This is a genomic window from Streptomyces sp. NPDC091280 (genome assembly GCF_044768565.1).
In the GTDB taxonomy this organism is placed as follows: Bacteria; Actinomycetota; Actinomycetes; order Streptomycetales; family Streptomycetaceae; genus Streptomyces.
On sequence record NZ_JBIVUZ010000002.1, the window covers coordinates 457,458 to 514,784 of the forward strand.

The following is a 57,327-nucleotide window of genomic DNA, read 5'->3' on the forward strand; positions in this document are numbered from 1 at the left end:
CGGTCAGCATGCCGACGTTCTCGGTGCCGAACATCTTGCACAGCTCGAAGAACTTCTCCGAGACCAGCGCCTTGATCGGGGCGGTGTAGAAGGTGACCTCGTCCCGCGCCAGCGCGGCGAAGTGCGCACCGGCGGCGATCATGCTCTTGCCGGAGCCGGTGGGCGTCGACACGATCACGTTCGCACCGGAGACCACCTCGATCAGCGCCTCCTCCTGATGGGGGTAGAGCGTGAGACCCCGCTCCCCGGCCCACGACTCGAAGGCTTCGTAGAGGGCGTCGGGATCTGCGGTCGGCGGCAACTGGTCGATGAGGGTCACGACCCCATCTTGCCTGGCGCCGTGACCGATGGGGGAATCGGCTGCGGAGATGAAGATCGCTACCGCTACGCTGTGTCGCCGACAGAGTGTCAGGGCGCCCGAGCAACTGACCGGCGGCGTAAGAGGAATGGGGCGGGGAACGGCCATGATGGGACCAGCACACTCACTGTCGGGAGCGGCGGCCTGGCTCGGCGTCGGAGCGGCGACCGCCGCGGCAGGACACCCGATGCCCTGGCCGGTGGTCCTGGTCGGTGCCCTGATCTGTGCCGGCGCCGCGCTCGCCCCGGACCTCGACCACAAGGCGGCGACCATCTCCCGGGCCTTCGGTCCCGTGTCCCGGACCGTGTGCGAGGTCGTCGACAAGCTCTCGTACGCCGTCTACAAGGGGACCAGGAAGGCGGGCGACCCGCGCCGCAACGGCGGGCACCGCACGCTCACCCACACCTGGCTGTGGGCGGTCCTGATCGGCGCGGGCAGTGCGGGCGTGGCGATCCTGGGCGGTCGCTGGGGCGTGCTGGCGATCCTCTTCGTGCACATGGTGCTGGCCATCGAGGGCCTGCTGTGGCGGGCGGCCCGCGGCTCCAGCAGCGACATCCTGGTGTGGCTGCTGGCGGCGACCAGCGCGTGGATCCTCGCCGGAGTGCTGGACAAGCCGGGCAACGGTTCGGACTGGCTGTTCACGGACCAGCACCAGTACCTGTGGCTGGGCCTGCCGGTCGTGCTGGGCGCGCTGGTGCACGACATCGGGGACGCCCTGACCGTCTCCGGCTGCCCGATCCTGTGGCCGATCCCGCTGGGCCGCAAGCGCTGGTACCCGATCGGGCCGCCGAAGGTGATGCGGTTCCGCGCGGGCAGCTGGGTCGAGCTCAAGGTGCTGATGCCGGTGTTCATACTCCTCGGGGGAGTGGGCTGCGCGGCGGCACTCAACGTGATCTGAGGCCCGAGCCCGGTTCCGGCGTCGGCAGTGGCTCACGCTCCGCCGGAACCCTCGCCCGCTCCGCCGCCGTAGCGCCGCTCGAACCGGGCGACGCGGCCTTCGGAGTCCACCGTCCTGGCCTTGCCGGTGTAGAAGGGGTGGCTCTCCGAGGAGATCTCCACGTCCACGACCGGGTAGGTCTCGCCGTCGTCCCAGTCGATGGTCCGGTCGCTGGTGGCGGTGGACCTGGTCAGGAAGGCGTATCCGGCGGAGCGGTCACGGAAGACCACGGGGTGGTAGTCGGGCTGCTTGTCCTGCTGCATGACTGTTCCTCCTGCGACGGGAGTGCGGATGACGGCCGAGGGGCGGCGAGGTCAGCCGTAGAGCGAGTCCTCGTCCTCGTCGACGATGTGCATCGCGGCCTCCTCGGCGGAGGCCGCCGCGCCGTCGATGCCCACGTCGGTGGCGATCAGCCCGCTCTCCTCGTCCTCGTGCGCCCCTTCGTCGGGGGCCACGAGCCGGCCGGACCGGATGTCGCCGACCTCGATGTCCAGGAGCTCGCCGTCGGTGTCCTCCGAGTCGCCGAGACCGTCGCCGTCGGTCACCGTGACATCCGGGACCTCCTCGGCGAGCCGCTGGTCGAGCGTCTCGCCGTGCTGACGCTCGGCGGCCGTGACATCGGCGCGTTCCACCGCCCAGGGGCGCTCCGGTGGGGACCAGCCGCGGTCGAGCGGGTCCTCGACACCGTCGGCCACCAGGGTGTCCTCCGCGTCGAGCAGGCCCGCGTCGTCCTGTACCTCGGATCCGTCGGGCTGGTAGACGTCGTCTCCCCATCCGTCGGCGCTGTTCACGGGTACCTCCAGGTGGTGGGGACCGGCCCGTACTCACCGCGTCCGGCGGCGGGCCGCCGCTGTGCGGGGCACAGGCGGAGCCCGGCACGAACCCCATGGTTCCCGGGCACTCCCCGAACCGGTGCCGCTCCCCAGCCTTCCACCCCTTTTCCCCCGCGCGCAACGGCACGGGCCCGGACCTGGCCCTGTCGGGGGAGCGGGACCGCGACAGGCGAGGCTCCGCCGCGTGGGCGGGACCGGCCCGCATCGGCCCGCGGGCTTCCACGGACCCGCAGGCCGGTCGCCACTCTTCCGGCCCGCGGAGTTCCACGGACCCGTTGGCCGGTCACCGCACCACCGGTGGAGCTACCCGTGCCACGACCTCCAGAGCGCCGCGTACGCTCCCTCCGCCGCGACCAGTTGATCGTGGCTGCCCAGTTCGCTGATGCGGCCGTTCTCGACGACGGCGATGACGTCCGCGTCGTGGGCGGTGTGCAGCCGGTGGGCGATCGCGACGACCGTGCGGCCGTCGAGGACACGGGCCAGCGAGCGTTCCAGATGGCGGGCCGCACGAGGGTCGAGGAGCGAGGTCGCCTCGTCCAGGACCAGGGTGTGCGGATCGGCCAGCACCAGCCGGGCCAGCGCGATCTGCTGGGCCTGGGCCGGGGTGAGCGCCAGCCCGCCCGAGCCGACCTCGGTGTCCATGCCTTCGTCCAGCGCCCGCGCCCACCCGTCCGCGTCGACCGCGCTCAGTGCCGCCCACAGCTCCGCGTCCGTCGCGTCGGTCCGGGCGAGCAGGAGGTTGTCGCGCAGGGAGCCCACGAAGACGTGGTGCTCCTGGTTGACGAGGGCCACATGGGAGCGGACGTGTTCGGCGGTCATTCGGGAGAGTTCGGCACCGCCCAGGGTGATCCGGCCGTCCCGGGGCGCGTAGATGCCGGCGAGCAGCCGCCCCAGGGTGGACTTGCCCGCGCCCGAGGGGCCGACCAGGGCCAGCCGGGTGCCGGGCGCGACCTCCAGGGACACCTTGCGCAGCACGTCGACGCCCTCGCGGTAGCCGAAGTGCACCCGGTCCGCGTGCACGTCCCGGCCCTCGGGGGACAGCCCGGCATCGCCGGCATCGGGCTCGATGTCCCGGACGCCGACCAGCCGGGCCAGCGAGACCTGGGCGACCTGGAGCTCGTCGTACCAGCGCAGGATCAGGTTCACCGGGTCGACGAGCATCTGCGCGAGCAGGGCGCCCGTGGTCAGTTCGCCCACTCCGATCCAGCCGTGCAGGACGAACACCCCGCCGAGCATCAGGACCGAGCAGAGCACTGTCACATGGGTGATGTTGATGACCGGGAAGAGCACCGACCGCAGCCAAAGCGTGTAGTTCTCCCAGGCCGTCCACTCCTTGACGCGGCGCTCCGTGAGGGCGATGCGCCGGTCGCCGAGGCGGTGCGCCTCGACGGTGCGTCCCGCGTCCACGGTCTCGGCGAGGGCCGCGGCCACGGCGGCGTACCCGGCGGCCTCGGAGCGGTAGCCGGCGGGTGCGCGCTTGTAGTACCAGCGGCAGCCGACCACCAGCAGCGGCACCGCGATCAGTACGGCGGGCGCCAGCGTCGGCACGGTCACCACGAGGCCGCCGAGCAGCAGCAGCGCCCAGACGACACCGATCGCCAACTGCGGTACGGCCTCGCGCATCGCGTTGGCGAGCCGGTCGATGTCGGTGGTGATGCGGGACAGGAGGTCGCCGGTGCCCGCCCGTTCCAGGACGCCCGGGGGCAGTCCGACCGACCGTACGAGGAAGTCCTCGCGCAGGTCGGCCAGCATCCGTTCGCCGAGTGTCGCGCCGCGCAGCCGCACCTGCCGGATGAAGCAGGCCTGGACGGCGAGCGCGGCCCCGAACAGCCCGATGGTCAGGCCCAGATGAAGGTTCCGCGCTCCGTCCGACACCCGCTCGACCAAGTCGCCGAGCAGATAGGGGCCCACCATCGACGCGATCACCGCGACCGTGTTCACGGTCATCAGGAGGAGGAAGGCCCGGCGATGCCGACGGAACAGTTCGGACACGTACGCGCGGACGGTCGCCGGGGCGCCGACCGGCAGGGTGTTGGCCGTGGTCGGTGCCGCCGGATCGTACGCCGGGGGTGCCACGCCGATCATGCGCTCTCCTCGATCTCTTCCAGTGCGTCGCGCAGCGCGACATCGTGGTCGGCCAGGCTGCTGCGCAGAGTGGTCTCGTCGGCGACGGTGTTCCGCAGCGCCGTCTCCTCCTCCGTCTCACGGGTCACCACGGCCCGGTACCGCGGTTCGCCCCGGAGCAGTTCGCGATGGGTGCCGACCGCCACGACCTCGTCCTCGTGCACGAGGACGACCCGGTCCGCGTGGTCCAGGAGCAGGGGCGAGGAGGTGAACACCGCCGTGGTCCGGCCGGTCCGCAACGTCCGTACGCCGTCCGCGATCCGGGCCTCGGTGTGGGAGTCGACGGCGGAGGTCGGCTCGTCCAGGACCAGTACCTCGGGGTCGGCGATCAGCGACCGGGCCAGGGCGAGCCGCTGGCGCTGGCCGCCGGAGAGGGAGCGTCCGCGTTCGGTGATACGGGCGTCCATCGGGTCGTTGGTGTCGAGCGACCCCTGCGCCAGCGCCACCAGTACGTCACCGCACTGCGCGGCGGCCAGGGCCTCCTCCGCGCCGACCGCACCCGAGGAGGGCACATCGAGCAGTTCGCGCAGCGAACCCGACAGCAGCACTGGGTCCTTGTCCTGCACGAGGACAGCGGTGCGCGCGGAGGCGAGCGGGAGTTCGTCGAGCGCCACGCCGCCCAGGAGCACCGACACGCCTGTCTCGGAGGGGTGTCCGCCGAGGCGTTCCGCGAGCCGCCCGGCCGCGTCGGGGTCGCCGCACACCACGGCGGTGAACCGGCCGGACGGCACGAGCAGACCGGTCGCCGGATCGTACAGATCCCCGGCCGGCACCTTCGCCGCCCGCGTTCCGACGGTGTCGGTGACCCGTTGCAGGGACAGCACGCGCGCGGCGCGTTTGGCCGAGGGACGCGAGAAGGAGTACGCCATGGCGATCTCCTCGAAGTGCCGCAGCGGGTAGGACAGGACCATCACCGCGCTGTAGACGGTGACCAGTTCGCCCACCGTGATCCGGCCCGCGCGGGCCAGGTGCACACCGTGCCAGACGACGACGATCAACAGCAGGCCCGGCAGCAGCACCTGGATCGCGGAGATCAGCGACCACATCCGGGCACTGCGCACGGCAGCGTGGCGCACCTCCTGGGAGGCACGGCGGTAGCGGTCGAGGAACAGGTCCTCACCGCCGATGCCGCGCAGCACCCGCAGTCCGGCGACCGTGTCGGAGGCCAGCTCGGTGGCGTGTCCCGCCTTCTCGCGCTGCACGTCCGCGCGCCGGGTGGCGCGCGGCAGCAGCGGCAGTACGGAGACCGCCAGCACGGGCATGCCCACGGCGACGACGACACCGAGCGCCGGTTGGTACACGAACAGGCCGACACACACGAGGACGACGGTCAGCGCGGCGGCCAGGAAGCGGGACAGTGCCTCCACGAACCAGCCGATCTTCTCGACGTCCCCCGTGGACACGGCCACGACCTCACCGGCCGCGACCTGCCGGGTCAGCGCCGAGCCGAGCTGGGCGGCCTGACGGCCGAGCAGCTGCTGCACGCGGGCGGCGGCGGTGATCCAGTTGGTGACGGCGGCCCGGTGAAGGAAGGTGTCGCCCACGGCGATGCCCGCTCCGCACAGCGCCATCAGCCCACCGGTCAGGGCGAGCCGACCACCGGAGCGGTCGACCACGGCCTGGACGGCGAGTCCCACACAGAACGGCAGCGCGCAGACGGACACGAAGTGCAGCAGTCCCCAAGCCAGCGACTTGAACTGTCCGCTGAGCTGGTTGCGGCCGAGCCACCACAGGAATCGGGGCCCCGAGCGGGCGTCCGGCGCACCGGGGTCGGGATACGGAAGGTCTTGAATCTGCATGACGTCCCAGTGGCTCTGGTCGGGGCGGCGGAAGGAACCGCTGAGTGCGGCAACAAACCGTGAAAGGTTCGCCTCGCAGCGTGGTCGGAAGCAAGCGGTTTTCCCCGCCGGAGGCCGGAACCGGCGTTCACCCATCCGTGGCGAGATGTCCGTGACCTCACACAATGTCGCCGAACGCGATGTGACCATGGGCCGATGCAGAGTGGCGGCACACGACGTGCGATGGCCGCGACGGCGGCTCTCGCTTCCCTCCTGACGATGACGACCCTGACCGCGTGCGGAAGCACGCACACAAGACACACCGACGGCCGGGAGGCGAGACCGGGACCCCAGGCGACCCACCCGAGAAAAGCCGTCGCCGCCCCCGACCCGACCCGCGTCCCGGACGTCGGCGACCGGCTCCACCGCGACATCCCGGCCGACACCCGCCAGGTCCTGGCGGTCTACGGCGACGGCAAGGACTCCCCGACGTCCACCGCCGTCCTGTTCACCAAGCACGGATCCGACTGGAAGCGGACCCGCAGCTGGCCCGCGCACAACGGCAAGAAGGGCTGGACCCTCGACCACCACCTCGGGGACGAACGCAGCCCGGTCGGCGTGTTCACCCTGACCGCCGCGGCCGGTGTGCTCGACGACCCGGGCACGGCGCTGCCGTACACGCAGGACGAGGGGTACGCGGCGCCGCGCGACTGGGACGAGTCGCACTGGCACGACTTCGACTACGTCATCGCCATCGACTACAACCGCGTCCCGGGCACCCCGCCCAACGACGCGGAGCAGCCCGAGGGCGAGGACAAGGGCGGCGGGATCTGGCTGCATCTGGACCACGGCAGCGGCACCTCGGCCTGTGTCAGCCTGCCCGAGGAGGCGATGGTGTACCTGCTGCGCACGCTCGACCCGGAGCGGCATCCCGTGGTGCTGATGGGGGACAGGGCGGACCTCAAGGGGTAGAACACCGCCCATGAGAAGCCGGATAGTCATGTCCATGCTCGCCGGGGCGACCCTCCTGGCGAGCACCCTCCTGGGCGCGAGCCCCAGCCAGGCGTCGGACGCCAAGGCCCGGACGGTCGACACCAAGACCTCGTCGGCCCACGCCGAGGCCCGCTCGACCGACGTCCCCGCCGAGTTCGGCACCGACTGGCACGACCCGTTGACCGCCGCCCCACCCATCGGCAGGCCCGCCACCAAGTCCTGCCGAGTCACCCTCGCCGAGGCCGAGTTCCGCGACTTCACCCCGTACCAGGGCACCTACACACCGCCCAAGGGCTGCGGCGACCGCTGGAGCAAGGTCGTGCTCCGCCTCGACGGCACGGTCAAGGGACGCCAGTACGACCGCCTCGGCTACCTGCATGTCGGCGGGGTCGAGATCCTGCGCACCTCGACACCCGAGCCCTCGCCCGACGGCATCGCGTGGTCCGTCGAGAAGGACGTCACCCGCTACAGCTCCACCTTCCGCGACACCCAGAACGTCGAGATGCTCATCGGCAACGTCGTCGACGACACCTACACCGGAGTCATCGGCGTCAAGGCCACGCTGACGTTCTACGAGGGGAGACCACCGGCGGCCCAGACCCCCGATCGCGTCCTCACCCTCGGCACCGACTCGACGCTCACCACCCCACGCAACAGCGAACGCATCGTCGCCGAGGTGTACGCCACCGGATCCGGCGGCGGCTGCGAGGAGTTCTGGTATCTCGCGGTCCCCGACGCGGCGCCGTACTCCTGCCAGGCCGACAAGGGCCCCTACCGCGAGGTGCAGATCAAGGTCGACGGCCAACTGGCCGGAATCGCCGCGCCGTTCCCCAACGTCTGGACCGGCGGCTGGTCCGACCCCTTCCTCTGGTACGTCATTCCGGGCCCGCGCGCCTTCGACGTCAAGCCGATCGAATACGACCTCACGCCCTTCGCCGGGCTGCTCAACGACGGCCGCCCGCATCACGTCGACGTCTCCGTCGTGGGTGTGCCCGAGGGGCAGAGCGGTTGGAGCGCGCCGGTGAACGTGCTCGTCTGGCAGGACGCGCAGCGCGCCCACGTCACCGGAAAGCTCACCTTGGACCGGGTCGGCGACCTCACCAACTCCTCGACGTACACGCCCGGTTCGCAGGAGCGCGTGGACACCGACGCGGGTCATCGGCTGACCGTCGCCGGTTACGTCGACACCTCGCACGGGCGGGTGAGGACCACCGTCGACCGGAAACTCACGAACACCTCCGCGCACCGCTGGATCGACGGCGAGAACATGGACGGGCTCGACGCGACCTGGACGGACGACGAGTCCGTGACCGTCGACGGACGGGGACCGGCCCGGACGACGGCCACACATCGGACGTACACGATGAACGGCGTGACGACCATCGGGACGGACGACCGGCTGCGTACCGTACTCACGCTCGGCGACCGGGCCGCGGTCGTCGACTCGCGGGACGGGCGGCGGACCGCGTGGTCACGGCTCGACGACACCTACAGCGGGGACGCGACGTACACGCTCGGTGTGCCCCGTGACCAGCGGCATGCCGTGGGGACGTCGAGCGAGCGCTATCGGCTGTACGGCTCGGGCGGCTGCTACGACCGTTCGCTGGCGACCGCGCAGGGGGTGCTGACCGAGGACCGCGACGGCTGCTGAGGTGCCCCGCGTGCGACGCGTCCGTCAGGGGCGTGTTTTACACGGCTGTCACACGGAGGTTTTCCGGGGGATCAACAACGGCTCCAAAGTGTCCACTTGGAAGCCGCTTTCCGTATCGCAGAAGTCACCCCACTCGACGTCCGCGAACGACCGTCCCCCCTCCAAGGAGTGCCCGTGCCGCCGTCCGTCCCGTCCCTGCCGCGACGCGTCGCACGCATATTGCGTACCTCTCTCTTCGCGCAGGTGGCCTGCGCGCTCGTACTCGGAATCCTCGTCGGGAAGCTGTGGCCCGATGTGGCCACGGACTTCCAGCCCCTCGGCGACGGATTCACCCGGCTGATCAAGACGATCATCTCGCCGCTCGTGTTCTGCGTGGTCGTCGTCGGCATCGCCAAGGCCGGTGACCTCAAGGCCTTCGGCCGGATCGGCCTCAAGGCGCTGATCTGGTTCGAGGTCGCGAGCACCGCGGCGCTGATCATCGGCCTGGTCCTCGCCAACGTCGTCCAGCCCGGCTCCGGGATGCACGTCGACCCGTCCACCCTCAGCACCTCGGCGGTGGACGCCAAGACGGGCGGCGGTTCGCTGCCCTCGACGACCGAGTTCGTCCTCAACGCGCTGCCCACCAGTTTCATCGGCGCCTTCGCCGAGAACTCGCTGCTCCAAGTCCTCCTCCTGGCCTGCCTGGTGGGCGCCGCGCTGCTCCACCTCGGCCACACCAAGGTGCCCCAGGTACTGCCCGCGATCGAGCAGGCCCAGGAGATCATCTTCGCGATCGTCGGCTTCGTCATGCGGCTCGCCCCGCTCGCCGTCTTCGGCGCGATGGCCGTCCTCGTCGGCCAGTACGGGCTAGGCGTGATCAAGACCTACGCCAAGCTGATCATCCTCTGCTACGTCGCCGCCGCGCTCTTCGTCGCGCTGCTCGCCGTGGCGCTGCGGATGGTCACCGGGCTCAGCCTCTGGAAGTTCCTCCGCTACATCCGTGAGGAGATGCTCCTCGCGCTCGGCACCGCCTCCACCGAGTCCGTCATGCCGCGCGTGATGCAGAAGCTGCGCAAGGCCGGTGCCCGGGACGACGCGGTGGGCCTGGTGCTGCCCACCGGCTACTCCTTCAACCTCGACGGCGCCTCCCTCTACCTCTCCATCGGCACCCTGTTCATCGCCCAGGCCGTCGGCGTCGACCTCGACCTCGGCCAGCAGATCACCGTGGTCCTGGTCCTCATGCTCACCAGCAAGGGCATGGCCGGCATCCCCGGTTCCGCCTTCCTCGCGCTGTCCGCGACCGCATCCTCGCTGGGCGCGATCCCGGCCGGCGCGGTCGCCCTGCTCCTCGGCGTGGACCGCATCATGGACTCGATGCGCGTCGTCACCAACCTCCTCGGCAACTGCGTGGCCGTCTTCGCGGTCTCCCGCTGGGAGGGCGCGCTGGACATCGACCGGGCCAAGAGGGTCCTCGACGGCGAGATCACGGTCGTAGAGGAAGGGATTGTGGAGGACGCGGTTGTGGAGGACGCGGGAGAAGCTGCTGGGGAAGGAGACGTGGCGGACGAGGGCGTGATGTCTGCTCGGCTTGTCAAGGAGGGGGTGCCCGAAGGGAGTTGATCCCCTTGTGGTGGGTCGTGGCTCCTGGATCCGTTCCTACGGTGGGGAGTCGCGGCCCTTTTCTTTGCGGGACTCGGGGCGGTCGGGCCGTTACGCGTGGGTGTCCGGGAGGTCGACCGGGTAGTCCTGTGCGAAGTCGGCCGAGCGGCTCACCGCCTCCCATGTGGAGGCCTCGGCGAGTTGGGCGCGTGAGTAGGCCTGCGCCATCTCGACGGCACCGGCGCCCAGCAACAGGTGGGTGGGCAGGGTCGGCTGCTTGACGAGCCGGACCAGGATCTCCCCCGCACGCTTCGGATCGCCCGCGGTGATCACCGGACTGTCGAAGAGGCGGACCCGCGCGCCGACCGTCTCGTCGTACTCCGGCGGCACTTCCGGGACCCGCATCGACGAACCGGCCCAGTCGGTCGCGAAGCCGCCGGGTTCCACGACGAGATACCTGATGCCGAACGGCGCGGTCTCGGCCGCGAGCACGCGGGTGAAGCCGTCGACCGCGAACTTCGCCGCCTGGTACGACCCGAGCCCGGGAGTCGAGCCGACCCGGCCGCCGATGGACGAGAACTGCACGACCGTGCCCGCGCCCTGCGCCTTGAGGAAGGGGAGCGCCGCCGTCGAGACGTTGTAGACCCCCCAGAAGTTCGTGTCGAACTGTCGGCGGAAGTCCTCCTCGGGGGTCGTCTCGACCGGGGACAGGTTGGCGTACCCGGCGTTGTTGACCACCACGTCGATGCGGCCGTAGCGGTCGACTCCCGCGCGCAGAGCCGCCGTCGCGGCCTCGCGGTCGGTGACGTCGAGCGCGACGGGCAGGACGCGGTCGCCGTACTTCTGCACGAGGTCGTCCAGCTGCTCCGGCCTGCGGGCCGTGGCGACGACCTGGTCGCCGGCCTCCAGGGCCGCGAGGGCGAGGTCGCGGCCGAAGCCGCGCGATGAACCGGTGATGAACCATGTCTGCGTCATGGCTCTAGCAAAACACTGTTTCGTTATTAGTGCAACCGTGTTGCGCTATGCTCGGCTCCATGACCACGCCCAGCCCGCAACGCGCCCGCAGCGCGGCGGCCAAGCAGCAGCGCGAACGGGCGATTCTCGATGCCGCCCGGTCCCTCGGCGCCCGGCGCAGCGTGCGCGAGGTCACGCTCACCGACATCGCCGCCGCGGTCGGCATGCACAAATCCGCAATGCTGCGGTACTTCGAGACGCGGGAGCAGATTTTCCTGGCGCTGACCGCCGAGGGCTGGGAGGACTGGTCGGCGGCGCTCCGCGCGCGGCTGGGAGAACTCCCCGAAGGGGATGCGGACGCGGTCGCGGCTGTCCTCGCGCAGTCGCTGGTCGAGCGGCCGTTCTTCTGCGATCTGCTGGCTCAGGCGCCGTTGAACCTGGAACGCAATGTCTCACTGGAGTCCGTCTACGAGTTCAAGACCGTCACGCTCTGGGAAGTCGCCGCTGTGGGCGGTGAGTTGTGCCGCCTGCTCGCGATCGGCGAGCGTGCCGCCGTGGACGTGATCGCCACGGCCACGAGCATGGCCGGTGCGCTGTTGCAGATGGCCGCCCCCGGTACCCGCCTCCGTGCGTTCTACGAGACCCGTCCCGAGTTGGCGCACGCGCTGGTCGACGTCGAGCCCCAACTGACGCGCATCCTCACCGCGTTGCTGAACGGCATGCGGTCGGCGCAGGCGTGACGTGCGGGTGTGGCCGGTGACTCAGGGCGTCGACGCATGCCCGCGCGTGCTCGCGAAACGGCTGCGGTAGTGCGTCGGCGTGGTGTCCAGGTGGCGGGCGAAGGCGCGGCGGAGGGTCTCATCGGTGCCGAGCCCGCTGTGGTGTGCCGCGGAGGTGACGCTGTGGCCTTCGAGAAGGAGGTGCTGGGCGCGGTCGAGACGGACCCGTTCGACCCAACGGGCCGGTGTGGTGCCGAGTTCGGTGCGGAAGAGCCGGGTCAGGTGCCGGGTGCTGACGGCCGCGGTCGCCGCCATGGCGGGCAGGCTGTGGTCGGCGGCCGGGTCGGCCAGCACGGACGCGATCAGTGACCGTAGCGGATCGGTGCGCGGGGGCGGGGTGGTGGTCGCGGCGGAGAACTGCGACTGGCCGCCCGGGCGTTGCATGAAGACGACCAGCTCGCGCGCGACGTCCCGGGCCACCGCCGCGCCGTGGTCGTCCTCCACGAGGGCGAGCGCGAGGTCGATACCGGCGCTGATGCCCGCCGAGGTGACGAAGCGGCCGTCGCGGACATGGATGGCGTCCGGCTCGACGCGCACCCGGGGGTAGCGGCGGGCCAGCGTCGCGGCCTGCCGCCAGTGGGTGGTGGCCGAACGGCCGTCGAGCAGGCCGAGTTCGGCGAGGACGAAGGCGCCCGTGCAGACGGAGGTGACCCGTGCCGCGTGGTCGGTGAGGGCGCGGGTCGTGCTCAACAACGTCTCCTCGGGAGGCTGTTGGGCCAGGAGGTCGCCCCCGGCGACCACCACTGTGTGGACCGGACCGGCGTCGGCCGCGGTCACCGTGCCGGTCAGGGTCAGTCCGTTGGCGGTGGTGACCGGGCCGCCGCGCGGGGAGACCAGCACCAGCTCGTAGGGATGACCGAGCTTGCCCGACTGGTGCAGCACCTCGGCCGGGCCGCTGGCATCGAGCATCGTCACACCGTCGAAGACGACGAAGCCCACCCGAGGGGGCGCGACCGCCGTCATGTCCGAATCCGTGGTTTACCTGGCTGTGAGGACATGGCTCCAGCGTACGTCGCCGAACATCCTGGAAGCACGGCACAGCCAGGAGAGGGAAGAACGATGAGTGAAGTGATCGCAGGCGTGGAGATCCCGGACAGCGCTCTGGCGCGGGAGGCGACCGAGCTGGTGCGCGAGGCCGCGTCGCCGTTGCTGTTCGACCACTCGCGCCGGGTGTTCCTGTGGGGCGCCCTGCGCGGCCGGGAGCAGGGGCTCCGCTACGACCCCGAACTGCTCTACGTGGCCGCGATGTTCCACGACCTCGGACTCACCGGGACGTTCCGCCGGACCGACCAGCGCTTCGAGATCGACGGCGCCGACGAGGCCCGCCGGTTCCTGCGCGCGCACGGCGTCACCGGTGAGCCGGCCGACCGAGTCTGGACGAGCATCGCGCTGCACACCACCCAGGAGATCCCGCTGCACATGGCGCCCGAGATCGCCCTCGTCAACCGGGGTGTGTCGCTGGACGTCGTGGGCGTCGGCTACGACGCGGTCACCGAGGAGCAGCGCGCGGCCGTGGTGGCGGCGCATCCCCGCCCGGACTTCAAGAACGGGATCCTCGCCGCCTTCACCGAGGGCATCAAGGACCGCCCGGAGACCACCTTCGGCAACATCAAGGCGGACGTACTGGCCCACTTCGTACCGGGCTTCGTGCGCGGCGACTTCGTCGAGAGGATCAAGACCTCGAACTGGCCGGAGTGACGCCGCGGCGACCGCCGGTGGTCGGTATTCGCTGGTGGTCCGCAGGTCCGCAGGTCCGCAGGTCCGCAGGCCTGCCAGTGGCTGGTGGCCGGTGGCCGACGGGTCCGCCGGAGGTCGGCCAGTGCTCAGCAGGCCCGCCCGTGCTCCTCATGGGCGCCGGGTGCTCCGTCCACCAGCGTGTCCAGCAGCGTGCGCAGCACCTCGCGCTCCACGTCCGTGAGGGGCGCGAGGATCTCGTCCGCGGCGCCCCGCCGGGCGCTCCGCAGTTCGCTGAGCGCCTTGCGGCCGTCGTCCGTGATCTCGATCCGGATGACCCGCCGGTTGGACGGGTCGGGCACCCGCCGTACCTTGCCGCTCGCCTCCAGCCCGTCGACCAGTGTCGTCACGGCGCGCGGCACCACTTCGAGGCGCTCGGCGAGGTCGGCCATGCGCGGCGGCGAGCCGAAGTGCGCGAGGGTGCGCAGCAGCCGGGACTGGGCCGGGGTGATGCCGAGGTCGCGCTGCTCCAGATGGCGCTTCTGGATGCGGTGCACCCGGCGGGTGAGCCGCAGCAGCTGCTCCGCGAGGAGGCCGTCGGAATCGGGGGTGGTCATGCGGGAACAATATCAGGACCTGGTTCATTGTGAGTATAGGTAACAATGAGCTATGCTCCACGAGATCTCATCGCTCCATGAGCGCTGAGCGGCAGAACAGTCCTGATCGCCTCACCACCCCGTAGGAGACCATGCCCCGCGACGAAATCAACTGGACACCGTCCCCCGGCACCTCGACCGACCAACCCCGGCAGGTGCGCCGCATCCTCAGGCTCTTCAAGCCCTACCGCGCCCGGCTCGCTGTCGTCGGCCTCCTGGTCGGCGCCGCGTCCCTGGTCACCGTGGCGACCCCGTTCCTGCTGAAGGAGACGCTGGACGTCGCCATCCCGCAGGGCCGCACCGGACTGCTGAGCCTGCTCGCGCTCGGCATGATCCTGAGTGCCGTCCTGACCAGCATCTTCGGCGTACTGCAGACCCTCATCTCGACGACGGTCGGCCAGCGCGTCATGCACGACCTGCGCACCGCCGTCTACGGCCGGCTTCAGCGCATGTCGCTCGCCTTCTTCACCCGGACCCGCACCGGCGAGGTCCAGTCCCGGATAGCGAACGACATCGGCGGCATGCAGGCCACCGTCACCTCCACGGCCACCTCCCTGGTGTCCAATCTGACCAGCGTGGTCGCCACGATCATCGCGATGATCGCCCTGGACTGGCGGCTCACCGTCGTCTCGCTGCTGCTGCTCCCGGTCTTCGTGTGGATCAGTCGCCGGGTCGGCAACGAACGCAAGAAGATCGCCACCCAGCGCCAGAAGCAGATGGCCTCGATGGCCGCCACGGTCACCGAGTCGCTGTCCGTCAGCGGCATCCTGCTCGGCCGCACCATGGGCCGCTCCGACTCCCTCACCCGGTCCTTCGCGGAGGAGTCCGAGGGTCTGGTCGACCTGGAGGTCAGGTCGAACATGGCGGGGCGCTGGCGCATGGCCGTCATCTCGATCGTCATGGCCGCGATGCCCGCCGTCATCTACTGGACCGCCGGAATAGCCCTCCAGATGGGTGGCCCGGACGTCTCGATCGGCACCATCGTCGCCTTCGTCTCGCTCCAGCAGGGCCTGTTCCGCCCGGCCGTCAGCCTGCTGTCGACCGGCGTCCAGATCCAGACCTCGCTGGCGCTCTTCGCCCGCATCTTCGAGTACCTCGACCTCCCGATCGACATCACCGAACGCGAGAACCCGGTCCACCTGGACAGCATCAAGGGCGAAGTCGCGTTCCAGAAGGTCGAGTTCCGCTACGACAGCGACGACAAGCGCCGTCCCGTGCTCGACGGCATCGACATCGCCGTCCCGGCGGGCAACAGCCTCGCGATCGTCGGCCCGACCGGCGCCGGGAAGTCGACCCTCGGCTATCTGGTGCCCCGGCTCTACGACGTGACGGGCGGCCGGGTCACCCTCGACGGGGTCGACGTCCGCGACCTGGACTTCGACACGCTCGCGCGTGCCGTCGGCGTCGTCTCCCAGGAGACGTACCTCTTCCACGCCACGGTCGCCGACAACCTCCGCTTCGCGAAGCCGGACGCCACCGACGAGGAGCTGCACGCGGCGGCGCGCGCGGCGCAGATCCACGAACACATCGCGGGCCTGCCCGACGGGTACGACACGGTCGTCGGAGAGCGCGGCCACCGGTTCTCCGGCGGCGAGAAGCAGCGGCTGGCCATCGCGCGCACGATCCTGCGCGACCCGCCGGTCCTCATCCTCGACGAGGCCACCAGCGCCCTCGACAACCGCACCGAAGCGGCCGTCCAGGACGCCATCGACGCCCTGTCGGCGAACCGCACCACGCTCACCATCGCCCACCGGCTGTCCACCGTCCGCGGCGCGGACCAGATCGTGGTCCTCGACTCCGGGCAGGTGGCGGAACGCGGCACGCACGAAGAACTGCTGGAACTGGATGGGCGGTACGCGGCGCTCGTACGCCGGGATGCCCAACTGGAACCGACAAGCTGAAGATATGCCGGGATTGTGACGATATGCGGGTTACCGTGCCCGCATGCAGATGAACACTCCGCCACGGAGCACGATTCGACTGACCCGCCGGGGCCGGGTCGCCCTCATCGCGACCGGGGCCGTCGTGGCCGGTACCGCCGTGGCGGTGCCGCTGCTCAGCCTGGAAGGCGAGGGGGACACCCGCCCCACCTCGCTGGTCATCCCGGAGGGCTGGCGCTCGGGCCAGATCTACGAAGCCGTCGACAAGGCCCTCGCACTTCCGGCGGGCACCACCAAGAGGTCCATCCCGAAAGCCGGCCTCAAGCTGCCGAGCGACGCGGAGGGCAACCCCGAGGGCTACCTCTTCCCGGCGACCTATCCCCTCAAGGAGAAGGCCACGCCGGAGTCACTGCTGTCGTTCATGGTCAACACCGCGAGCCAGAAGTTCAACGGAGCACCGGTCGCCGCCGGCGCGCAGCGCAACGCGATGAACGTCTACCAGGCCGTCACCATCGCGAGCATCGTGCAGGCCGAGGCGGCGTCCAAGGCCGACATGGGCAAGGTGGCCCGGGTCATCTTCAACCGCCTCGAACGCGGGATGCCCCTCCAGATGGACTCCACCATCAACTACGCGCTCAACCGCGCCACGTTGCGGACCACCGCGAGCGACACGCGCGTCGACAGCCCCTACAACTCCTACCAGCGCATGGGCCTGCCCCCGACCCCGATCGACAACCCGGGCGAGGACGCGATGCGCGCCGCGATCAACCCGCCCCCGGGCGACTGGCTCTACTTCGTCACGGTCAAGCCCGGCGACACCCGCTTCGCGGCCACCTACGAGGAACACCAGCGCAACGTCGCCGAGTTCAACGCGGCCCAGAAGAGCGGCAGTCCGCAGCCCGCGAAGTGACCCGCCCGGGACGACGCGGCGGGCGGCCCCCGGCCTTGTGGCCGACGCCGCCCGACGCGTCGTAGGGACGAAGTTTTCGGGGCGCGGCTTCAGACCGCGACCGGTTCCCCGGCCAGCAACCGCCGGATGTCCCGTACGGCCGCGCGCCCCGCGCGGTTGGCGCCGATGGTGCTCGCGGACGGGCCGTAGCCGACCAGGTGGACGCGCGGATCGGCGGCCACCCGGGTGCCGTCGAGCCGGATGCCGCCGCCCGGACCGCGCAGCTTCAGCGGTGCCAGATGGTCGATCGCGGCCCGGAACCCGGTGGCCCACAGAATGACATCGGCGTCCACATGCCGGCCGTCGTCCCAGGCCACCCCGTCCGGCGTGATCCGGTCGAACATCGGCTGCCGGTCCAGTACCCCGTCGGCGATCGCCCGCCGGATCGCGTCGTTCAGCGGCAGCCCCGTCACGGAGACCACGCTTCTCGGCGGCAACCCCTGCCGCACCCGCTCCTCCACCAGCGCGACGGCCGCCCGCCCCACGTCCTCGGTGAACGGACCCTCGCGGAAGACCGGCGGACGCCGGGTCACCCAGGTGGTCGCCGCCGCGTACGGCGCCAGCTCCATCAGATGCTGCGTGCCGGAGGCACCCCCGCCCACCACGACCACCCGCGACCCGGCGAACTCCTCGGGCCCCGGATACTGCGCGGTGTGCAACTGCCGCCCGCGGAAGGTCTCCTGACCCGGATAGCGCGGCCAGAACGGCCGGTCCCAGGTGCCGGTCGCGTTGATCAGCGCCCGTGTCGACCACACCCCGTCGGACGTCTCCACCAGGAGCCGCCCGCCCTCGCCCTCCCGTACCGCCCGCACGTCCACCGGCCGCCGTACCCGCAGGTCGAAGGCGCGCTCGTAGGCGGCGAAGTACTCGGCGATCACCTCGGCGGACGGGCGGGCCGGATCGGCGTCGGTCAGTTCCATGCCCGGCAGCGCGTGCATCCCGTGCACCTTGCCGTACGTCAGTGACGGCCACCGGAACTGCCAGGCGCCGCCCGGCGCGGGCGCGTGGTCCAGCACCACGAAGTCGCGTTCCGGCTCGAAACCGGTGCGCCGCAGATGATAGGCGCCGGCCAGTCCCGCCTGCCCGGCGCCTATGACGACCACGTCGACCTCACGGATGTTGTTCACGTTTCTACGAACAGCGCCGAGGCCGTGGATCTTCCCGAAGGCGTCCCGCCCTCAGCGCCCGCTGCCCACCAGGAACGGCACACCCGCGCGCGCCGGTCCCTCGACCAGCCCGCGCGCCGCCAGTTCGGGAATCACGCCTTCCCCGAACCAGTACGCCTCCTCCAGATGCGGATACCCGGACAGTACGAAGTGCTCGACGCCGAGCGCGTGGTACTCCTCGATCAGATCGGCGACCTCGGTGTGGCTGCCCACGAGCGCGGTGCCCGCGCCGCCCCGGACCAGACCGACACCGGCCCACAGGTTCGGATGGATCTCCAGATCGGCCCGCGAGCCGCCCTGCAGCGCCAGCATCCGCTGCTGACCCACCGACTCGCTGCGCCCGAGCGCCGTCTGCGCAGCTGCGATCGTGTCCGCGTCGAGATCGTCGAGCAGCCGGTTCGCGGTCGCCCACGCCTCGGCCGACGAGTCCCGCGAGATGGTGTGCAGCCGTACCCCGAACCGCACGTCCCGCCCCTCGCGCTCGGCGAGCCCGCGAATCCAGTCGATCTTCTCCCTGACCTGCGCCGGCGGTTCTCCCCAGGTGAGATACACGTCCGCATGCCGGGCGGCGACCGGCCCGGCCGCCGCCGACGAACCACCGAAGAACACCTGCGGCACCGGATCGGGCGGCAGCGCGGTGAGCCCGCCCTCGACCTGGTAGTGGACACCCTCGAAGTCGTACGGCTCTCCTCGCCACACCCCTCGTACGACCGACAGGAACTCGTCCGTACGGGCATACCGCCGATCGTGGTCGAGACGGTCGCCGAAGCGCCGCTGCTCGGCCGAGTCGCCGCCGGTGACGACATTGAGCAACAGCCGCCCGCGCGTGAGGCGTTGATAGGTCGCCGCCATCTGCGCGGCCAGCGTCGGCGAGATCACTCCCGGCCGGAACGCCACCAGGAACTTCAGCCGCGCGGTGTGCTGCGCGAGGGCCACGGTGGTCAGCCACGCGTCCTCGCACCAGGTGCCGGTCGGCGTGAGCACCGCCTCGAAGCCCAACTGCTCGGCGGCTTTGGCTATTTGGGCCAGGTATTCGATGTCCGGCGGGCGCACGCCACGGACCGCCCCGGCCCGGTTGGGCCCGTAGGCGTGGCGGTCGACGAGCGTACGGCCGTCGCCGCCGGTCGGCAGGAACCAGTGCAGTCGCACGCCCATGTCACGAACCTCCCGTGGTGCGCGGGGCGGAGGTGGAGGCCGGCAGGTCGCCGTTGTAGCGCGTGTCCACGAACGCGGCGAAGTCCACCTTCCGTGGAATCAGCTTGAGTTGGGTGAAGGTGTCGGCGATCTGCTGCTCCGAGGCGATGAGCGGCTTGTCCACGGCGACCGAGACCCGGGTGGAGTTGGTCCGCTTCACCGAGGCCAGTGCCACCTCGTAGGGCAGCCCGGTGTCCTTCGACCACACCTTGGCCCACTCCTCCTGGTGGGAGAACACCCAGGTCTGGGCCCGCCGCAGCCGGTCGAGGTAGTCCTTGATGGCGGCGGCCTTCTTCTTGTCCGCCAGCGCGCCGGGCGCCGCCACCTGGAAGGTGAGCCCGTTGGTCACACCCTGGCCGGTGGTCAGGACGCGGCCCTGCTTGGCCTGGAGGATCTGCGAGGTGTACGGGTCCCACACCGCCCACGCGTCGACCTTGCCGGAGGTGAACGCGGCCAGGGCGTCGGCCGGTTGGAGGTATTTCACCTTGACGTCGGAGAGCGAGAGCCCGGCCGCCCTGAGGGAGGCGACGAGTTGGAAGTGCGCGGACGAACCCTGCGCCACGGCGATGGACCTGCCCTTGAGCTGCTGCGGCGAGGTGAGTTTCGAGTCCTTCGGCACGAGGACGGCGTCGCCGTCGGACGTGCCGTGCCAGGCGGCCACCACCTTGATCTTCGAGCCGGCGCCCGCCGCGAACACCGGCGGGGTGTTGCCGACCCCGCCGATGTCGACGGCCTTCGCGTTGACGGCTTCCAGAAGGGGCGGACCGGAGGTGAACGTGGACCACTTGATCTTGTAGTCCAGGTTCTTGAGTTCACCGGCGGCCCGCAGCACCGCCTCCGAACCGCCCTTCTGGTCACCGACGTCGAGCGTGAGGGAGCCCTTGCCGTCGGTTCCGGTCGAGGTCTCGGCGGCCGAGTTGCCGCCGCAGGCGGTGAGCAGGAGGGCGAGCGGGAGCAGCAGGGCGGCGGGAAGGAGGCTTCGTCGCATGAGGGGGGAGTCCGTTCTCGGTAACTGGGCTCGGGGGCTGGGCTCGGAGACTGGGGCGAACCGGGTTGATGCGTGGGGGAGTTCAGGCGGCTTCGGTGGCGGTGTCGACACCGAGGCGTTCCAGGAGTCCGGCCCGCAGCCGGGCGAACCGGGGGTCGGCGATGTCGCGCGGCCGGTCCAGGTCGATGCGTTGCTCGTGCGCGATGACACCGTCGTCCATCACCAGGACACGGTCGGCGAGCAGGACCGCCTCCTCGACGTCGTGGGTCACCAACAGGACGGCGCAGCCCCGCCGTTGCCACAGCTCGCCCACCAGCCGCTGCGCCTTGATGCGGGTGAGCGCGTCGAGGGCGCCGAACGGCTCGTCGAGCAGCAGCAGATCGGGCTCGCGCACCAGGGCGCGGGCCAGCGAGGCGCGCTGGGCCTCACCGCCGGACAGGGTCCTGGGCCAGGCGTCGGCGTGGTCCCCGAGCCCGACCTCCGCCAACGCCCGTTCCGCCACCGCCCGTTCGGTCTTGCCGGGCAGCCCGAGCAGGACGTTGCGCCACACCTTCTTCCACGGCATCAGCCGGGGTGCCTGGAACGCGACGGCCTTGCGGCGCGGCACGAGGACGGTGCCCTCGATGTCCCGGTCGAGCCCGGCGAGGACGCGCAGCAACGTGGACTTCCCGCAGCCGCTGCGGCCCAGCAGCGCCACGAACTCGCCCTGCCGCACGTCGAGTCGGAGCCCGTCGAGGACGGGGCGGCCGTCGAAGGAGCGGGTCAGCCCCTCGACCCGTACCGCCTGCGCGGTCGTCGGCGCCGCGGCCGCCGGTCCTGCGGTCACCGGCCGGTGAACGTCGGTCGCCATGTCAGCAGCAGCCTTTCGAGGGTTCGGACGACGAAGTCGGCCAGCAGGCCGAGGAAGGCGTAGACGATCAGGCAGACCACGATCACGTCGGTCTGGAGGAAGTCCCGCGCCTGCACCATGAGGAAGCCGATGCCCGCGTCCGCGTTGATCTGTTCGGCGAAGACGAGCGCCAGCCAGGCGATGCCGAGGGAGTAGCGCAGCCCGGTCAGCGCGTTGGGCAGCGCCCCCGGCAGCACCACATGCCGTACCAGACCCCAACGGGACAGCCCCAGTGACTCCCCGGCCTCGATCAACTGGCTGTCCACGCCCCGGATTCCGGCGTAGACGTTGAGATAGAGCGGGAAGGTCACGCCGAGCGTGATGATGGCGACCTTCGGCGCCTCGCCGATCCCGAACCAGATGATGAACAGCGGGATCAGCCCCACGAAGGGCACGGTCCGCAGCATCTGCACGGGCGCGTCGACCAGGTCCTCGCCGATCCTGAACAGGCCGGAGACGAGGGCGAGTCCGGTGCCGATGAGGGTGCCCAGGAGCAGGCCGATCGCGACGCGCTGGAGCGAGGTGGCCATGGCCGAGGTCAGCGAACCGCTGTCGATCAGATCCCAGCCGACCTGCGCGATCCGCCCTGGTGAGGCGAGCACCTCGGAGGTCAACACGCGCGTGCTGCTGAGGAGTTGCCACAGTGCGAGCAGCACGAGCGGGCCCGTGGTGCGGCGCAGCCAGCGGGGGACCCGGGTGCGGCGGGAGGAGGTGGGGGTGAGGGGGACGAGTTCGAGGGGCGCGGAGTCGTCCGGATCGGCCTTCGCGCTGGACATACGGGAAATGTCGGGCCCGGAGGAGCCGGGTGGGGCATGACTGATGCTCATGGGTGCTCCACGGAGTGGGGGAGAGCGTCCGGTGAGAAAGGGGAGAAAGGTGAGAGGCAGGGGTGAGGAAGGGGAAACGCCTCGGCGTCGCCGCGTCACGACGGTGTGCGCGGGCGCGACGGAGTGCGATAAAGGAGGGGGCGCGGGAAAGGTGGGGGTGAGGCGGAAGAGGGCGTCAGCAGCCGCGGCTACACGCGGCGGAGGCCACCCGCAGCAGGTCGATGTGACCGCGCGTGGTGAGCAGAACTGAACGCAACATGCGGCAGAAAATAGGTCAGATGGCGTGCCACGGTCAACGGTGTCTCGCGGACTGGACCTCTCGTATCGCAGACCGGTCGGCAGCCTGGTCGGCCGACCGGGTGGGTGGCCGGGTGGCCGACCGGGTGGGCGGCCCGACGTATGGGTCAGGATGGGAACATGTCAGCTGCCTTCACCACCCGAGTCCTGCACCTCACCACCGGCTCCCGGGAGCGGGTCGTGGACCTGACCCGCGACTGCGAGGCCTTCCTGCGGGAGGCGGCGGCCGGCCGCGACGGCCTCCTCAACGTCTTCGTCCCGCACGCCACCGCGGGCGTCGCGGTCCTCGAAACCGGTGCGGGCAGCGACGACGACCTCCTCGCCGCCCTGCACACCCTCCTCCCCGCCGACGACCGCTGGCAGCACCGCCACGGCAGCCCCGGCCACGGCCGCGACCACGTCCTCCCGGCCTTCGTGCCACCGCACGCGACGCTGCCGGTCCTGGGCGGGCGGCTCGAACTGGGGACGTGGCAGTCGGTGTGTCTGGTCGACACGAACAGGGACAACCCCGAACGCACCGTCCGCCTCTCGTTCCTGGGCTGAGGCCGGGTCCGCCCAAAGTCGGTGGAGGGCTTGTGGCCTGCTCTGTTACGGTCCTGGAGCCGGCCGCGGGACTCCGGCGCGACTTCCGGAACCTGCCTATGAAGCAATGATTCGCAGCTCGTGCCCCCATTCCCCGGCCGGCGTCCACCCCACAGAAGGGGGAAGGCGCGGGAACACGGGGGAAGCAGCGGATGGACTCGTACGGGGACCTCATCGCGGCCGACGACGTCCTGCTCTTCGTCAACGCGGCGATCACCTCCACCGGCCAGCGCGAGTTCCACAGCGACGCAGGCGAGCAGCGGCTGTCCCTCGACTTCCTGCACGCGTACATGCTGGGCAACTACCGGGACCTGTACGCCGGGGTGCTCGCCCTCGACATCAACGACCACAACGCGGTCCTCGTCATCCGGCACCTGCTGGAGAGTGCCGGTGAGGCCACCGCCGAACAGCGGCGCGGCGAGGGCCGGTTGATCGCGGCCCGGCTGGCGACCCTGCCTCCGCAGCGTGTGTACGGGCTGTTCGACGCGCTGCGCCGGGCCCGGGTCAACAACCGCCGCAGCCGCGCGATCATGCGGGACTGGCTGGCCGCCCGGCCGGACGCGGCCTTCGACGCCGTGAAGTACCGCGGCGGCCTCAAGCGAGCCCTTCGCCACGCCCATCTCACGCCCGCCACCGAGGAGTTGGGGACGTTCGTGTTCGCGCCGCACACCCGCAAGCGGTACGAGACGCCCCTGCTGGAGACCTGGCGCCGCGCCCACTACGAGCAGGGCGCGCTGTACGAACTGCCCTACACGGCCGCCGAGGGCTTCGCCGCCAAGCACGGCATCCCCCGGAAGGCGTTCCTGGAGGGCATAGCCCCGCGCATGACCCGTCTGGAGGCGCTGCGGCTGCGTGATGCCGCGCAGCGGACCGGCGTCACCGGGACACCGGCGGACCTGGCCCGGATGCCGCTCACCCGGTTGGCGACCTATGTGCTCTCCCTGCCGGTCGACGAACGGGTGCGCAGGCGCGCCGAGTTGACCCACGCGCTGGAGTCGGCCGCCGGGCGGGTCGCCGGACCGCACCGGGGCAGCTGGGGCAAGGTCACCGCCGTACTGGACGACAGCTTCTCCACCTTCGGCTCGGTCCACAAGCGGCGCCGGCCACTGGCCGTCGCCCTCGCCTGCCACCACCTGCTCGCGGCCCTCGCCGACGACTGCACCACGCTGTGGACGTCCGGGCGGACCGACGCGCTGCTCGCCAGGCCGTACGGGCCGACGCCCTTGGGCCGGCGCATCCTCGACGCGCTGGACACCGCCCCGGACCGACTGGTGATCGTCTCCGACGGCTGGGACAACGCGCCGCCCGGTCTGGCCGGTGAAGTGCTGCGCGTCTTCCGGACCCGGCTCGACCCGGAGCGCCGTACCAGCGTCGTGCACCTCAACCCGGTGTACGACGCGGCCGACTTCGACGTACGCCGACTGTCCCCGACCGTGCCCACGGCCGGTGTCCGCGACGCGGAGGACCTTCCCGCGCTGGTGGAACTCGCCCAGTTCGCGGAAGGCCGTACCGGACTGGCCGAACTCACCGCCTACCTCGACACCCGGGCGACCCGCATGCTCGACGCCACCCACCAGGAGCGGGCGCGATGACCGCACTCGACCTCACCGGCCTGGCCACCCGCCCCTCCCAGGTCTGGGGCGGCGTCCGCCTCGTGCCGCTCGTCCGCGACGAGCCCGTCGTCGACCTCCGGCTGCACCCACGGCTCTACGACGACACCCTCGGCCTCGTCGAGGTCGGCCCGCGACACGCCTACCTCTCCTACATTCCGCACGGCTTCGTCGCCGCGTGGACCGGCGACGGCAGCCCGGCAGCCGCCTATGGCACCCAGCTCTCCGCCGACACCGCCTCGTCGCCGACCGCCACGATGGGGCTGCGGATCCACCGCCGGACGGCCCGCCGCCAGGCCAAGGACCGGCTGCGGTTCCTGCCCATGCACCTCGCCCTGGAGGGTTACCTGTCACTGCACTTCGGCGGCCCCTCGACCGCCTGGGAGGAGTGGTCCCAGCGCGCGATCCGCCAGGGGCTCTCCCCGCGCGTGGAGGAGGCCTACGTGGGCGCCGAAGTGCGCGGCCTCGCCGACGCGTTGCGCGTCTTCGAGATCCACCCCGGGCAGTGCGGCGTGATGGTCTACGTCTCGGACGCCCTGGCCGCCGCGTTCGTGGTCCCGCACCCCGACGACTACCGGGTGCTGCACGCCTCGCTCCTCCAGGACCTCTACGGCGAACTCATCCACCACTACGCCCTGTTGATGCCACCGGTACCGGACTTCCGGGCCCGCGTCGCCGACGCGGAGATCCACTCCCTGGCCCAGCTGCGCACGGCGGTCGCCGAACAGGACCGCGACTGGGCGCGGTTCCACGACACCACCATGGCGGCCGAACTGCTGGAGCAGCGGTACACCTGGCAATCCGTGTACCGGATGGGCCGTTTCACGCTCGCCCGCTTCCTCCCGAGGTTCCGTCCCAAGCAGGCCAACCACATCGGCGAGGCCATCACCGACGACAGCGGCCGGATCGTCTACCTGAAGACCTTCCGCCTCTCGGAGAGCCAGGTCCGCCGCGGCCACCTCCTGAGCAGCCTCGCCGCGCACGACTGGCACATGGGGGACACCGCGACCGAACTCGGCCTCAGTGTCGATCAGTTGGGGCTACGACTCGACTCCGCCGGTTTCGGGTTCCTGCTCCGCCAGGACATCCTGGACGGGTACCGCAAGCGGCGCCGGACCTGAGGCCGCGCGGCGGTGACGTGGTGACGTGCTGAGGAAGGCGGGGCCGCCCCGGTCCGAGAAGTGGCCGCCCGTTCGGTCCAGGGGGACGTTCTCGATCGTCTAGGTGTCGCGGGCGCCGCCCGGGAGATCTGGTGCCGTCAAGGCCGTCAAGGCCGACCAGGGCCGTCGTGGGCCACCGGACGCGTCCCGTACGGCCCGACTGCCTGCGTCGAAGTGATCCGCTTCTCTGGGAGGATCGCCCCATGAGCGATAACCCCCTGCGCCTCGTCACCGTCGACCGCACCGGTCCCGGCCGGTTCACCGCCACCAACGCCCGTGGCGGCACCGTCGACTTCGGCACCGCGACCGGCGACGGCACCGAGTTCACCCCCGTCGAGCTGCTGCTCGCCGCGATCGGGGGCTGCACCGCGGCCGATGTCGACGTGGCCACCACGCGGCACACGGAACCGGACGGCTTCACCGTCACGGTGACCGGCAACAAGGTCAGCGACGACCTCGGCAACCGGATGACCGACCTCGCGGTCACCTTCGCCGTGACCTTCCCGGAGGGCGAGGCCGGTGACCGGGCCCGCGCCATCCTGCCCCGGGCCGTCACCGTCTCCCACGAACGGCTGTGCACGGTCAGCCGCACGGTGGAGACCGGCACTCCCGTCACCGCGACGATCAAGGACGTGTGACGCGCGGACGACGCCCGGCCGCACCGGTCCCGCTCCTTCTCTGCGGGCCGGTGACAAGCCGTCCGCCGGCTGCTGCGTTCTTGTGAGCACTGCCCGGTCCCGGGGGCGCCGGCGTCCTACGGTCCGGCCATGAAGACGAGTCGCAGCACAGCACGGACAAGGGCGAGGACCTGGCGCGGCACCGCGCTCGCGGCGCTGTTGACCGCGGGCGCGCTCACCGCCGCCGCCCCGCAGGCACAGGGCGAGAACGCGCGCACCGAGACCCCGGTGGCGTCGACGCATCCCGCCGACGGTGTGGTCGAGTCGGTGGTGCGGGTGAAAGTGCCGCTGCCCCAGTCGTTCGGCGCCCACCCGGCGGCGTGCGACTGGCTGTCGTATCTGCGCTACCGCTCCGCCGACGGGCCGCGCGCCTCGGCCGACGCCGACCGGATCCTCGTGGCCCAGCCCGGCATCCTCGAAGGAGCCGGAGCGTTCGACAGCGTCGCCCGCAACACGGTCGCCCAAGCCGCCGTACAGGGACGGCACTTCGAGTTCTGGGCCCTGGACCGGCGCTCCAACTGCCTTGAGGACCACACCGGTACCGCCTCCGGCGACCAGCACACCGCCGTCGACTACTACTACCGGGGCAGGGCCGTCGACGGCCGGACCTTCGCCGGGTTCGTCGGGAACGACCAGCTCGGCTGGATGGCGAAGCTCGGCATCGAGCAGACCGTACGGGACGAATACGACCTGCTCGTCGCCGAGTTGCCCGACCAAGGGGTGCGCGCGAGCAAGGTGCTGTGCGGCGGGCATTCGCTCGGCGGGGTGATCACCGGGTACTTCGCGGCGGCCGACTTCGACGGCAACCCCGCCACCATGGCCGACGCCGGACAGAACCAGTGCGCGGGCTACTTCGCCCTCGACACCACCATCTCCACCTCGCTCGCGGATCTGAGCGGCAGCATCCCGGACGACACCAACCTGCCGGACATCGGCCTCGGTTACGCCGTCGTACAGGCCGGGCTCGACAGCGGAGTGCTGTCGCGCTCCCTGTCCGCGCCGGTGCTGCTCAACCCCGAGACCATGACCCTGCTCGCCATCGCGGGCGTGGGCGCCGTACAGGATCCGGACGGTGAGTCGGACCTGCCGTCCTCGCTGCCCTCCAACGTCAACATCGAGGCCACGAACCGGTTCCTGTTCTCCAAGGACACCGCGACCTTCCTCACCGGCTCACCCGCCGTGAAGGACTTCCGGCTCACCGACGACGCCGTGCTCGGGGCGCTCATGGACGACAACTCCCAACCCTTGGCGTTCCTCCAGAGCAGCGTGGGCCTCTTCGACGGCGGGCCGCTCGTCGACAAGAACTTCCCCGTCGCCAACGGCAGTTCGGACCAGTCGCAGCTGTTCGGCGTCGACTACAAGGCGATTCCGGCACAGCCGCACGGCCCGCTCTACACCTGGCGGAACTACGACCGGGTCGGCGCCGAGGACGACCCCGGGTACCGGTCGGCCGACGGCACGCCCTTCACCGACGCAGCCAAGGAGGTCACCGACATCCACGAACTGGCCCGCAGCATGGGGGAGCAGCCGCTGGACTTCACCGAGCAGTACTTCCCGACCAAGCTGGTCACCGACATCGAGCTGGCCACCTCACCGCAGGTGAGCCGACTCGTCGTCCACCCGGGCGGGTTGACGGCCCGGCCGACGCTCACCGTGCTCGCCGGTGACGGACTCCTCGCGGGCCGTGTTCCGGTCGGCCTGCACCCGGTCATCGCCCCCGGCTACCAGCACCTGGACGTCCTGACGGCCGCGCCCGCGCAGAACGACGGCCGGCCCGAGATCGTCTCCAGCAGCCTCGCCGGGTTCGCCGCGACACCCGGCTAGACCGACACCCAAGCCGACCGACAGGGGCCCGGGAGCTTCAACTCCCGGGCCCCGCGACGTTGTTACGGCTGCCTCGGCCGGCTGTGCCGTTCCGGCTGCTGCGGCTCAGACCTTGCCGGCGGCGAAGGTCGCCGCCGCACCGGCGTCGGAGGTGTAGCCGAGGTGGGCCAGCACGTCCGTCCCGCCGTTCTGGCAGATGGGGTCACCGTTGGCGCAGAAGTCGATGGTGCGGCTCTGATAGGTGCCGGTGACGCTCTTGCCCAGCGCGCGGATCGGGTTGCCGAACAGCAGCACGGCCGCGACCTTCGGCTCGACGGCGGCGGGGATCGTCGCCACGATCGGGCTCCCGACCACCGCGCCGTCACTGCTGATCCCGATGGAGTTGTCGACGACATTCGCGCCCTGCGAATAGCCGACGAGAATGAAACGCTGATTCGGACAGGCCGCCGCCTGCGCCTTCACGTGGTTCACCACATCGAGATTCCCCGTCGCCGCGGACGTCAGGGAAAGGTCGGCGGGATAGTTCACCGCATAGCTGGAGAGGGTCTTTCCGGTGATTTTCTGCTGGAGCGCGGAGAACACCGGGTCGCCGACGATCAGACCCAGCGTCCCCGGCTCGAAGGTGCCGCGAGCGGCCACGACATCGAGGTCCGCGCAGGTGGCGGCCGACGCCGTGGGCGCGGTGAGAGTGGCGAGACCGGCTCCGCCGAGCAGCGAGAGCGCGGCCAGGCACAAGCGAATACGCATCGGAATCCTTTGAGGGTGGGGCGCGTACGACGCGCCTGTGGAAAGGACACCTCGAAGGTATGCGTGTTGTTTCACCGGGTGTTATGGACGGGAATTCAGAAACCGTCCCTGTTTTTGTCGGGGCGTGAGTCGCGCTCGCTCTCGCGCGCCTTTGCCGACCGCAGTGCGAGAATGAGGTCCAGCCGGGTGCCGGGGTCGTGCAGGGACTGTCCGAAGAGCTTCTCCAACTGGCGCAGGCGGTAGCGGACCGTCTGCGGGTGGATGTGGAGCCGGGCCGCGACGTCGGGGACGTTGCTGCCGCTGAGCAGCCAGGCGAGCAACGTCTCGGCCAGCCGAGCGCGTTGGCCCTCGGAGGCGGCGTCGAGCGGTGCCAGGGCCCGCGCCTCCAACTGGGCGAGCAGCGGCTCGTCGCTGTGCAGCAGCAGCGTCGACAGATGGTCGGCGCACAGCACCACACCCTGCCGGGGCAGCACCCCGCGCCCCATCAGCCCCAGCGCCCGGGTGGCCCAGTGCAGCGACCGCGCGGCCTCGGACACCGGGACCGTAGGCCCGACCGCCGCCGGACGACCGCCCAGGCCGAGCACGAACGACCGCCCGCCGAACCGGCCGTAGCCCTCCGGGTCCGGCACCAGCACGCGCGGCGGCCGGGACTCCATGTCGGCCAGCGCGCCGGGCACCGACGGCGGACGATCCTGCGCGCGCGGGTCCGCGGGGCCCGCCAGCGCGATGACCGCGACCCGCGCGGGCACCCGCCACCGCGCGCCGTGCGCCAGGTCCTGCACCTCCTCCGCGGACACCGGGCCGTCACCCAGCAGCAGATCGAGCAGCCGCCCGCGCCGCCGCTCCAGCTCGTCCGCGCTGCCGGAGCGCGCGTCCGCGTAACCGGCGGCTGCCGCCTCGGCGACCTCGTGCACCGTCCGGAACGCCAACTCGCCCAGCGTGGCCACGACTTGCGAGTCCAGGCCGAGTTCCTCCGCCGTCCGCCCCATCAGCCGCCAGGCGTGCAGCCCGCCTACCCGCAACGCGGACTGCACCGCGTCCAGACTGCGGCCCTCCAGGGCCACACCGCGCCCGATCTCGTAGTACGTCGTGGCCATCGCGGAGCGCTGGTCGCGCGGGTCCGCGATGTGGTCGATGAAGAGGGTGAGCGCCTGCACCACGCCGGCCCGCAGATTCTCCTGGTAGACCGCGCCGGACGGCAGCCCGTACTCGGGCACCTGCCGGCGGACCTCCTCCTCCACCTCGTCGGCCACACGCGGCAGTTGGGCGCGCAGCAGTTCGGCCAGCTCGGGCGGGACCGACGCCGCGGTGGGATCGGCGGGCACTCCGTGCGGGGTGGGGACGGCCACGACGGACACTCCTTTCCCCCGGAGGCGGCTCACCCACGGGCCGTTGCCCGTGGGACGAGGGAGACGTCCTGTGTTGGACGGGCGTCCCCTGCGCTCCGTTCCGTGCCCCGGTTGCGCCGACATCACTCCGGCAGCCCCAGCGCGGCGGCGAGCATCGGCCACGAGGCGGTGAACTCCCCTTTCCAGTAGGCCCAGCTGTGCCCTCCGCCCGCATAGAAGTGAGTGGTGACCGGAATCCCCAGCAGTGCGAGCACACCGGTGAAGCCGTGCGCGGAGGGCCACAGCAGACTCTCCAGCGCCTCGGGCAGCCAGTCGCCCGAACCCCCTGCCACGCCACTGCCGTTGGACACGTACAGCGGGGTGCCGCGCAGTCCGACGGCCTGGGCGCACGGATTGAAGGCACGCCAAGTCAGCGCGTTCAGAAGGGGGTTGCCCCACAGAGTGAGCGGCGCCAGGTTCTCCCGGGCCACGATGGCGTCCACCAGGGAGGGCACTCCGGGCGCCGTGGTGTCGAGGATCCCGCTGTAGGAGGCGGCGGCGGTGAACGCGCCCGGGTGCCGGGCCGCGTGCGCCATCGCGCCGTAGCCCCCGGTGGACACCCCGGCGACCGCCCGCACCCCCGACGCCCGGTAGTCGCGGGCCAACAGCGCCGGAACCTCCAGGAGTTGGAAGGTCTCGTAGTCCGGGCCCTGGCGCCAGACGCTGGGAATGCCCGTGGGCCCCGCGTCCGGCATCGCGACGATCAGCCCGCGCCCCTCGGTGAACGCCTCGATGTCCGTCTCCCGCGTCCACGACGTGTAGTCGTCGTGCGCCCCGTGCAGCAGATACAGCACGGGATACGTCCGCGCGGGCTGCGCCGCGAAGTCCGAGGGGAGAATGACCCGCACCGGGGCGCTGCGCCCCAGCGCGGCCGAGGCCACGGACACGTCGAAGGTCCGCGCCGACACCTGCGTCACGGCCCGGGCCCGCCCCGCACCGGCCGTCGCCCCGAACAGCACGGCGAGCCCGCTCCCCGCGGCGCCCCGCACGACGGCACGCCGGGACATCCCGGCGGGGGGCGACTGCGGCGGTTCGGCGGCGGGGGAGGCTCCGGCGCGGTGGCGGTGCGGCGCGGGGAGTGCGGCGGAGTGGTGCTCGGGTGCGGCCGGGCCCGGGGGCGTCTCGGCGGCCCGGTGGTGCGGCAGGGCAGGGGGGTGGTGCGGCATGGCGGCTCCTCGGTCGGGGTGGTGGGGCCTCAGGCCGATGCGGTGGGTCCGTCCGGTGAGGCCAGCACTCGCCGCAGATGGGTGGCGATCTCGTCGACGTGCGGCGGGTCGAGCAGCGAGAGGTGATGCCCCGACACCGGTACGACCGTCAGCCGCGGGCACACCTCGTCCCAGCCGAGCGCGTCGTCGTCCCGTTCGTACGCCGGGTCGCGCACGGTGTGCGGCGCCGGTTCGGTGGCCCGGTACAGCACCACCGGGCCCTCGTACCGGCCGGGCTCGTGCGCCTCGCCGATCCTCAGGTCCAGGTACGAGGCGCGCTGGTGCTCCAACGCGGCGGGCGGCACCCGCACGGCCTCGCGCAGGATGCGCAGCGCGGTGTCGATGCGTGCGCGGTCGTCGTCCATCGCCACGAGTTCGTCGTACGGCAGCGGGAGTTGGACGCCGTAGGTGTCGGCGATGTGCCGGGCGAAGCCCGTGAGGTGGGTGCGGACGCGGTCGGCCGGTGTGCGGCCGGGCCGGGGAAGGGGGCGTACGGAATCGATGAGCGCGACGAGTTCGACGTCCCGCCCGGCGGCGGCGAGCAGACGTGCCGTCTCCTGGGCGAGGAACCCGCCGAAGGACCAACCGCCCAGCACACAGGGCCCGTCGGGGTGCACGGCGGTGATCTCCTCGACGTAGCGGCGGGCCTTCTCCGGCACCGTGCGGGCTTCCTCGATGCGGTCGAGTCCGTGCACCGGGCGGTCGCCGTCGCCCAACTGCCGGGCGAGCGCGCGATAGACGTCCGTGGTGCCTCCTGCCGCGTGGAAGAAGAACAGCGGGGCGCGCGTTCCGCCGCCGTGCAGCGTGCGGAGCGGGCGCCGGGCGTCGGTCAACTCCCCGATGCGATGGGCCACATCGTTGATGGTCGTGGCGTCGAAGAGGTCCCGCAGATGCAGCTCGATCCCGAACTCGCGGTCCAGCGCGGTACGGATCCGGACCGCCAGCAGCGAGTCCAGGCCGAGGTCGGCCAAGGCCGTGGTGGGGGTGAGACGGGCCGTGGGATGTCCGGTGACGGCGCCGATGTGGTGACTGACCCGGGCCACCACCGAACCGGGTGCCAACAACTCCGCACCTTTGAACGGCACTTGGGGGACGTGAGATCCCGGGGTCGGATCTTGCGTCGCACGGCCCCGCCCGTCCGTCCACCAGTACCGGACGTGCCGCCAGCGCGGGAGCGGAAGGTCGACGACCCGGCCGGCCGGTACCGGCAGGTCCAGTCCCGCCGCGTACAAGGTGCCCAACTCCCGCAGAAACGCGGCCGATCCGGCCGCTTCGCGGCGCAGCGTGGCGACTGCGAGCGCGCCGGGCACGGTGTCGGTGACGGCCGGGGCCAGGACCGGATGTGGCGAGACCTCCACGAAGGCGGTACGACCGTCCGCCGCAGCCGCCGAGAGGGCCCGGTCCAGCCGCACCGGCCGGCGCAGATTGGCGGCCCAGTGCTCGGCGCCGAACTCGCAGGCCCCGCGTGGGTCTTCGAGGACGGTGGAGTAGACGGGGACACGCGGTGACCGGCCCCGGAGGTCCGCGAGGGCCTCGACCAGCTCCGGCAACAGCGGGTCCACCTGCGGCGAGTGCCCGGCGCCGACGACCCGCATGGCGCGGGCGGCCCGCCCGCGTTCCTCCAGTCGCCGCACCAGCCGGGCGACCGCGATCTCGTCCCCGGTGACGACCTTCTGCCGGGGCGAGGAGTGCACGGCGACCGCCACACCCGGAAACTCCTTTTCCAGGCTGGTCAGTTCATCGTCACGCAGGTCCACGACGGCCATCGCGCCACCGCGCAGCCCACCGAGCAGTCTCGCCCGTACGGCGACGACCCGGGCCGCGTCCACCACGTCCAGCGCGTCGGCGCACACGGCGGCGGCCACCTCGCCGAGGGAGTGGCCGATCACGGCAGCGGGCTCCACGCCGTAGGACCGCCACAGTTCGGCGAGCGCCAACTGAGTTCCGAAGAGCACGGGTTGGGACACATCGAGGCGGTCGAGCAGGCCGGTGGAGGCGAGGTGGGCGCGGAGGGAGAAGCCGAAGACGTCGGCGAGCTGGGTGTCGAGTTTCTCCACGGCGGCGGCGAAGGCCGGTTCCTCCGCGAGGAGTTGGCGTCCCATGCCGGTCCATTGGCTGCCGTAGCCGGAGAACACCCACACCGGACCGCCGCGCCCCACCCGGTCGCGGTCGTCGGTGAGCACCCCAGGATGTCGCTCGCCCTGACCCAACGCGCCCAGCGCGTCCGTCAGTTCACGGCGGTCGCGGGCGACGACGACGGCGCGCACCGGTCCGCGTCCGGTGCGTCCCGCCAGCGTGCGGGCCACATCGGCGGGGCGGGCCGCGCTCCCCGCAGGAGTGCGCAGCCACGCGGCGAGCCGGGCGGCGGTGTCGCGGACCCGCTCGTCGTCGAGGTCGGAGAGGAGATGGAGGCGGGCGGCCGGTTCCTCGACCGCGGGCGCGCCCGGTGGTACCGAGGTCGCGGGCCGCCATTCCTCCAGTACCGCATGGGCGTTGGTGCCGCCGAAGCCGAAGCCCGAGACTCCCGCGGTGGCCGTGCCGCCGTAGCGCGGCCAGGGTTCGGGTTCGGTGACCGGGCGGAGCCGTGCGTCGGGGAGCGAGGTGCCGTGCAGCGACGGCGGGACGAGGCCGTGGTGCAGGGCGAGGACCGTCTTCACCAGACCGGCGAGACCGGCCGCGGACTCCAGGTGCCCGAGGTTGCCCTTCACCGAGCCGAGCAGCAGGGGCTGTTCGCGGTCGCGGCCGTCGCCCAGCACCGCGCCGAGCGCGCCCGCCTCGATCGGGTCGCCCAGCGGAGTGCCGGTGCCGTGCGCCTCCACATAGTCGACACGGGCCGGGGTGAGCCCGGCCCGGCCGTACGCCGTGGCCAACAGGGCTTGCTGCGCGGCCGGGTTGGGGGCCAGCAGGCCGCCCGAGCGGCCGTCCGAGTTGACGGCGGTGGCGCGGATGACGGCGAGGACGCGGTCGCCGTCGCGCTCGGCGTCGGACAGTCGTTTCAGCAGCACCGCCGCGCAGCCCTCGCCGCGCCCGATGCCGTCGGCCGTCGTGGCGAACGGCTTGCAGCGGCCGTCCGGCGCGAGCGCGCCCGCGCGGGCGAAGGCGACGCCGACGACGGGCGAGAGCAGGACGTTGACCCCGGCGGCGATCGCCATGTCGGTCTCGCCGCCGCGCAGGCTCACACAGGCCTGGTGCAGGGCCACCAGGGACGACGAACAGGCCGTGTCCACCGCCATGTTGGGGCCGCGGGTGTCCAGGACGTACGCGAGTCGGCCCGCCGTCACACTGAGGGCCGCGCCCGCCGGGGCCCACGGGTCGACGGCGTGCGCGTCGGCGCCGGTGAGACGGCCGTACTCGGGGGCCGAGACGCCGACGTAGACGCCGGTGGCCGTGCCCGCGAGCGCCCTGGCCGGGACGGCGGCGTGGTCGAGGGTCTCGCGGACGACCTCCAGGAGCATGCGCTGCTGGGGGTCCATGACCGCGGCCTCGCGCGGGGTGATCCGGAAGAAGTCGGCGTCGAACCCGGCGATGTCGTCCAAGTAGCCGCCGTACAGGGGTGCTTCGGAAGGCGGGAACGGCGTGAAGTCGCCCCATCTGTCCTCGGGGACGCGTCTGATCGCGTCGACGCCGTCGATGAGCAACTGCCAGTAGCCGTCCGGGCCGCGCACTCCGCCCGGCAGCCGGCAACCGACCCCGATCACCGCGACGGGTTCGCCGGGCGTCGCCCGCACGGCCGGTGCGGGGGTGTGGCGCGGGTCCACGGGCCGGGGGTCCGCACCGCACACCCGCGTCACCAGCGCGTCCACGGTCGGCGCCTCCCACAGCAGCGTCGCGGGCAGCTCCCGGCCCGCGAGCCGCGACAACTCGCCCGCCAACGCGACCGCGTCCCGCGAGGACATGCCGAGTTCGGCCAGCGGCCGGTCCGTCGCCACGTCGTGCGCGGGCGTGCCGTGCCACTCGGCCACCCGCTCCACGATCCGCAGCCGCAGCGCGTTCTCGTCGGCGGGACTCATTCCGTGCCCTCCGTCGCGTAGTCGCCCTCCAGGTACCGGGCGCGGGTCAGGGCCCGTGACACCTTCCCGCTGGAGGTGCGGGGCACGGTGCCGGGGGCGACCAGGACGACGTCGGCGAGCCGCAGCCCGTGCCGCGCGGAGACGGCCGCGCGCACGGCACGCGTCAGCGCCGGTACGTCGATCTCGGCTCGGCTGGTGCTCCGCGTGTGCTCGGCGACGAGCACGACCCGCTCGCCCGCGCCGCCCGTCGCGCCCGGCACCCCGAACGCGGCGAGCCGGTCCCGCCGTACGGCCCGGTGCGCGTCCTGCGCGGTGGCCTCCACGTCCTGCGGGTAGTGGTTGCGGCCGTCGACGACGATGAGGTCCTTCAGCCGGCCGGTGACGATCAACTGCCCGTCCAGGAAGGTCCCGAGGTCACCGGTGCGCAGCCAGCCGCCCGGCGGCTCGCCGTCGAGCGAGGCGCCGAACACCCGCCGGGTCTGCGCGGAGTTGTTCCAGTAGCCGCGCCCCACATTGGTGCCCCGCACCCAGATCTCCCCGATCTCCCCCTCGGCCAGCACGGCGTGGGCGACCGGATCGACGATGCGCACCCGCTGCCCGACCGGAGTCCCGCAGCCCACGAGGACTACGGCGCGCGGATCCTCGGGCCGCGCGGGCAACGCCTTCCCGGCGGCGAGCGCGTCCCGGTCGAGGGCGAACCGGCCGAGCGGCAGTCCTGGCCGGGCGGCGCTGACGAACACGGTCGCCTCCGCGAGCCCGTACGACGGACAGTGCGCCTCGGCCGCCAACCCCTGTGCGGCGAAAGCCGAGTTGAAGCGGTCGGCGGTGCCGGGCCGGACGGGTTCGCTGCCGTTGATCAGCGCGGCGACCCCGTCCAGCCGCAGCCCCTCCTTCTGCGCCTCGGTGACGGTGGAGGCGCAGTAGTCGTAGGCGAAGTTCGGCGCGGCACTCAGCGCGCGCGGATGCGCGGCCAACAGCCTCAACCAGCGCGCCGGTTCGTGCAGGAACGCGGCCGGGTCCATGAGGACCGACGGCACCCCGCGGACGACGGGGGCGGCCACGCTGAGCACCAGCCCCATGTCGTGGTAGAGCGGCAGCCAGCCCACACAGGTCACCGGCTGCGCGTCGGCACCATAAGCCGTGAGCGCCTGGCGGGCGTTGGCGACGACATTGGCGTGGGTGATCTCCACGCCCGCCGGGGCCCGGGTCGACCCGGAGGTGTACTGGAGATAGGCGGTGGCGTCCGGATCCGGCTGTGGCGCACGCCAGTCGGGGGCGGCGGCATCGGGTACGAGGTCCGCCGCGAGGACCGGCGCCGGTGCGCGCTCGCAGAAGTCCGCCACCTCGGCGAGGACCCGCCCGGTGGTCACCACGACCGCCGGGCGCGCGTCGCCCAGCACCCCGACGAGCCGGTCGCCCTGCCCCGGCAGGCCTGGCGGATACAGCGGTACGGCGACCATCCCGGCGGTCAGCGCGGCCAGGAACCCGATGACGTAGTCCGTCCCCTGCGGGCACAACAGGGCGACCCGCGACCCGGGTTCGGCCCGCTCGGTGAGCCGGGCGGCCACTGCCCGTACGCGCAGTTCGAGCCGCTGCCAGGTCAACGTGCGGTGCACACCCAGGGAGTTGGGCGCGGGATGATCGACGAAGGTGAACGCCCTGCGGTCCGGGGCGAGTTCGGCCCAGTGCCGCATGTACTCGGGCAGGGTCCGGTACGCGGGCGCGAGCGGCGGGCGGCGACTGTCCATCGGGCGGGCTCCTCAGATCGCGGTACTACGCGGTGGCGACTTGCGGCTGGCGAGGACGAACAGGGGGACGGGAACAGGGGGATGCACAGGGGACGGACAAGGGGCAGATCCGTCAGGTTGGTCAGGTCCATCAGGTCGGTCAGGTCGGTCAGGTCGGTCAGAGCGGGATGTTGCCGTGCCGCCGTTCCGGCATCGGGGCGCGCTTCCCGCGCAGCGCGCGCAGGGCGCCGGCGATGTGGGCGCGGGTGTCGCGGGGCGCGATGACGTCGTCGACGTACCCGCGTTCGGCGGCGAGGTACGGCGTCCCGTGGGTGGCCTCGTACGTGGCGACGAGGTCGGCGCGCAGCGCCTCGGGGTCGTCGGCCGCGGCGAGTTCACGCCGGTGCAGCACGCCGACGGCGCCCTCCGCGCCCATGACGGCGATCCGCGCGGTCGGCCACGCGAGGTTGAGGTCGGCGCCGAGATGCTTGGAGCCCATCACCGCGTAGCCGCCGCCGTACGCCTTGCGCACCACCACGGTGACCTTGGGGACGGTCGCCTCGGCGTACGCGTACAGGAGTTTGGCGCCGCGCCGGATGATGCCGGCCCGTTCCTGGTGGACACCGGAGAGATAGCCGGGGACGTCGGCGAAGGTCAGCAGCGGGATGCCGAACGCGTCGCAGAACCGTACGAACCGCGCGGCCTTCTCGGAGGCGTCGATGTCGAGGACCCCGGCCGAGTGCAGCGGCTGGTTGGCCACGACCCCGACGCTCGCCCCCTCGACCCGGGCCAGCGCGCAGACGATGTTCGGCGCGAACAGCTCCTGGACGTAGAGGAGTTCACCGTCGTCCACGACCGCGCGCAGGATGTCCCGCATGTCGTAGGCGTGGCCGATCCGGTCGGGCACGACCTCGTCGAGCGGCGCCCCGGCCGCGACGGCTCCGGGCGCGTACCGCGGAGGCCGCTCCAGGTTGTTGGCGGGCAGGTACGACAGCAGGTCCCGTACGGTGTCGAGCGCGTCCTCCTCGTCGGCGGCGAGGAAGTGGGCGTTGCCGTTCACGGAGTTGCTGGTGCGGGCCCCGCCCAGCTCCTCGGCGGTGGCGCGTTCGCCGGTCACCGCCTCGATGACGTCGGGGCCGGTGACGAACATGTGCGAGGCGCCGTCCACCATCACGGTGAAGTCGGTGATCGCGGGGGAGTAGGCGGCACCGCCCGCGCACGGGCCCAGGACGACGGAGATCTGCGGGACCACCCCGGACGCCTTGACGTTGCGCCGCACCAACTCGGCGTACAGCGCGAGGGAGTTGACGCCCTCCTGGATGCGGGCGCCCCCGGAGTCGTTGAGCCCCACGACCGGACACCCGGTCTTCAGGGCGAGGTCCATGAGCGCCACGGTCTTCTCGCCGAAGGCCTCGCCCATGCTGCCGCCGAAGACGGTGGAGTCCTGCGCGAACACGCAGACCGCCCGCCCGTCGACCGTGCCGTATCCCGTGACGACCCCGTCCCCGTACGGGCGCCGGGCACCGTCGCCCACCGCTCTGGCCCGTACGAACACGCCGGTCTCCGTGAACGAGCCCGCGTCCAGCAGCCGTTCGATCCGCTCGCGCGCGCCGAGGGCCCCGGGTCTTCTTGGCCTGGCCGTGACCGTGGCCCGCGCCCGGCGCCGCGCCAGCTCGGCGATGCGTCCGGCGGTGCGGTCCGCCACGGGTGTCGCCGCCGTCAGGGATGTCGTCGCCTCTAGCGTCACAGCCACCTCCGAAGTGGTTCTCGAATATGGCAGTGATCCGGCGGCGGACCGGAGGATCGCCGTTCTGTTTGCGGGAGATGAGTCCCGGGAGGCGGAGGTTCGTGCTGAGGTGACAACGCATCGGCGGTGAATGGGCCCCCGGCCAGGAGAGATGAGCCTCGCTCACCTCTCGGGCACGGGGACCGGGACCGCTCCCAGGACGCGCGGCGCGCCCTGGGAGACGGCGAGCGAAGAGAATTGACGGACCGTCACTTGCGCTTCGCGGCTGCCGCCAGGGCCTTGAACTCCTCCCAGCGCACCCGGGGGCGGGCCAGACCGCGCCGTTCCAGATAGCGGGCCGTGGACCGGCGGGTCTCGCGCAGGACCCGGAACGCGTCGGTGGGGCGACCGGTGCCCATGGGCTCCACCACCTTGTCGGGGACCAGCAGCCAACCGTCGCCCACGGCCTTCAAGGTGCCCCGGACAAGGGCGTTGTGCATGTGGTTCAGCAGCTCGTCGTGCCGGTGCACCAGGAGCGAGGCGGGACCCTCGGCCGCCGCGCAGTCGGCCGGTACCTCCACCGCGAAGCCGTCCGCCCTCGGCACGGGCCGGGTCCGGGCGAGCACGGGCGCCCCGAACGCGTCGCGCGCGGCGAGCACCGCCGAGGGGAAACGGGCGAGTTGGGCGGAGCCCGGCAGCGGATGCGAAGCCTCCGGTGCCGGTCGGCCGGACGCGGCGAGCGGCGGCCGTACGACGAGCTGTTCCGGGGTGACGGTGATCAGCAGCCGGAGGTAGTACCAGTCCATCAGCGACCGCAGCGGGGCGGACACGTACGCCCTGCTGTGCGGCTGCCGTTCGAAGAGCATCCGCCAGTAGTCCTCGGCTCCCTGAGGACCCGTCATGATCTCGTCGGGGCACTCGGCACGGCCGCCGACGAAGATCTGCGGGGCGTGGTCGAGGCCGCTGCCGGTCGGGTCGGAGAACAGGAGGGCGACGCGGCCGTCCCGGCGGATGTTCAGCGCCTTGCGTGCGAAAGCCAGCGACGTGCTCAGCAGGAGCGTGCCGTCGGGCCGCCGCCGTACGGCGGTCGGCCAGGCCAGCGGTGTGCCGTCGCCGCCGAGGGTGACGAACTCGCAGGTGCGGTAGGCGTCCAGGACGTCGAGCGGCGCGGAGTCGAGCAAGGTCATCGGCCCTGCTCCGCGTCCAGCGGGCCGCGCAGCGCCCGGCAGGCGGCGGCGTACTGGCGGCGCCCGACGACCCTCCACAGCAGCCGGCCGACCAGCGGGGTCCTGCCGAGGAAGTACGCCCGCTCCGCGGGAGTGGCGTCCTCCAGGATCGCGCCGAGCGCGATCAACAGCCTGTTCCTGGGGATCCGTTCGAGACCGCGGCGCCCGACCAGGTCCCATTCTTCGACCGACAGATGCTCGGCTATCAGGGGCAGCACCAACTGCTCCTCGTCGTCGAGGTGTTCGAGCAGCGCGGCGCGGTGCCGCTCCAGCGCGAGCGCCAACTCCTGCCCGGCGATGGGGTCCGCGGCCCGCTCCCACGCGGCCGTCCACTCCGCCACGACCGTCAGGCTCACGTCGATGCGCTGGTGCTGTTCCTCCATGCGGGCCACCAACTCGCCGTCCGGGGCCCGGTTCTGGAGGTGCGGCCAGATCAGTTCGTCCTCGACGGAGTGATGGCTGTGCAGTCCCGCGACGTACTCGCGCAGATGCTCCGCGACCTTCGCCGCGCGGGCCGTGTCGCTGTCGGGGACGGCTCGTACCAGACGGGGCAGATACGCCGACTCGCGGCGGAAGACCCGGTGGACCACGGTCATCTCGTGGGTGTAAGGACGCCCGGCGGTGGGAAGTTCGTCCGTCGTGCTGGTGGGTGACACGCTCGCTTGCTCCAACGATCGGATACCGGCAACAGCCTCCCAGGGTCGTGGCGCCCTCTTGGCGCCTTCTTGGCGTGCGCTTGGCGACGGCTCGGCGCCCTGGCCGGCGGGCCTGTGGGAAGGGCGTTTATCGTCTGTTGACGGCGCCGCACCACGGCTCGGGTAGATTCCCGCGCCGTGCTGCGTATTCGAGTCCTGGGTTCGTTGGGCGCCGATGACGAGGGGCGTCCGGTGGCGCTCGGCGCGCCACGTCAACGGGCCGTGCTGGCGCTGCTGATCGCGGCCCGAGGCACCGTCGTGCCCGTCGACCGGATGACGGACGCGCTGTGGCGCGGGGCACCGCCGAACCGGGCCACGGTCTCCCTGCACACCTACGTGTCCCATCTGCGCCGCGCCCTCGAACCGGACCGGCCGCCGCGCACCCCGGCGACCGTGCTGGTCACCTCGCCGCCCGGCTACGCCCTGCGGCTCGCCGAGGACGCGGTGGACGCCTGGCGCTTCGAGACCCGGGTGGCCCGCGCCCGGCACGCCCCGGCGGAGGAGGCCCGCGCGCTGCTCGCCGAGGCGCTCGCCTGGTGGCGCGGCCCGGCCTTCGCGGAGCACGCGGACGAGCCCTGGGCCGAGCCGGAGGCGACCCGCCTGACCGCGCTGCGCGCCGAGGCCCGCGAACTCGCGGTCGCCGCCGATCTGCACACCGGACGCCCGGCCGAGGCGGTACCGGCCGCCGAACTCCTCGTACGGGAAAGCCCGTTGCGGGAGGAGGGATGGCGGCTGCTGGCCCTCGCCCAGTGGGCCTGCGGACGACGGGCCGACGCGCTCGCCGCGCTGCGGCGCGCGAGCAGGGTCCTGCGCGAGGAACTCGGCTGCGACCCCGGCCCGCCCCTGGCCGAACTGGAACAGGCGGTCCTGAACGGACGGCTCGAAGTGCTGCGCGCACACGTACGCCCCCATGCACCGGTACCGGTCCGTGGTGAACTCCCGGCCCGCGCAAGCGTGTTGCCCGACCGACGGGACGCCGGACCCGTCCTGGGCCAGGGCACCGAAGCACGCACCGGGCCCGCCCTCTTCGTCGGCCGCGACAGCGAACTGCGCGCCGTGGACACCGCGGCGCGGGCCGCCCGGCGGCGGGGCGGTGTCGTACTGGTCACCGGTGAGGCGGGCGCGGGCAAGTCCGCGCTGCTCGGGCGGGTCGAGGGACGACTGCGGTCGGCCGGATGGACCGTGGTCCTCGGACGGTGCCCGGAGTACGAGGGCGCGCCACCCGCCTGGGCCTGGACGGAGGCCCTCGGCGCACTCGCCCGCGAACTGCCGCCCACCCGCCCCGCCGAACTCGCCGCGCTCCTGCGCGAACAGGACAGCGCGACCGTCACCACCCGGGACGAGGCGACCGCCGGACGCTTCCGGATGCACCGCGCCTTCGCCGCCTGGCTCCGCGCGGCGGCCGGCGCGTTCCCCCTCGCCGTCGTCCTGGAGGACCTGCACCGCGCCGACGGCGAGACCCTCGCCCTGCTCGAAGCCGCGTCCGCCGTCACCGGCGTACCCCTGCTCACCGTCGCCAGCTACCGGCCCGCCGAAACGGGGGAGCGGCTGGGCAAGACCCTCGCCCACCTCGCTCCCGCAGCACCCCGGCGCGTCGCCCTCGGCGGTCTCGCCCCGCACGACATCGCCACCGTCGTCGACGCGGTGTGCGGCGAACCCGTGGACCCGTGGACGGTCACGGCCCTCGCCGAACGGACCGGCGGCAACCCGTTCTACGTCCTGGAGAGCGCCCGGCTGCTGGCCGGCGAAGGCGCCCTCGTCGCCGTCTCCGAGGTCCCGCAGGGCGTGCGCGACGTGCTGCGCAGACGGCTCGCGCTGCTGCCCGCCACCGCCCGCGCGGCCCTGCGGCTCACGGCGGTCGTGGGGCTGGAGGCCGACGCGGCCGTCCTGGTCGACGCGGCCGACACCGACGAGGACACGGTACTGGAGGGCCTCGACGCCGCCCTCGCCGCCGACCTGCTCACCGAATCCGGCCCCGGACGCGTCCGGTTCGTGCACGCGCTGGTCCGCGACACCGTGTACACCGACCTGTCCGGAGTGCGCCGGGCCCGCCTCCACGCCCGCGTCGCGCAGGCGCTGCGCCACCACCGGCCGCACGAACTCGCCGCCCTGGCCCACCACTTCGCCCACTCCGGCAGCACCGCGCACGCGCCCCTCGCCGTCGACTACGCGCTCCGCGCCGCCGAGGCGGCCGAACGGCGCTACGCCCACGACGTGGCCGTGGACCTGATCCAGCAGGCGATCGAGACCCGCGCCGCCGCCCCCGGTCCGGCTCAACCCGACGACGCCGTAGGCCTGTTGGTGCGACTGCTGGGCGCGCAGATCAGGGCCGGTTCCACCGACGCGGCCCGCGGCACGCGACGGCGCGCCGTCGAACTCGCCGAACAGGCCGACCGGGGCGACCTGGTGGCCGCCGTCTACGGCGCCTGGACCGAACCCTCGCCCTGGCGCAGCAGACTGGAGGGCCTCTACGACCGCACCACCCTGGAGCGCCTGGAACGCCTCGCCCGCGATCCCGGCCTCGACGACCCCACCCGCGCCCGGGTCCTCCAGGTCTACGTCGAGGCGGTGGCGGCCGAGAACGCGCCCCGCGCACTGGAGGCGGCCGACACCCAACTGGCGCTGGCCCGCGCGGGCGGCGAACCACGCCTGCTCGCCGCCGCGTTGATGACCTCGGCCAGGCTCCTGCCGCTGGAGACCCAGGCCGCCGCGCGGACCCCGCTGGTCGTCGAACTCCGCCGACTGGCCCACGCGCACGACCTGCCCGCCTACCACTGGGTCTGCGAACACCTCGACAGCATGACCGCCGGTGCGCTCAACGACCCCGCCGCGGTACGCCGGCACACCGCGCTCGGACTCGAACTCGCGCACCGCTACCGCATGGTGTGGGCCCAGGGCCTGGGCGTCACGACCTCGGCCATGCTCGCGACGGTCACCGGCCGCTTCGCCGCGGCGGAGGCCGGCTACGCCGAGGCCGACGTCCTCCTGCGCCGCGTCGGCTCGCACCACGCCCGCGGACTGCACACCCTGGGACTGACCACCGTCCGGCTCGCCCAGGACCGGGTCGCCGAGATCGAACCGGTGATGCGGGCGGTGTACGAGACCGTCGGCGCCCCCGTCGGAGTGGCGCTCGCACTCGTCCTGGCCCGCCTCGGCAGGCTGGACGAATCACTCGCGGTGCGCTGCCCGCCCGAGCCCGTGACCGATCACCTGCACGGCCTGGAGCTCGACTTCCGCGCCCAACTCGCCGTGCTGCACGGCGATACGGCCATGGCGGCGGCACTGGTCCCGCGGCTGCTGCCGGTCCGCGACCAGCTCGCCGGCGCGGCCGGAGCCGCCTACGCGACCCGCCCCCACGCCCACGCCCTCGCCGACCTCTACCGGCTCCTGGGCGAGGACGGTCCGGCGGCCGAGCACTACGCGCTGGCCGAGCGCATCGCCCACGCCTGGGGCTCGGCCCACCTGGCCGACCGGGCCCGCGAGGCGGCGGCGACCCTGGCGGCGGCACACGCGTCCCGCCGGACGTTCGCGACGTAGGAAGGGCGAGGAGCGGGCGTAGGAAGGGGGAGAGGCGCAGGAAGGGCCAGGAGCGGGCCCGTCACCCCTGTCCGGTCAGGAGTCTGCGTGGATTGGCGATGCGGAAGGCGTACGCCGCCGCTCCGCCCAGTCCGTGGCCGGGGTGCCGGGGCGGCTCGGCGTAGGGCCGGTCCGAGCCCTGGACCACAGCGTTCACACCGAGGGCGCGGACCATCGCCTCGACGGCGGTCGGGCCGTAGGAGGAGGTCTCGACGAACACTCCGAGGTCGGCCCGCGCGGGGCCGCCGCCCCGGGCGGCCAGGCGTTCCCCGTGCAGCGGGGCGAGTCCGGCGAGCAGCGCGAAGCACACCCGCAGCCGGGGATGGCGCGGCCGGCCGAAGGCGCGGAAGGCGTACCAGGCGGCGTGCATCTGCTGGACGTACGGCACCATCGCGGGCCACCAGCCGGGGTCCGCCGAGGAGCCGCTCGCGGGCCCCGGGTGCACGAGGAGAGGCAGTCCGCGCTCTTCGAGCAGGTCCAGGAGCGGGGCGCAGCGCTCGTAACCCGCCCCGTCGGCAAGGGAGTCGGCCGGCAGCTGGAGACCGGCGAAGCCGCGGTCGAGGTCCTTGGCGGTCGCCGTCGCGTCGATGTCCCGCACACAGGCCGCGGCCCAGGCGCCGAACGGCTCGGGCAGCGCCTCGGCGCCGTCGTGGTAGGCGTCGAGCAGCGGCCGTGCCTCCGCGGCGGGCAGCCACTCCACGCCGATCGGGGCCGACAGCGAGACGAGGACCCGGTCGAGACCGTCGGCGGCGGCGAGTTCCGCGCGCCGGGCGATGTCGTGGTCGGCGGGCGCTATCCCGAAGGGCGGTTCACCGTCCAGGAACAGGGTCCAGCCGTCCAGATACGGCGGTTCCCGGCGGGCGCGCAGCGCGGCCACCAACGCGGGGGTCCACAGATGCTGGTGCACGTCGACGTTGGTCATGTCGCTTCTCCCGCCAGGGCGTTGAGTGTGCCGTCGACGACGACCACGGTCACCCATGGTCTCTCCCCATGTCCTGTCATGTGTGAACCTAGCCGCTGCGCCGCCGATGATCGAGTGGTGGGCGGCGGGGGCCGGGCGTACGGTCGAACGGTGAGCATCCGGTGGGCAGGACGTCCACCGACCTCTCGCGAGTGCGACCCACCATGAGCAGCGGACCTCGGCAGGCAAGCCCAGCGCGGACCGCCACCCCGGACACCGGGGGCGGCGGAAGCACCATGGCGCTGCTGGTGATCGCCTCCTGCCAGCTGATGGTGGTCCTCGACATCACCATCGTGAACATCGCGCTCCCGCACATCCAGAGCGCGCTGGACTTCTCCACCACCGGCCTGGCCTGGGTCGTCAACGCCTACACCCTCACCTTCGGCGGACTGCTGCTGCTCGGCGGCCGGGCCGGCGACATCCTCGGCAGACGGCGCGTGTTCGTGTTCGGCGTGCTGCTCTTCGTGGTCGCCTCCCTGCTCGGCGGGCTCTCCCAGAGTTCCGGCGAACTCCTCGCCGCCCGTGCCCTCCAGGGCGTCGGCGGCGCCATCGCCTCGCCGACCTCACTCGCCCTCATCAGCACGACGTTCCGCGAAGGACCCGAGCGCAACCGGGCGTTCGGGGTCTTCGCCGGGGTCTCGGCGGGCGGCGGCGCGATCGGGCTGCTGATGGGCGGCATCCTCGTCGAGTGGCTGAACTGGCGGTGGGTGCTCTTCGTCAACGTGCCCATCGGACTGCTCATCGTCCTCGCCACCCCGCGCTGGATCCGCGAGTCCGAACGCCACCCGGGCCACTTCGACATCACCGGCGCGCTGACCTCCACCGTGGGCATGGTGCTGCTGGTCTACGGCTTCATCCGGGCCGCCCAGGAGGGCTGGCGGGACTGGCTCACGCTGGCCTCGTTCGGCGCGGCCGTCGTCGTCCTCGCCGCGTTCGTGCTGGTCGAGCGGCGCTCGCGGCAGCCGATCACCCCCCTGCGGATGTTCCGCGACCGCAACCGGGCCGGCACGTACGCGATCATGCTGTGCCTGTCCGCCGCGATCTTCGGCATGTTCTTCTTCCTCACCCTCTTCGTGCAGGACGTACTGGGCTTCAGCCCGCTCATGGCCGGCTTCGCCTTCCTGCCGGTCAGTGCCGTGATCGCGGTCGGCGCGGGCCTGGCCTCACGGTTCCTGCCGGTCTACGGGCCCAAGCCGTTCATGGTGGTGGGCGCGATCCTCGCCGCCGGGGGCCTGTCCTGGCTGACCCTGACCGACGTCCACTCCACCTACGCGGGCAGTGTGCTCGGCCCGATGCTGGTGTTCAGCCTGGGCATGGGCATGGAGTTCGTCTCGCTGACCCTGATGGCGCTCTCCGACGTGCCTGTCCAGGAGACCGGCGCGGCCTCCGGACTCCTCAACGCCATGCAGCAGGTGGGCGGTTCGCTCGGACTGTCCATCCTGGTCACGATGTTCGGCACGGCCAGCAGGAACGAGGCGAAGGACCAGATCCCCGCGTTTCTGTCCCAGGCGACCCCGGCCGAACGCCTCCGCTTCCAGCGCACCGGTCAACTCCCGGGCACCTGGGGCGATCAGGTCCTCACCTCGGGGGCGTCCGCCGCCTTCGTGACGGCCGCGATCTTCACCGTGGTCGCCGCGCTGATCGCCGTGGTCGTCATCCAGGTCCGCCCCTCCGACCTCGAACGCCTCAAGGGCGGCACGGGAGTCGGACCGGTCTGAGCGTCAAGTCCGTTGCTGCTGCGGCATGTTCGTCAACTGCCGTGGTACGGCGGCACCTTGGGGATGCGCTGCTCGAACCACACCACCTTGCCCGTGCTCAGCCGCGTCGCCCCCCAGCGCTGCGCGAGCCGGTCCACCAGGAACAGTCCGCGCCCGCCCTCGTCACCGGGATCCGACTCCCGCATCCGGGGCACCTGCGGCGAGTCGTCGGTCACCTCGCAGCGCAGCACGTCGGTCCGCAGCAGCCGTAGGGAGATCGGCCGCGAGGCGTACCGTACGGCGTTCGTGACGACCTCGCTGACCATGAGTTCCGTGGGGTCCAGCAGGGCGTCCAGGCCCCAGCGGCGCAGCACCCGGCGGGTCAGCCGGCGGGCCTGGCCCGCGGTGAGCGGATGCGGGTCCAGGTGCCAGTAGCCGACGCTGTCCGGCGGGAACCCCTCGAAGCGGGCGGTCAGCAGCGCGATGTCGTCGTCGCGGGGGCCCGGTGCCAGCGCGGCCAGGATGCGGTCGCACAGCCGCTCCAGCGAGGACAGCCGGTGTCCGTGCCGGGTCGACTGGAGATGGGTGCGCAGGGACTCGACGCCCGTCCCCACGTCCACGTCCCGGGACTCGACCAGGCCGTCGGTGTAGAGCACCAGGGTGGTGCCGGTGGGCGCGGGCATCTCCACCGACTCGAAGACGACTCCGCCGACGCCGATCGGGGCGCCCGGCGGGACCCGCAGGACCTCCGCGTGACCGTTCGGGCGCAGCAGGACCGCGGGCGGATGACCGGCGTTGGCCATCAGGAGGCGGTGCGAGATGGGGTCGTAGATCGCGTAGAGGCAGGTCGCGATGTGGTCGCTGCCCAGGCGCTGGGCCTGTTCGTCGAGGTGGTGCAGCACCTCGTGCGGGGGCAGGTCGAGTCCGGCGAGGGTCTGCACGATGGTGCGCAGCTGGCCCATGATCGCGGCCGAGGTCATGGAGTGCCCCATGACGTCGCCGACGATCAGCGCGACCCGGTTGCCGGGCAGCGGTATCGCGTCGTACCAGTCCCCGCCGACCTGCGCGGTCTTCGACGCGGGCAGATAGCGGCTGGCCAGCTGGACACCGGTCGGCTCGGGCAGCGACGACGGGAGCATCGTGTGCTGGAGGGTGTCCGCGACGGACGCCTCATGGCCGTACATCACCGCCTTCTGCACGCCGATCGCGGTGTGGGTGGCGAGCTGGGAGGCGACCAGCAGGTCGTCGGCGGTGAAGACGGGACGGTCGGGGCGGCGCAGCAGGACGACGGTGCCCATGACGTGGTGGCGGCCGTGCAGCGGGGCGACGATCAGCCGCCGGCCCGGCGGCAGCGTCCCGGGCGCGCTCGCGGCGGGGCCGAGCAGTTCGGCCACCGCCGGGCCGATGTCCGCCGCGTCGCCGAAGGCCGGCTGCCCGGCCAGCAGCAGCTTCGCGAGCCGGCCGTCCATGACCGGCTGTACCCGGTCGGTCACGTCCGCGTACTCGGCGTGCGGCATCAGCAGAGCGGTCCGCGCCTCGGGCGCCCGGTCGATGCTGTGCAGCCGCAGCACGACGGGCGCGGCCGATTTCTCGTCCCCTACGGGCAGCGGATCGTGCAGGTGGATGACGATCGCGTCCGCGAAGGCGGGCACCGACGCCCACCGCAGCTCCCGCAGCGTCTCGTCCAGGTCCATCCCGCGGGCGATCCGCCGGGTCGCCACATCGAGGTACTGGAGCCGGTCGGTCTGCGGCGCCGCGGCGAGGGGCGCCCGGTTCCAGTCCGGACCCGGCGCCGGACCGCTCGCCGGACCGCCCCGCCGGGCGGTTCCGGCGGGGCCCTCGCGGGGGCTGTGCTGCTCCGTCACGCTTCGTCCCGTCCACTGGTGCGGCACCGGGGCCGCCGGGTCGTTGCTACGGCCTCAGTCGCGCCGTCGGCAGCAGAGGAAGACCTGCTCCTCGGGCGGCACGTCGGCCACCGCCGGGGCGTAGGTGTAGGAGCTCTCCTTCACGATCTCGAAGCCCGCGGTGTCCAGGATCCTGTGCAGGTCGTCGAGGAGGTAGCCGGAGACCCTGATGGTGTTGCCGAGGAAGGGGATCGCGAAGTCGTCGACATGGGCCTCCACCATCGACAGGGCGAACAGCCCGCCCGGACGCAGCACGTGGTGGATGGTGCGCAGGGCGAGGGGGATCTCCGCGCGGGGCAGCATCAGCAGCGAGAAGAACGCGGCGACCCCGTCGAAACGGCCCAGGTCACTGGGGCCGCCGGGGCGCAGGTCGGCCATGTCCAGCTGGTGGAACGTGCCCTCCGGGACGTACGTCGAGGCCAGTTCCACCATCCGCCGCGACAGGTCCACGCCCACGACCTCGAAGCCCGCCCGGGCCAGCTGGCGGGCGGTCGGCACACCGGTCCCGCAGCCGAGGTCCAGCACCCGGGAGCCCGGACCGAGGGACGCGGCCAGCCAGTCACCGGCGGCGAGCTGGCCCTCCTTGTGCGGGAAGGCCTCGTCGTAGCGCTCCCCGATGGCGTCGAAGGCCTCGGCCTGACCCGAGCGGTCGAGCCGCAGGCTGCCGTAGTCGGCCCCGTCGTTCGCTCTGCTCACTGAAGTGGCCTTTCGTCCGCGCATAGAGGATTGTCCCACAAGTGCGGAATGCGCGTTTGGAGGGGAAGAGCGGAGAGGGAGAACGCGGTGCGGGGCGCCTGGGGCGCCCCGCACACCACGTCGAGGGCGAGGAAAGCGGACGGACTGGAATCAAGGAGGATGAGAAGGAAGCCCGTCCATGGCCTCGCCACGGCCGACGTTAGCAGTCAGGCGGGGATCAGGTCGCGCAGATTTTCCAAGGTCACGACCCGCGAGCCCGCGGGCAGCCCGTCCGGTCGGGCCACTCCGACGTAGGTGACCGGCCCCTCCGGCATCCGCTCGCCGTCCCACAGCGTCACCTCGGTCGCCTCCCCGGTCATCAGACCGACGAGATGGCGCACGGTGAGCTGCTCGCGCTCCACGATGCCGCGCAGCAGGTTCGCCACCGTCACCCGGTTCTCCTCCACCCGGTTCGCCGACGGGCTGCCCTTGAGGTACAGGTGCAGCCACTTCGCCCGCCAGCGGCCGTCCTCGCCGCGCAGGAACGCCAGCGGCAGCGCGACCCGCCCCGCACCGCGCAGCTCCGACTTCATCCGCACGGTACGCGGCTCGAACGGCCGCCCCTTCTGCTCGCCCTCACGCAGCATGAACCCGAAGAACGACTCCTCGACCTCCTCGAAGCCCTCGCCCGCGAAGATGTGGACCTGCGGCACGATGAACGCCCCGCGCACCGCGCCCAGCCGCAGATTGATGAACTCCGAGGCCCCGTCCGGCGCTTCGACGATGTCACCGGAGTGCTCACCCTCGACCGCCGTCAGCGCGGTGTACGACAGCCAACCCTCCGTCGAGTAGTCGGCGTTGAGCATGAGCGCGGCCAGGTCGAAGTCGGTCCGCCGCTCGCTCTCCTTCCAGTACACGAAGAAGCGCAGCAACTCGCCGTCCACCGCCGACACGGACCCGCGCGGCAGCACCCCGAGCCCGGCCGCCGTCGCCTTCCCGCTCAACGGCAGAGCCACGTCGAGCACGTCCGGATCGATCAACAGCCGCTCCGGAGCAGGCAGTCGACGCCGCATGTCCTCGTCGAGCACCGCGATCAGCCGCTCCCGCTCGTGCGGCCCTACGATCGTCCGCTCGTCGTCGGTCACCCACGCCCGGCCGCGCCGGTTCACGAACACCCGCAACTCCCCGGTCTCCCGGGCCCGGTTGTGCAGATGCTCGCGCACCGACAGCACCACCCGGCCGGACACCTCGGGCACGACCTCCCCGGCGGCGGCCACCACGGCGTCCCGCTCCTCCTGCGTGAGCGCCGTGCGCAGCAGCCGGTCCAGCGCCCGGAACAGCTTGCCGGGCGCGGACTTCAGCAGCCGCACCGCCCCCAACACGTCGTTCTCCCCGAGGAGTTCCTCGACCCGGCCCTCGAACGACGGCGCCTTGCGCTCGCCGCGCGCGACCGCGAACACCTCGGCGGCATGCGGCCACCGCGGATACTCGTGCGGATGCAGCCGCTCACCGAGCCGCTTCCACTCCTCGCGGTACCCGGCCACGTCCGCGAGTTTCGCGGGCGCCGCGTCGACCACCGCGTCGAGACCCGCGAGCAGCGTCCGCCGCACCGGACGCGACAGCGACCGGAAACGGGTCGGCTCCGCGAGCGTCATATCGCCGTCCGAGAGGGCGCAGGCCAGCCGCAGCACATCGGTGACCGTGTCCAGCAACGGTTTCCGACCGGCCGCCATCCGGGCCTGGTTGACGATCGCGCGGTTCTCCCGGACCGGGATCGCCTCGGGCTGCGGCCCGTCGGCGCACCGCTCGGCCAGCGCGCGCAGATCACGCAGGTGCTCCTCGCCGAGCGGGGTGACGCTGCCCGCCAACGCCAGGTACAGAGCGGTGAGTTCACCGGCCGTGTCGCCGCCCGCGTGCAGCACCGTGATCCGGTCGCCCGCCGCCGCGATCAACTCGTCCTGGGCGGCGAGCAGTTCGGCGTACGTGTGCTGGTACCTGCCGTAGGTCGGCAGGGCGAGCAGGTCGACCACGCCGGTGCGCAGCTGCTGGAGCGTCGCGGCCGGAGTCTCCTCGTCGCGGAAGGCCTCGGCGACGCACGCCATCCAGAAGTCCGCGGTGTCGGGCACGCCGGCGGGGAAGTCCACGAAGTAGGCGTTGTGCCGGACGTGGTCGCCGACCAGCTCGCGGACGGTCCGCAGGGTGCGTGCGGCGATCCCGGCGACCGTCTCCCCGGCCAGCCCCGACAGCCGCTCCAGCAGTTCCGGGGAGAGCTTGAAGCCCACGGACAGCAGCACGGCGTCGAACTGCCGCGCGACGGCGGCGCCTTCACCCGCGGGACCCGTGGGCGTGGGGACGCGGAGGGTGTGCCGGATGACCAGCGGTTCGAGTCGGTCGATCATTCCGACATGCTCCCAGAACCGAACAAGCGGGCGCATTCGGGTTTCCCGCAGACCTCGTGGTGTCCCGGTGCTACGCCAGCCAGTCGTACGCCGCCCGCGCCCCGAACTCCGCCTGACCGCCCCGCAGCAGCAGTCCCGCCGTGGCGAACTCGGGGGCGTCGGCCTGCGCGGTCACGTACGGGATCGCGATGCAGCGCATACCGGCCGCGTGCGCCGCCGCCGCGCCCACCGCTGAGTCCTCCAGGACCACGCAGTCGGCCGGAGCCGCCCCGAGCCGACGGGCCGCCTCAAGGAAGACGTCCGGCGCGGGCTTGCCGTGCGCCACCTCGTCGGCCGAGACCACCGTCCGCAGCAGGGCGCCGAGCCCGGTGCCCGTCAGGATCGCCTCGATGGCCTCCGGCGACGAACCCGAGGCCACGGCCATCGGCACGTCCTCGGCGGCCAGCAGCTCCACGAACCTGCGCATCTCCGGGTACGCGTGCGTGGCGGACCGGGCCAGCGCCAGGTAGCGGCGGTTCGTCTCCGCGAGCAGTTCCGCCACCGGCGCCTTCAGACCGTGCCGCTCCTTCAGGAGGGCCAGGGTCTCCTGGGTGCTGATGCCGACGAAGCGTTCGTGCTGCGCCCAGGTGAACTCGGGGACGCCGTGCTCGGCGAGGGTCTGCCGGGTCGCTTCGTGGTAGTTCGGCTCGCTGTCCACGAGTGTTCCGTCGAGATCGAAGATGACCGAGAGGCCGCCGAGGTTGCTCATGGCATCAGGATGCCAAGGATCATTTCCCGGCCGCGCGGCCGACCGCTTCCACCAGCGGCAGCAACCGGTGCGGGACGCGCTCGCGCAACACCATCTCGGTGCGCGTGCGCACCACCCCCGGCAGGCTGATCAGCCGCTGGATCACATCCTCCAGATGGCCGTTGTCCCGCGCCACGACCCGGGTGAGCAGATCCCCGCCACCCGTGATCGAGAACGCTTCGACGATCTCCGGTACGGCGGCCAGCGCGTCCCCCACCTCGTCGAGATGCCCCTGCGTCACCTCGATGTGTACGAACGCGAGCACCGGGTGACCGAGGGCGGCGGGGGACAGGAACGGTCCCGTACCGGTGATCACCCCGTCCCGCTCCAGCCGGTCGAGCCGGGCCTGGAGGGTGCCCCGGGCGATGCCGAGGAGCCGGGCGTACTCGCGCACGCTGGTACGCGGCTGCTCCAGGAGGAGCCGCAGGATGCGGGTGTCGAGTTCGTCCACGCTCATGCGGCCCGACTGTACCAATGGCTCAATCACAATGCACTGTGCCAATGGATCAGCGATCGAGGCATCACTTGAGCCAGTCCGCCCGATGATGCTGTGATGGGAGCGTCGATGGCGCCGCGGACCTCCGTGGCGCCTTTTTCGTGCGGGTGTGCGCAAGGGGCGGGGAAGCAGTGCTGAAGCGGGTGTTCGTGGCTCCGGACCCGGGGCGGACGCGGTTGCGTTTCGCGGCGCGGGCCGTGCTCGGGATCGGTCTCGCGGTGGTCGTCTGCGGCCTGACCGGACAGTCGCTCGCGGGCACCGTGACCGGCGGTCTCGCCGCGCTCCTCGCGCTGTTCACGGTGACGGACGCCACGGTGCGCGGGCAGGCGCTCACCACCGCGCTGCTGCCCTGCGTGGGCCTGCCGGTCCTCACCGCCGCGGCCGGACTGCACGCCCACCCCGTCGCCCGCGATCTCACCTTTCTCGCCGTGGTCGGCGCCGGCGTCTACGCCCGCCGCTGGGGTCCGCGCGGCCACAGCCTCGGTGTCTTCGCGTTCATGACCTTCTTCGTGGCCCAGTTCCTGCACGCGAGAACCGACCAACTGCCCGCGCTGTACGCGGCCGTGGCCCTCTCCGTGCTCACGGCGGCGACGGTCCGCTTCGGCCTCTGGTGCTACGAACGCCGACTGCTCGCGCCCCCGGTGCCCGCCCCGCCGGCCGGCCGGCGCCTGGCGCGGGTGACCACCCGGCAGGCCGTCCAGGCGACCGCGGGCGCCGGATTCGCCCTCGTGGTGGGCCAGTTGGTGTCCGGTCAGCGCTGGTACTGGGCCGTGGGCGCCACCTGGTGGATCTTCGTCAACACGGCATCGCGCGGCGAGACCATGGTTCGGGGCTTCCGGCGCGTCCTCGGCACGGTCCTGGGGATCGCCCTGGGCCTGCTGGTCGCCGTACCGGTCCACGGCGCCCCCGTCCCCACCGCGGTCCTGGTGGCGGTCTGCGTCTTCCTGATCTTCTACACGGCTGCCGTCTCCTACACCTGGATGATGCTCGCGGTGACCTTGATGGCAGAACTCCTCTACGGCCTTCTCGGCGTCCTGGACCCGGGCCTGCTGGCCCTGCGCCTGGCCGAGACCGCCGTCGGCGCGCTCGGTGCCGTACTCGCCGTCCTGCTGGTGCTCCCGGTGACCACCCACACCACCACGGACGCCTGGATCCGGCGTGCCCTGCGCTGCGTCCACGCCTGCACCGCCGAGGCCACCGCCCGCCTCGCCGGCTCCGAGCGCGCCGACCCCGCCGCCCGCATCGCCGAACTCGAACAACTCCTGGGCCGGGTACGGCTCTCCGTGGCCCCCCTCGTCCACCCGCTGAACCCGATGCTCGGCCGCAAGCGCCGCGCCTGCCGGGTACTGGCCCTCCTCGACGACTGCGCCCACGAGATCCGCGGCCTCGCCACCGTGGCCGCCGACCCCCAGGCCTCGCACGACATCCGCCTGACCGCCGCGTGCGGTCGCGTCGAGACGGCGGTCGAGGCGCTCACGGACGGCGGGACGGCACTTCTGGCGGCCCTGCCGGTCCGGCGGCCGGCGGAACCCGCGCTGGCCCATCTCCACGCGCTGGAACGGGCTCTCGCGGAACTCGCCGGGCCGCTGCGGGCGAAGGGGCCGGGCGCGCGGCTCGTGGGGGCGTGACGCAATCGACTCCCCACTTTGGTCTAGACCGGTCTTGATCGACTGCTAGCGTCACCCCGGACAGCACCGAATCGAGAGGGGACAGCGGTGACAGACGGCGGCAGACGGCAACGGCGGGCCTTCATCGGGTCGTTCACGGCGGCGGGCGGTCCCGGTGTCACCGCGGCGACCGTGGACACGCGCAGCGGGGCGCTGACCGTCCTGGGCAGCTTCAACGGGGTCCCCGACCCCTCGTATCTGGCCCTCGCGCCCGAGGGCGACATCCTCTACGCGGTCAGCGAGACGCCGGAGGGCGCGGTGGCCGCGTACCGCGTCGACGGCGACAGGCCCGCACCACTCGGCCCGCCCGTACGCATCGGTGGCGCGGGACCGACCCACCTGAGCCTGTACGCGGGGCACGTCCTGACCGCCGACTACGGCTCGGGGACCGTCACCGCCGTCCCGGTCCGCCCGGACGGCACGCTGGCGGACCGCCCCTCGGGACAGCTCCGGCACACCGGCTCGGGCCCGCACGAACGGCGCCAGCAGGGTCCGCACGCCCACCAGATCCAGCCCGACCCCAGCGGCCGTTGGGCCGTGGGGATCGACCTCGGCACCGACTCCGTGCTGGTGTGCGCGCTGGAGGACGGACGCCCCGTCCTGCGCCGCGAGATCGCCCTCAGACCCGGCTCGGGCCCCCGTCACCTGGCCTTCCACCCCGACGGCGACCTCGCCTACGTCCTCAACGAACTCACCCCGACCGTCACCGTCTGCCGCTGGGACGCCGCGAGCGGCGCGCTGAAGCCGCTGGCCGAGACCCCGGTACTGCCCGGCGCGCCGACCGGCGACGCCGCCTACCCCTCCGGCATCGTGACCTCGCCGGACGGCCGCTTCGTGTGGACGGCGACCCGCGGCGAGGACGTGCTGTCCGTGCTCGCGGTCGAGGGGGAGGGGCTGCGACTGGTCGGGACGGTGCCCTGCGGGGGCCACTGGCCGCGCGCGCTCGCCGAGGCCGACGGGTACCTGTACGTGGCCAACGAACGGTCGGGCGACGTCACATGGTTCGTCGTCGACCCCGCCGACGGCATCCCGCGCCCCGGCGGCTCGATCGACGTGACCGCCGCGTCCTGCGTGGTGTTCGACTGACCGGACCGCCCTGTCCACGGCATGCCGAAGGGCCCGCTCCCGTGTGCGGAGGGGCCCTTTCGGCGCTACGGCGTTACACGTGCCAGGCCGGACCGGACGGCGCCGGACCCGACCGGGTCAGCGGACCGGCGCGCCCTGCGGCTGCGGCGGGGCGATGCCCAGCGCCGTCGTGTACTTGGCGAGCGCGAGCTTGCCGATCGCCGGGTACGGTCCGAGCGCCTCGGCGGCCGAGCAGCCCGCCTCGGCAGCCGCCGCCTGGAGCAGACCCGGGTCGATCTCGGGGCCGATCAGGTAGGGCGCCAGCGCGAGCTGCTGGGAACCGGACCCACGCAACTGCTCCGCGATGGCCGCGATCGAACCTTCCTGGTCCAGCGCCGCCGCCATCACCGGCACGGCCAGGCGCGCGGCGAGCAGCATGCCGGTGATCCCGGCCGCCTGCACGGCCTCCTCGCCGCCCACGGAGGCCAGGATGATGCCGTCCGCGGCGGTCGCCACGGTGAACAGCCGGGCGCGGTCGGCGCGGGCCAGCCCCGCCTCCGAGAGCCGTACGTGCAGTGCTTCGGCGAGCAGCGGGTGCGGGCCGAGCGAATCGGTCAGGTCGGCCGCGACCCGGCTGTCCATGACGGCCTGGCGGACCTGGCGCAGCAGCGCGCTGTCCGGACCGGCGAGCAGCGGCACGACGACGGCCACGGGACCGTCCGGCTCCTTGACGTCGGCACCGGCGGCCTTGGCCTGCTCGTAGCGGGCGGTGCGCTCCTCGGCCGCGTGCGCGAGCACGGCCGTCAGCGTGGGGAACTCGGCGTCGTCCCCGTCGAGGTAACCGATGCGCCCGTCCAGACCGGGCAGCTCGGAGCGCGCGATGCTCACGACCTCCTCGGCGAGGCTGCGCGTGGCGGCGCTGGGCGTGCCCGGCACGGCGAGCACCAGCGCGGGCGCGCCCTCGGGAGCCGCCAGCGGCTCGGGTCGGCGGTGCCGCCCGGGCTGGCGAGGTCGCGGC

At 72.3% G+C, this 57,327-nt stretch carries 46 protein-coding genes (2 of these 46 running past the window's edge); 17 read left to right on the plus strand and 29 right to left on the minus strand.

All coding sequences use genetic code 11. The annotated features are described in order from the left end of the window. On the minus strand, positions 1-319 hold the beginning of the coding sequence (locus ACIQPR_RS08595; protein ID WP_403643975.1) for a DUF3516 domain-containing protein. 2,195 nt of this gene lie to the left of the window's left edge; the window shows 319 of its 2,514 coding nt (coding positions 1-319); its start codon is at positions 317-319; its stop codon lies beyond the left edge, outside the window. A 145-nt stretch (positions 320-464) separates the two neighbouring features. Between ACIQPR_RS08595 and ACIQPR_RS08600 the strand changes: the two genes are divergently transcribed. Continuing rightward, positions 465-1,256 carry a metal-dependent hydrolase gene (locus tag ACIQPR_RS08600; RefSeq protein WP_403643977.1) on the plus strand — a complete coding sequence of 264 codons (792 nt, stop codon included), beginning with the start codon at positions 465-467 and terminating at the stop codon, positions 1,254-1,256. A 32-nt stretch (positions 1,257-1,288) separates the two neighbouring features. Here ACIQPR_RS08600 and ACIQPR_RS08605 read toward each other — a convergent pair whose 3' ends face one another. The 4 genes from ACIQPR_RS08605 to ACIQPR_RS08620 all read right to left on the minus strand — a co-directional run bounded on the left by ACIQPR_RS08605 (position 1,289) and on the right by ACIQPR_RS08620 (position 6,051). Next, positions 1,289-1,558, minus strand: a complete 270-nt coding sequence (locus ACIQPR_RS08605; protein WP_403643980.1) for a type B 50S ribosomal protein L31 — start codon at positions 1,556-1,558, stop codon at positions 1,289-1,291. Between the two features lie 51 nt (positions 1,559-1,609). Continuing rightward, complete coding sequence (locus ACIQPR_RS08610; RefSeq protein ID WP_403643983.1) at positions 1,610-2,086, minus strand: DUF5709 domain-containing protein; 477 nt, start codon at positions 2,084-2,086, stop codon at positions 1,610-1,612. Between the two features lie 345 nt (positions 2,087-2,431). Then, the gene (locus tag ACIQPR_RS08615; RefSeq protein ID WP_403643986.1) at positions 2,432-4,213 is read right to left on the minus strand and encodes an ABC transporter ATP-binding protein; all 1,782 of its coding nucleotides are present in this window, start codon (positions 4,211-4,213) and stop codon (positions 2,432-2,434) included. After that, the gene (locus ACIQPR_RS08620) at positions 4,210-6,051 is read right to left on the minus strand and encodes an ABC transporter ATP-binding protein (protein ID WP_403643989.1); all 1,842 of its coding nucleotides are present in this window, start codon (positions 6,049-6,051) and stop codon (positions 4,210-4,212) included. The genes ACIQPR_RS08615 and ACIQPR_RS08620 overlap by 4 nt, the downstream gene beginning before the upstream one ends. A gap of 195 nt (positions 6,052-6,246) precedes the next feature. Between ACIQPR_RS08620 and ACIQPR_RS08625 the strand changes: the two genes are divergently transcribed. The 3 genes from ACIQPR_RS08625 to ACIQPR_RS08635 all read left to right on the plus strand — a co-directional run bounded on the left by ACIQPR_RS08625 (position 6,247) and on the right by ACIQPR_RS08635 (position 10,273). Next, positions 6,247-7,002 (plus strand): hypothetical protein, encoded by a 756-nt coding sequence (locus ACIQPR_RS08625; protein WP_403643992.1) that lies wholly within the window; start codon positions 6,247-6,249, stop codon positions 7,000-7,002. A gap of 10 nt (positions 7,003-7,012) precedes the next feature. After that, on the plus strand, positions 7,013-8,674 hold the full coding sequence (locus ACIQPR_RS08630; protein ID WP_403643994.1) for a peptide-N4-asparagine amidase: 1,662 nt from the start codon (positions 7,013-7,015) through the stop codon (positions 8,672-8,674). Between the two features lie 174 nt (positions 8,675-8,848). Further along, on the plus strand, positions 8,849-10,273 hold the full coding sequence (locus tag ACIQPR_RS08635; RefSeq protein ID WP_403643996.1) for a cation:dicarboxylate symporter family transporter: 1,425 nt from the start codon (positions 8,849-8,851) through the stop codon (positions 10,271-10,273). A gap of 90 nt (positions 10,274-10,363) precedes the next feature. On the opposite strand, the gene ACIQPR_RS08640 is transcribed toward ACIQPR_RS08635, so the two are convergent. After that, positions 10,364-11,227 carry an SDR family NAD(P)-dependent oxidoreductase gene (locus ACIQPR_RS08640; protein WP_403643999.1) on the minus strand — a complete coding sequence of 288 codons (864 nt, stop codon included), beginning with the start codon at positions 11,225-11,227 and terminating at the stop codon, positions 10,364-10,366. Positions 11,228-11,286: 59 nt separating this feature from the next. Between ACIQPR_RS08640 and ACIQPR_RS08645 the strand changes: the two genes are divergently transcribed. Next, positions 11,287-11,946, plus strand: coding sequence for a TetR family transcriptional regulator (locus tag ACIQPR_RS08645; RefSeq protein WP_403644002.1), 660 nt, complete (start codon positions 11,287-11,289; stop codon positions 11,944-11,946). Between the two features lie 21 nt (positions 11,947-11,967). Here the strand turns inward: ACIQPR_RS08645 and ACIQPR_RS08650 are convergent, their stop codons facing one another. Further along, on the minus strand, positions 11,968-12,948 hold the full coding sequence (locus ACIQPR_RS08650; protein WP_403644005.1) for a GlxA family transcriptional regulator: 981 nt from the start codon (positions 12,946-12,948) through the stop codon (positions 11,968-11,970). 96 nt (positions 12,949-13,044) lie between these two features. On the opposite strand from ACIQPR_RS08650, the gene ACIQPR_RS08655 reads away from it, so the two are divergent. Beyond that, positions 13,045-13,683, plus strand: a complete 639-nt coding sequence (locus tag ACIQPR_RS08655; protein ID WP_403644008.1) for an HD domain-containing protein — start codon at positions 13,045-13,047, stop codon at positions 13,681-13,683. 125 nt (positions 13,684-13,808) lie between these two features. On the opposite strand, the gene ACIQPR_RS08660 is transcribed toward ACIQPR_RS08655, so the two are convergent. Continuing rightward, complete coding sequence (locus tag ACIQPR_RS08660) at positions 13,809-14,276, minus strand: MarR family winged helix-turn-helix transcriptional regulator (protein ID WP_403644011.1); 468 nt, start codon at positions 14,274-14,276, stop codon at positions 13,809-13,811. Between the two features lie 131 nt (positions 14,277-14,407). On the opposite strand from ACIQPR_RS08660, the gene ACIQPR_RS08665 reads away from it, so the two are divergent. Continuing rightward, on the plus strand, positions 14,408-16,216 hold the full coding sequence (locus ACIQPR_RS08665; RefSeq protein WP_403644013.1) for an ABC transporter ATP-binding protein: 1,809 nt from the start codon (positions 14,408-14,410) through the stop codon (positions 16,214-16,216). A gap of 43 nt (positions 16,217-16,259) precedes the next feature. Continuing rightward, the gene (gene mltG / locus ACIQPR_RS08670) at positions 16,260-17,105 is read left to right on the plus strand and encodes an endolytic transglycosylase MltG (RefSeq protein ID WP_403644016.1); all 846 of its coding nucleotides are present in this window, start codon (positions 16,260-16,262) and stop codon (positions 17,103-17,105) included. An 89-nt stretch (positions 17,106-17,194) separates the two neighbouring features. Here mltG and ACIQPR_RS08675 read toward each other — a convergent pair whose 3' ends face one another. From ACIQPR_RS08675 to ACIQPR_RS08700, 6 genes are all read right to left on the minus strand, one after another. Beyond that, positions 17,195-18,271, minus strand: coding sequence for an NAD(P)-binding domain-containing protein (locus ACIQPR_RS08675; protein ID WP_403644019.1), 1,077 nt, complete (start codon positions 18,269-18,271; stop codon positions 17,195-17,197). Positions 18,272-18,322: 51 nt separating this feature from the next. After that, positions 18,323-19,465 carry an LLM class flavin-dependent oxidoreductase gene (locus ACIQPR_RS08680; RefSeq protein WP_403644021.1) on the minus strand — a complete coding sequence of 381 codons (1,143 nt, stop codon included), beginning with the start codon at positions 19,463-19,465 and terminating at the stop codon, positions 18,323-18,325. 1 nt (position 19,466) lies between these two features. Then, complete coding sequence (locus tag ACIQPR_RS08685; RefSeq protein ID WP_403644024.1) at positions 19,467-20,492, minus strand: ABC transporter substrate-binding protein; 1,026 nt, start codon at positions 20,490-20,492, stop codon at positions 19,467-19,469. 82 nt (positions 20,493-20,574) lie between these two features. Beyond that, positions 20,575-21,342 carry an ABC transporter ATP-binding protein gene (locus tag ACIQPR_RS08690; protein ID WP_403644027.1) on the minus strand — a complete coding sequence of 256 codons (768 nt, stop codon included), beginning with the start codon at positions 21,340-21,342 and terminating at the stop codon, positions 20,575-20,577. Then, on the minus strand, positions 21,315-22,208 hold the full coding sequence (locus tag ACIQPR_RS08695; RefSeq protein WP_403644029.1) for an ABC transporter permease: 894 nt from the start codon (positions 22,206-22,208) through the stop codon (positions 21,315-21,317). Before ACIQPR_RS08695 ends, ACIQPR_RS08690 begins: the two co-directional genes overlap by 28 nt. Before the next feature lie 175 nt (positions 22,209-22,383). Then, positions 22,384-22,467 (minus strand): putative leader peptide, encoded by an 84-nt coding sequence (locus tag ACIQPR_RS08700; protein ID WP_403644770.1) that lies wholly within the window; start codon positions 22,465-22,467, stop codon positions 22,384-22,386. Between the two features lie 158 nt (positions 22,468-22,625). On the opposite strand from ACIQPR_RS08700, the gene ACIQPR_RS08705 reads away from it, so the two are divergent. The 5 genes from ACIQPR_RS08705 to ACIQPR_RS08725 all read left to right on the plus strand — a co-directional run bounded on the left by ACIQPR_RS08705 (position 22,626) and on the right by ACIQPR_RS08725 (position 28,358). Next, positions 22,626-23,048 carry a YjbQ family protein gene (locus tag ACIQPR_RS08705; RefSeq protein ID WP_403644032.1) on the plus strand — a complete coding sequence of 141 codons (423 nt, stop codon included), beginning with the start codon at positions 22,626-22,628 and terminating at the stop codon, positions 23,046-23,048. Positions 23,049-23,239: 191 nt separating this feature from the next. Further along, the gene (locus ACIQPR_RS08710) at positions 23,240-24,679 is read left to right on the plus strand and encodes a hypothetical protein (RefSeq protein ID WP_403644034.1); all 1,440 of its coding nucleotides are present in this window, start codon (positions 23,240-23,242) and stop codon (positions 24,677-24,679) included. Next, complete coding sequence (locus tag ACIQPR_RS08715; protein ID WP_403644037.1) at positions 24,676-25,818, plus strand: ARPP-2 domain-containing protein; 1,143 nt, start codon at positions 24,676-24,678, stop codon at positions 25,816-25,818. The genes ACIQPR_RS08710 and ACIQPR_RS08715 overlap by 4 nt, the downstream gene beginning before the upstream one ends. 242 nt (positions 25,819-26,060) lie before the next feature. Further along, on the plus strand, positions 26,061-26,495 hold the full coding sequence (locus tag ACIQPR_RS08720) for an OsmC family protein (protein ID WP_403644040.1): 435 nt from the start codon (positions 26,061-26,063) through the stop codon (positions 26,493-26,495). A gap of 129 nt (positions 26,496-26,624) precedes the next feature. Further along, a complete protein-coding gene (locus tag ACIQPR_RS08725; RefSeq protein WP_403644043.1) occupies positions 26,625-28,358 on the plus strand; it encodes a hypothetical protein in 1,734 nt (577 codons plus the stop codon). 105 nt (positions 28,359-28,463) lie between these two features. Here the strand turns inward: ACIQPR_RS08725 and ACIQPR_RS08730 are convergent, their stop codons facing one another. The 8 genes from ACIQPR_RS08730 to ACIQPR_RS08765 all read right to left on the minus strand — a co-directional run bounded on the left by ACIQPR_RS08730 (position 28,464) and on the right by ACIQPR_RS08765 (position 41,043). Beyond that, a complete protein-coding gene (locus ACIQPR_RS08730; RefSeq protein WP_403644046.1) occupies positions 28,464-29,105 on the minus strand; it encodes a cutinase family protein in 642 nt (213 codons plus the stop codon). 95 nt (positions 29,106-29,200) lie between these two features. Then, entirely contained in the window at positions 29,201-30,454 is a 1,254-nt protein-coding gene (locus ACIQPR_RS08735) for a PucR family transcriptional regulator (protein WP_403644049.1), read from the minus strand. A gap of 122 nt (positions 30,455-30,576) precedes the next feature. Beyond that, positions 30,577-31,500 (minus strand): alpha/beta hydrolase, encoded by a 924-nt coding sequence (locus tag ACIQPR_RS08740; RefSeq protein ID WP_403644773.1) that lies wholly within the window; start codon positions 31,498-31,500, stop codon positions 30,577-30,579. 188 nt (positions 31,501-31,688) lie between these two features. Then, the gene (locus tag ACIQPR_RS08745; protein ID WP_403644051.1) at positions 31,689-35,708 is read right to left on the minus strand and encodes an acyltransferase domain-containing protein; all 4,020 of its coding nucleotides are present in this window, start codon (positions 35,706-35,708) and stop codon (positions 31,689-31,691) included. After that, positions 35,705-37,456 carry a fatty acyl-AMP ligase gene (locus ACIQPR_RS08750; RefSeq protein WP_403644054.1) on the minus strand — a complete coding sequence of 584 codons (1,752 nt, stop codon included), beginning with the start codon at positions 37,454-37,456 and terminating at the stop codon, positions 35,705-35,707. Before ACIQPR_RS08750 ends, ACIQPR_RS08745 begins: the two co-directional genes overlap by 4 nt. A gap of 157 nt (positions 37,457-37,613) precedes the next feature. After that, positions 37,614-39,182 carry an acyl-CoA carboxylase subunit beta gene (locus tag ACIQPR_RS08755; protein WP_403644776.1) on the minus strand — a complete coding sequence of 523 codons (1,569 nt, stop codon included), beginning with the start codon at positions 39,180-39,182 and terminating at the stop codon, positions 37,614-37,616. Positions 39,183-39,430: 248 nt separating this feature from the next. Further along, complete coding sequence (locus ACIQPR_RS08760; protein ID WP_403644057.1) at positions 39,431-40,348, minus strand: pyridoxamine 5'-phosphate oxidase family protein; 918 nt, start codon at positions 40,346-40,348, stop codon at positions 39,431-39,433. Then, positions 40,345-41,043 (minus strand): hemerythrin domain-containing protein, encoded by a 699-nt coding sequence (locus ACIQPR_RS08765; RefSeq protein WP_403644059.1) that lies wholly within the window; start codon positions 41,041-41,043, stop codon positions 40,345-40,347. The genes ACIQPR_RS08760 and ACIQPR_RS08765 overlap by 4 nt, the downstream gene beginning before the upstream one ends. 177 nt (positions 41,044-41,220) lie before the next feature. Between ACIQPR_RS08765 and ACIQPR_RS08770 the strand changes: the two genes are divergently transcribed. Next, the gene (locus ACIQPR_RS08770) at positions 41,221-44,619 is read left to right on the plus strand and encodes a BTAD domain-containing putative transcriptional regulator (protein WP_403644062.1); all 3,399 of its coding nucleotides are present in this window, start codon (positions 41,221-41,223) and stop codon (positions 44,617-44,619) included. Positions 44,620-44,680: 61 nt separating this feature from the next. On the opposite strand, the gene ACIQPR_RS08775 is transcribed toward ACIQPR_RS08770, so the two are convergent. Next, the gene (locus ACIQPR_RS08775) at positions 44,681-45,580 is read right to left on the minus strand and encodes an amidohydrolase family protein (protein WP_403644065.1); all 900 of its coding nucleotides are present in this window, start codon (positions 45,578-45,580) and stop codon (positions 44,681-44,683) included. Between the two features lie 275 nt (positions 45,581-45,855). Between ACIQPR_RS08775 and ACIQPR_RS08780 the strand changes: the two genes are divergently transcribed. Next, entirely contained in the window at positions 45,856-47,337 is a 1,482-nt protein-coding gene (locus ACIQPR_RS08780) for an MFS transporter (protein WP_403644067.1), read from the plus strand. Positions 47,338-47,369: 32 nt separating this feature from the next. Here ACIQPR_RS08780 and ACIQPR_RS08785 read toward each other — a convergent pair whose 3' ends face one another. The 5 genes from ACIQPR_RS08785 to ACIQPR_RS08805 all read right to left on the minus strand — a co-directional run bounded on the left by ACIQPR_RS08785 (position 47,370) and on the right by ACIQPR_RS08805 (position 53,538). Then, on the minus strand, positions 47,370-49,181 hold the full coding sequence (locus tag ACIQPR_RS08785) for a SpoIIE family protein phosphatase (protein ID WP_403644070.1): 1,812 nt from the start codon (positions 49,179-49,181) through the stop codon (positions 47,370-47,372). A 54-nt stretch (positions 49,182-49,235) separates the two neighbouring features. After that, entirely contained in the window at positions 49,236-49,940 is a 705-nt protein-coding gene (locus ACIQPR_RS08790) for a class I SAM-dependent DNA methyltransferase (RefSeq protein WP_403644073.1), read from the minus strand. Between the two features lie 182 nt (positions 49,941-50,122). Further along, positions 50,123-52,294 carry a hypothetical protein gene (locus ACIQPR_RS08795; RefSeq protein ID WP_403644076.1) on the minus strand — a complete coding sequence of 724 codons (2,172 nt, stop codon included), beginning with the start codon at positions 52,292-52,294 and terminating at the stop codon, positions 50,123-50,125. Between the two features lie 70 nt (positions 52,295-52,364). Next, positions 52,365-53,042 (minus strand): HAD family hydrolase, encoded by a 678-nt coding sequence (locus ACIQPR_RS08800; RefSeq protein ID WP_403644079.1) that lies wholly within the window; start codon positions 53,040-53,042, stop codon positions 52,365-52,367. 19 nt (positions 53,043-53,061) lie between these two features. Continuing rightward, on the minus strand, positions 53,062-53,538 hold the full coding sequence (locus tag ACIQPR_RS08805) for an Lrp/AsnC family transcriptional regulator (protein ID WP_362976663.1): 477 nt from the start codon (positions 53,536-53,538) through the stop codon (positions 53,062-53,064). 170 nt (positions 53,539-53,708) lie between these two features. Here ACIQPR_RS08805 and ACIQPR_RS08810 point away from each other — a divergent pair, with 170 nt between their 5' ends. Together ACIQPR_RS08810 and ACIQPR_RS08815 are read left to right on the plus strand one after the other, a co-directional pair. Further along, positions 53,709-55,205 carry an FUSC family protein gene (locus ACIQPR_RS08810; protein ID WP_403644082.1) on the plus strand — a complete coding sequence of 499 codons (1,497 nt, stop codon included), beginning with the start codon at positions 53,709-53,711 and terminating at the stop codon, positions 55,203-55,205. 87 nt (positions 55,206-55,292) lie between these two features. Continuing rightward, positions 55,293-56,330, plus strand: a complete 1,038-nt coding sequence (locus ACIQPR_RS08815; protein WP_403644085.1) for a lactonase family protein — start codon at positions 55,293-55,295, stop codon at positions 56,328-56,330. Between the two features lie 117 nt (positions 56,331-56,447). Here ACIQPR_RS08815 and ACIQPR_RS08820 read toward each other — a convergent pair whose 3' ends face one another. Continuing rightward, positions 56,448-57,327 carry the 3' portion of a sirohydrochlorin chelatase gene (locus ACIQPR_RS08820; protein WP_403644087.1) on the minus strand. It continues 44 nt past the right edge of the window, so the window shows 880 of its 924 coding nt (coding positions 45-924); its start codon lies beyond the right edge, outside the window — the gene reads right to left on this strand; it ends in the stop codon at positions 56,448-56,450.

What these genes read in the sequence shown, in the direction of transcription:
- ACIQPR_RS08665 (WP_403644013.1), top strand. Translation starts at nt 14,408, where the DNA reads ATGCCCCGCGACGAAATCAACTGGACACCGTCCCCCGGCACCTCGACC.
- ACIQPR_RS08750 (WP_403644054.1), bottom strand. Translation starts at nt 37,456, where the DNA reads ATGGACAGTCGCCGCCCGCCGCTCGCGCCCGCGTACCGGACCCTGCCC.
- ACIQPR_RS08715 (WP_403644037.1), top strand. Translation starts at nt 24,676, where the DNA reads ATGACCGCACTCGACCTCACCGGCCTGGCCACCCGCCCCTCCCAGGTC.
- ACIQPR_RS08730 (WP_403644046.1), bottom strand. Translation starts at nt 29,105, where the DNA reads ATGCGTATTCGCTTGTGCCTGGCCGCGCTCTCGCTGCTCGGCGGAGCC.
- ACIQPR_RS08705 (WP_403644032.1), top strand. Translation starts at nt 22,626, where the DNA reads ATGTCAGCTGCCTTCACCACCCGAGTCCTGCACCTCACCACCGGCTCC.
- ACIQPR_RS08640 (WP_403643999.1), bottom strand. Translation starts at nt 11,227, where the DNA reads ATGACGCAGACATGGTTCATCACCGGTTCATCGCGCGGCTTCGGCCGC.
- ACIQPR_RS08710 (WP_403644034.1), top strand. Translation starts at nt 23,240, where the DNA reads ATGGACTCGTACGGGGACCTCATCGCGGCCGACGACGTCCTGCTCTTC.
- ACIQPR_RS08795 (WP_403644076.1), bottom strand. Translation starts at nt 52,294, where the DNA reads ATGATCGACCGACTCGAACCGCTGGTCATCCGGCACACCCTCCGCGTC.
- ACIQPR_RS08725 (WP_403644043.1), top strand. Translation starts at nt 26,625, where the DNA reads ATGAAGACGAGTCGCAGCACAGCACGGACAAGGGCGAGGACCTGGCGC.
- ACIQPR_RS08700 (WP_403644770.1), bottom strand. Translation starts at nt 22,467, where the DNA reads ATGTTGCGTTCAGTTCTGCTCACCACGCGCGGTCACATCGACCTGCTG.
- ACIQPR_RS08745 (WP_403644051.1), bottom strand. Translation starts at nt 35,708, where the DNA reads ATGAGTCCCGCCGACGAGAACGCGCTGCGGCTGCGGATCGTGGAGCGG.
- ACIQPR_RS08720 (WP_403644040.1), top strand. Translation starts at nt 26,061, where the DNA reads ATGAGCGATAACCCCCTGCGCCTCGTCACCGTCGACCGCACCGGTCCC.
- ACIQPR_RS08625 (WP_403643992.1), top strand. Translation starts at nt 6,247, where the DNA reads ATGCAGAGTGGCGGCACACGACGTGCGATGGCCGCGACGGCGGCTCTC.
- ACIQPR_RS08605 (WP_403643980.1), bottom strand. Translation starts at nt 1,558, where the DNA reads ATGCAGCAGGACAAGCAGCCCGACTACCACCCCGTGGTCTTCCGTGAC.
- ACIQPR_RS08615 (WP_403643986.1), bottom strand. Translation starts at nt 4,213, where the DNA reads ATGATCGGCGTGGCACCCCCGGCGTACGATCCGGCGGCACCGACCACG.
- ACIQPR_RS08680 (WP_403644021.1), bottom strand. Translation starts at nt 19,465, where the DNA reads ATGGGCGTGCGACTGCACTGGTTCCTGCCGACCGGCGGCGACGGCCGT.
- ACIQPR_RS08650 (WP_403644005.1), bottom strand. Translation starts at nt 12,948, where the DNA reads ATGACGGCGGTCGCGCCCCCTCGGGTGGGCTTCGTCGTCTTCGACGGT.
- ACIQPR_RS08620 (WP_403643989.1), bottom strand. Translation starts at nt 6,051, where the DNA reads ATGCAGATTCAAGACCTTCCGTATCCCGACCCCGGTGCGCCGGACGCC.
- ACIQPR_RS08760 (WP_403644057.1), bottom strand. Translation starts at nt 40,348, where the DNA reads ATGACCTTGCTCGACTCCGCGCCGCTCGACGTCCTGGACGCCTACCGC.
- ACIQPR_RS08600 (WP_403643977.1), top strand. Translation starts at nt 465, where the DNA reads ATGATGGGACCAGCACACTCACTGTCGGGAGCGGCGGCCTGGCTCGGC.
- ACIQPR_RS08690 (WP_403644027.1), bottom strand. Translation starts at nt 21,342, where the DNA reads ATGGCGACCGACGTTCACCGGCCGGTGACCGCAGGACCGGCGGCCGCG.
- ACIQPR_RS08655 (WP_403644008.1), top strand. Translation starts at nt 13,045, where the DNA reads ATGAGTGAAGTGATCGCAGGCGTGGAGATCCCGGACAGCGCTCTGGCG.
- ACIQPR_RS08685 (WP_403644024.1), bottom strand. Translation starts at nt 20,492, where the DNA reads ATGCGACGAAGCCTCCTTCCCGCCGCCCTGCTGCTCCCGCTCGCCCTC.
- ACIQPR_RS08805 (WP_362976663.1), bottom strand. Translation starts at nt 53,538, where the DNA reads ATGAGCGTGGACGAACTCGACACCCGCATCCTGCGGCTCCTCCTGGAG.
- ACIQPR_RS08740 (WP_403644773.1), bottom strand. Translation starts at nt 31,500, where the DNA reads ATGTCCCGGCGTGCCGTCGTGCGGGGCGCCGCGGGGAGCGGGCTCGCC.
- ACIQPR_RS08695 (WP_403644029.1), bottom strand. Translation starts at nt 22,208, where the DNA reads ATGAGCATCAGTCATGCCCCACCCGGCTCCTCCGGGCCCGACATTTCC.
- ACIQPR_RS08780 (WP_403644067.1), top strand. Translation starts at nt 45,856, where the DNA reads ATGGCGCTGCTGGTGATCGCCTCCTGCCAGCTGATGGTGGTCCTCGAC.
- ACIQPR_RS08790 (WP_403644073.1), bottom strand. Translation starts at nt 49,940, where the DNA reads ATGCGCGGACGAAAGGCCACTTCAGTGAGCAGAGCGAACGACGGGGCC.
- mltG (WP_403644016.1), top strand. Translation starts at nt 16,260, where the DNA reads ATGCAGATGAACACTCCGCCACGGAGCACGATTCGACTGACCCGCCGG.
- ACIQPR_RS08660 (WP_403644011.1), bottom strand. Translation starts at nt 14,276, where the DNA reads ATGACCACCCCCGATTCCGACGGCCTCCTCGCGGAGCAGCTGCTGCGG.
- ACIQPR_RS08645 (WP_403644002.1), top strand. Translation starts at nt 11,287, where the DNA reads ATGACCACGCCCAGCCCGCAACGCGCCCGCAGCGCGGCGGCCAAGCAG.
- ACIQPR_RS08775 (WP_403644065.1), bottom strand. Translation starts at nt 45,580, where the DNA reads ATGACCAACGTCGACGTGCACCAGCATCTGTGGACCCCCGCGTTGGTG.
- ACIQPR_RS08800 (WP_403644079.1), bottom strand. Translation starts at nt 53,042, where the DNA reads ATGAGCAACCTCGGCGGCCTCTCGGTCATCTTCGATCTCGACGGAACA.
- ACIQPR_RS08630 (WP_403643994.1), top strand. Translation starts at nt 7,013, where the DNA reads ATGAGAAGCCGGATAGTCATGTCCATGCTCGCCGGGGCGACCCTCCTG.